The following is a 55,588-nucleotide window of genomic DNA, read 5'->3' as shown; positions in this document are numbered from 1 at the left end:
GAGGTCGGCCTCGCCGAGGCCACCACGGAGGAGCAGGCCATCATGATCGCGCTCAACCGCGTGCGCGAGGAGTTCGGCTGGGCCTACGGGTCGTACTGGCGTCGCGACCTCGCGACGCAGACCCTGCGCTTCGTGGCGGAGTCCGGCTCGGTGAGCCCGGAGTTCCGCGCGGTCACGCTCGACGCCAGCTTCGCCGAGGGGATCGGTCTCTCCGGTCGCGCGTGGGCGACGCGCGACCTCTTCTTCACCCCCGACCTCGGCACGATGGTCGACTGCGTGCGAGCCCCCGTCGCCCAGCGCGTCGGCGTGAAGTCCGGAGTGTGCTTCCCGATCATCTCGGAAGGACAGGTGATCGGCACGATGGACTTCTTCACCATGGAGACCATCGACCTGTCCGATCGCCGCCGCAACGTCCTCCGCACCGTGGCGCGCGCGGTCAGTCACGCGTTCGAGCGCATCCGCATCGAGGACGCCGAGCGCGCCCGGCAGGAGGACCTGCGGATCAAGGTCGAGGCGATCTTGGAGGTCGTCGAGCAGGCCGCCGGCGGTGACCTGACCTGCGCCGTCGGCATCGCCGGTGACGACGCCGCCGGCCGGGTGGCGGCCGGCGTCGACTCCCTGCTCGCCCGCCAACGCGCGTCGATGGCCGAGATCGGCCGCACCGCGGAGCAGCTCGCCGGCGCCGCCGAGCTGCTGGCGTCGCTCGCCGAGGGCATGGAGGGCGGCGCGACGTCCACCGCGGCCCGAGCGGCGTCGGCGTCCGACTCCTCGAACCAGGTGAGCTCCGCGATCCAGACCGTGTCGGTGGCGGCGGAGGAGATGACCGCGTCGATCCGGGAGATCTCGCAGAACGCCACCGAGGCGGCCACGGTGGCCACCAGCGCGGTGGCGGTGGCGGGCTCGGCGCAGGGGACGGTCGCCAGCCTGGGTGAGTCGTCGGTGCAGATCGGTCAGGTGGTCAAGGTGATCACCTCGATCGCCCAGCAGACGAACCTGCTGGCGCTCAACGCCACGATCGAGGCGGCCCGCGCGGGCGAGGCCGGCCGCGGGTTCGCGGTGGTCGCGGGCGAGGTCAAGGAACTCGCCAAGGAGACGGCCAAGGCCACCGAGGACATCAGCCAGCGCATCGAGGCCATCCAGGTGGACGCTGGCGGCGCGGTGTCGGCGATCGCGGAGATCAGCGAGGTCATCACCCGGATCAACGACATCCAGTCGACGATCGCCTCGGCGGTGGAGGAGCAGACCGCCACCACCAACGAGATCGCACGCAACGTGACCGAAGCGGCGGTCGGGGCCACCGGCATCTCGGACGACGTCAGCCAGCTCTCCGGTGCGGTGGACGACACCCGCGCGGGTGCTCGCGACACCCTCGGGGCGGCCAACGACCTCGCGACGATGGCCGCGACCCTGAAGGGGCTGGTGGAGCAGTTCCGCTTCTAGCGCCGTGACGGCGCTCCCCGGGCAGGGGGCGGTGGTCGGTCAGCGACCGCCGCCCCCGCAGGCGTGCCAGGTTCGGCGGCCGGCTTCGGCTGACAGGGCGGCCGGCGCGTGGGACCCTGGCGGCAGCGTCGGTGACGGCGGCTCGGTCTTCTCCCCCACGGCGAGGTCGTCCTCGTAGATTGAGCGGCACCCATGTTCGAGCCACCCTTCGACTCCGCGCACCCGCAGAGGTCCGCCATTCTTCGGTGCGCTGCCGATGCGCTCGAGCGCACCGACTACGACGTCCTCAAGGTGCGGCAGGTCGCGGAGGCCGCCGGGGTCTCGATGCGCACCTTCTACTCGCACTTCGAGTCGAAGGTGGAGCTCATGCTCACGCTGCTGCGCGGCGACATCGCCGACCGGCTCCGCGACATGCACAACATCGTCGCCGCGCACGACGACGCGCGCGAGCAGCTGCGGGGGCTGATGCATTACGTGGTCGGCATCTCGACCGACCGCGCCACCTACGGTCAGGTGCGCTGCTACGTCGACCCGAGCCTGGAGGCTGAGGCGCCCGACGAGATGTACCGCATCGTCAGCTCGTGGCTCCCGGTGCTGGAGGGGATCATCCGCACCGGCGCGGAACAGGGCGTGCTGCACAGCGCCGACCCGGCACGCGATGCCCAGCTCGTGCGCTACCTCATCCAGGGCTACCTGCGTGACCTGCGCACCGAGCGGCGCACCGTCGAGGCCGCGACGGTCGCCGAGGAGCTCTTCCACGCCGCCGTGCGTCTGCTGGGCGGCGCCGACGGCGCCGCCGGCTCGTCGTCCTGAGGCCGCTCACACCCCACCGTGGACGACGCGCCCGGCCACGATCGTGAGCGCGACGCCGGGGCGCGCGGCGGTGAGCGGGTCGTCGTCCACGAGGACGACGTCGGCGGGCGCACCGGGGGCGGGCATCGCGCGGCCGTCGACCGAGGCGGCGAGGGCCTCGCGGCGGGTGAGCGACTGCTCGGGGTGCCAGGGGCCGCGCTCGTCGCCGGTGCGGGTGACGGCGGCATCGATCGCGAGCCACGGATCGAGCGGCGAGACGGGTGCGTCCGAGCCGAGGGCCAGTGCGACGCCGGCCTCGTGCAGGTCGCGCAGCGGGAAGCAGTGCTGCGTGCGCCCGGGCCACACCCGCTCGGCGAGGTCGCGGTCGTCGACGAGGTGGTGCGGCTGCACGCTCGCGCGCAGCCCGAGTCGCGCGATGCGCCGCACCTGGGCCGGCTCGGCCAGCTGCACGTGCTCGAGCGAGCCCCGCGCGCCGCTGGCGTCGTAGGCGTCGAGGGCCTGGTCGAGCGCGGCGTCCCCGATCGCGTGGACGGCGACCTCCAACCCGCCCGCGTGCGCGCGGGCGAGGTGGGCGCCGAGCTCGGCGGCGTCGAGGTTGGCCGCGCCGTGCGTGCCGGTGTCGGCGTAGGCGTGGCGGCACCAGGCGGTGCGGGTGGTCAGCGAGCCGTCGCTGATGATCTTGAGCGGACCCATCGTGAGCAGGCCGCGGGGATCGGCGGCTCGGGACAGCAGGCGGTCGCCGCTGCGCAGCCCCTCGGCGAGCGTGGCCTCCAGGTCGTCGGCATAGACGCCGACTCGCACGCGCAGCAGGTCGCAGCCGTGCTCCCACCGCTCGCGCCACGCGGCGAGGCCGCCGCTGAACTCGAGCTCGACGACGCCGGTGATGCCGAGTGCGGCGGCCGCCCGCAGCGTCTCGGCGTAGTCGTCGGGCGTGACGCCCGAGCGCGGGCCGGAGAGCTCGCCGAGGCGGGCGTAGGCGGCGAACCAGACGTCCTCCTCCACCGGACCGGCCTGGCGCGGCAGGTCGAGCGCCACCTGGGCGGCGGTGTTGACCCATGCCTGGTGACCGTCGCCGGCCACCAGCACCACCGGGGTGGCCGGGGCGATGGCGTCGAGGTCGGCGGTGGTGGGTGCGGGGTCCCAGGCGGCGGGGCGGTGCCCCCAGCCGATCACCGCGGCGCCGGGCCGCTGCGCGAGCCGTGTGCCCACCAGGGCCAGAGCCTCGGCCACCGAGCGCACCTCGCGGGTGTCGAGGCGGCTGCGGGCCGACGTCCACTGCCCGAGGTGCACGTGGGCGTCCCACAGCCCCGGGACCAACCAGCGACCGCCGGCGTCGATCTCGTCGGCGCCCGCCGGCCGCTCGAGCCCCGGGCCGACGGCGAGCACCCGGCCGTCGCCGTCGCCGGACGTGGCGATGAGGACGTCGACCGGGTGCTCGGGCGCGACCTCGCCCGGCTGCAGGGCCACGAGGCGCACGTCGCGCAGCAGCAGGGCGGTCATGGCCGCCAGGTTAGGAGCCTTAGGGCGTGGGCTCGGCGGTGGGGGAGGCGGTGGGAGAGGTGGTGGGGGAGGTGGTGCCCGGAGTAGCGCTGGCGGCGGGAGTGCCGGGCACCGTGACCGGCGGGAGCGAGGTGAGCGGGAACGGCAGGATCTTGGCGCGCTCGGCCAGCGCAGCGGTGCAGCCCTCGACGTACTCGCCGTCGACCTCGGAGTTCTCGATGCGCACGACCGAGAGTGGGAAGACGTTGGTGAGCTCCTGCGTGCCGTTGCGAGCGGGGCAGAGGTAGCGCGCGAACGGCACGAGCTCGCCGCTGCCGTCGGACGCGGGCGCGTCGCCGGTGCTGATCGGCGCCGACAGATCCATGGTCAGCGGGCGGCCGTCCTGGTCGACGAGCTGCACGTGCGGGATCGGCCGGCCGGCCTGGTCGTAGGCGAAGATGTTGGTGACAGGGCGGCCGTTCGACTGCATCAGCCCACTGAGCGGGGCCACGGGCACCGCTGCCGGTGCGTAGGAGCTCCTGGGGTCCTGGAACTGGTCGAAGGAGTTGATGTTGAGCGGCCCCAGGGCGACGAAGATCGCGAAGGCGTTGAGGCCGAGGAGCAGCAGGCGTGCCGGGCCGCGTCGTCCACCGGGCCAGACCCGCCCCGTACCGACCGCGATGCTTCCGACGATCGCTGCAGCCAGGACCAGGCCCCCGGGCAGTCGCCCGAGGCTCGGCACGAGGCTCACCGCCTCGCCCGGCCCCGCCACGAGGTCGAGGCTCTGTGCCGCGATCCAGCCGCGGAGCACCCACCAGGCAGGTCGCGCCGCCACGAGCAGGTCCCAGGCCGCACCGAGGTGGGCGCGCTGGACAGCTGCATCGAGTAGCTCGCGGGCGCGGTCGAGGGCCGGGTCGGGGCGCGTGAGCGTGCGCAGCGAAGAACCTCGACGAACGGCTCGGACGGCGGGCAGGCCCGCCGCACTGCGCAGCTCGCCCGCGTAGCCAGCGGGGTCGCCGAGCGGAGCGCCGTCGGCGACCTGGTCGGCGAGGTCGGCCTCGAGTCCGCCGACGAGCTCGTCGACGGTCTCGGGGTCGAGGTCGGCGAGGTGGCGGCGGACCTCGGCGACGAAGGCGGTGACGGTGGGATCGAGGTGGGTGGTGCTCACGACGCGACTCCTGTCGGGGAAGGGGAGGTGGCCTGCGGGGGGAGGAAGCCGGAGACGGTGGTGGCGAACGACGTCCACTCCTTCGCCTGGCGTTCGAGCAGATCGCGCCCGGCCGGGGTGATGCCGTAGTACTTGCGGTGCGGACCCTCGTCGGAGGGCACGACGTAGGAGGTCAGTGCCCCCGCCGCGTAGAGCCGGCGCAGCGTGCCGTAGACCGACGCGTCGCCGACCTCGGCCAGCCCGCCGTGGCGCAGGCGCCGCAGGACGTCGTAGCCGTAGCCGTCCTCGGCCTCGACCACGGCGAGCACCGCGAGGTCGAGCACCCCGCGCAGCAGTTGGGTGGTGTCCATGCGCCGCACACTACTTCGCGTCGCGCAGTACCGCGTGCACCACAACCTCTCCCCGCGTGTCGCCGAGGTGGCAGGAACGGCGCGCCGAGGTGGCAGGGTGGCGTGCATGGACTCCGACGTGCGCACCTACACGACCGGCCGCACCGAGGTCGTCCTCGACCTCACCCGCGACGCCGCGGCCTTCGTGAGCGGTCGGGGCGACGGACTGCTGCACGTGTTCGTGCCGCACGCCACCGCGGGCATCGCGATCCTGGAGACCGGCGCCGGCAGCGATGACGACCTGCTTGCCGCGCTCGCCGACCTGCTGCCCGCCGACGACCGCTGGCGCCACCGCCACGGCTCACCCGGCCACGGTCGCTCGCACGTGATGCCGGCGCTCATCCCGCCCTACGCCACGGTGCCGGTGCTCGGCGGCCGCCTCGCGCTCGGCACCTGGCAGAGCATCTGCCTGGTCGACCTCAACGTCGACAACACCGAGCGCGACGTGCGCTTCAGCTTCCTCGCCAGCTGAGCAGGCCCGCCCGCGAGAAGGCGGGACCCACCGAGCCCTCAGGAGCCGTGGACGACGGCCGATGCGCCACGGGTCCGCCCGACATCTCGTGGAGCCGCTCGTGTCCGTCCACCCGCCCGCCCGCACCGCCTCGCGCACCACCTCGCGCACCGCCTCGCGCACCGCCTCGCGCACCGCCTCGCGCACCGCCTCGCGCACCACCTCGCGCACCACCTCGCGCACCGCCTCGCGCACCGCCTCGCGCACCGCCTCGCGCACCGCCTCGCGCACCACCCCGCGCGAGCCGCGGCATGTAACACGCCGTCCACTCGTCTACCTGCTGGTTTTCAGTCGTGCCAGGGTCGATTCGATGCGGATCTCGACTGACTCGCGCCGGTTAGTCGGGTGGACGGCGTGTTACAAGCCGCGGCGCCACCGCGCCCAGCACCCCCACCCCACCCGTGGACGACGCCCGCTCGTCGTCCTCGCGCTGCTGGCCGGCCTGCTGGCCGCCCTGAGCGCCACCCCGGAGGCCCCGGCGACCGCCGACGACCGAGCCGCAGCAGCCCGCTCGGTGCTGCCGATCGAGCCCCTGGCGCCCTATGAACCGCAGCGGGTGTGCTCGCCGTGGAGCAAGCCGGGCACGCTGGCCATGCTGCGCTGGACCGTGCGCACCTACGGCGGTCGCTCCGGCGGCATCGGCCGCGCCTGCCACGTGGGCGCGAAGTCGGAGCACAAGGAGGGGCGCGCCTTCGACTGGATGCTCGACGCCCGTCGTGCGCGCGACCGCCAGCGCGCGAGCCGGTTCCTCACGGCCCTGGTCAAGCGCGACGCCACGGGCGAGCCGGCCGCGCTGGCCCGCCGCATGGGCGTGATGTACGTGATCTGGGCCGACCGCATCTACTCGGCGTGGGACGGCTTCACGCCGCGGCCCTACCTCAACAGCGGGTGCCCGACGCTGCGCCGCTGCTCGCGCACCCTGCGCCACCTCGACCACGTGCACGTGTCGCTGTCGCTGGCCGGCGCGCGCGCCCTCACCAGCTGGTACGTCGCGCACCCCGGCTACCTGGTGCGGGGTCGCCAGGTGTCTCAGGACCGGGTCCCTGTCGCCGATCAGTGAGTCGTCCCCCCATTCGCCGCTTCACCCACCCCGGGAGTGAGTGATTCATGAACGACCGCAGTGCTCTCCTGTCGCCCGCCCGCGCCGAGGTCGACCTCGTCCCCACCCTCGCCGTCCGTGAGGCCGCCGCCGCGACCCCCTCGGCCGCCACCCGCGCCGCGCAGTACCGCGGCTGTCTCGCCGCCAGCCCGCGCGCCTGCCTCTTCGTCGACGCACTCGACGACCTGCGCATCGACTTCGCCAACGCCGCCGCCCTCTCCTCGCTCGAGGTGATGCGCGGGCACCTGCGTCGCGCACCCGGGCCGATGCAGGGCACGCACCTGGAGGAGTGGTTCGACGCCGCGGAGTTCTCCACCCTCGCCCTGCGTAACCTGCAGCAGCGCCGCGAGACCTTCGTCGGCCAGGTGCGCGTGGGCAGCGAGATCCTCGACGCCTACGCCGCCCCCGTGCTCGACGACTCCGACCCGCGCTCGCCGGTGCTCGGCTTCTTCGTGGTGTGGTCGTTCGCGACCGCGCGCGTGGCCGCACTGGCCGAGGTGGCCGGCTCCACCGACGCCGTGCGCGCCGCCTTCGACGGCATCGGCGCCCGCGCCGACGAGGCCGTGCGCACCGTCGAGGACGCCGTGGCGTTCGCCAGCCAGGCCGCCGACGTGGTCGCCGGGCTCGAGCGGGCCTCCAAGGAGATCGGCCAGGTGGTCGGCGTGATCGCCACCATCGCCCAGCAGACCAACCTGCTCGCCCTCAACGCGACCATCGAGGCCGCCCGCGCCGGCGAGCTCGGCAAGGGCTTCGCCGTGGTGGCCAGCGAGGTCAAGGAGCTCGCGCGCAGCACCGCCCACGCCACCGAGGACGTCGAGAAGCGCATCGGCGCCGTCGTGGACGGCGCGGGCGCGGCCGGCGGCACCCTCGCCTCGATCTCCGAGATCGTCAGCCGCCTCGAGGCCCTGCAGCGCGAGATCGCCGTGGCCGTGGAGGAGCAGCGCTCGGGCGCCGACCACCTGCAGCAGGCGGTGCGCTCCGCGCTCGGCTGAGCCCCAGGCTCCCGAAGCAGTCAGCACAAACGGCGAGCGGCCGTCGTCCACGAGGACGACGGCCGCTCGGCCGTTGCGGGGGAGCCGGAGGCTCAGGCGCCCCAGTTGGGGTCGTAGCCCTCGATCTCGCTGGCGGGGCGGGTGGCCGGGCCGGTGTAGATCGCCGAGGGGCGGATCAGGCGACCGGTCTTCTTCTGCTCCAGGATGTGCGCCGACCAACCGCCGGTGCGCGCGCAGGTGAACATCGAGGTGAACATGTTGGCCGGCACCTGGGCGAAGTCGAGCACGATGGCGGCCCAGAACTCCACGTTGGTCTCGAGCACGCGGTCGGGGCGACGCTCGCGCAGCTCGGCGAGCGCGGCCTTCTCGAGGGCCTCGGCCACCTCGTAGCGGGGGGCGTCGAGCTCGCGGGCGGTGCGGCGCAGCACGCGGGCGCGGGGGTCCTCGGCGCGGTAGACGCGGTGGCCGAAGCCCATGAGGCGCTCGCCGGAGTCGAGCAGGTTCTTCACGTAGGCGGCGGCGTCGCCGGTCTTCTCGACGTCCTCGATCATGCCGAGCACGCGCGACGGGGCGCCGCCGTGCAGCGGGCCGCTCATCGCGCCGATGGCGCCGGAGAAGGCGGCGGCCACGTCGGCGCCGGTGGAGGTGATGACGCGGGCGGTGAAGGTGGAGGCGTTCATGCCGTGCTCAGCGGCCGAGCTCCAGTAGGCGTCGATCGCGTGGGCGTGCTTGGGGTCGGCCTCGCCGCGCCAGCGGATGAGGAACTTCTCGGCGAGGGTCTTGCCCTCGTCGACGAGGCGCTGGGGGACGACGGGCAGGTGGATGTCGCGCGCGGACTGGCCGGCGTAGGAGAGCACCATCACCGCGACGCGGGCGAGGTCCTCGCGGGCCTGCTCGTCGCTGATGTCGTAGGTCTGGCCGAAGCCGAACGCGGGGGCGAGCATGGCGATCGCGGCCTGCACGTCGACGCGCACGTCGCCGGTGTGCACCGGCAGGCTGAACGCCTCGGCCGGCGGGAGGCCGGGGGTGAAGGCGCCGTCGATGAGGAGGCCCCAGACGTTCTCGAACGGCACGCGGCCGGCGAGGTCCTCGATGTCGACGCCGCGGTAGCGCAGCGCCGAGCCCTCCTTGTCGGGCTCCGCGATCTGCGTCTCGAAGGCGACGACGCCCTCCAGTCCGTGGTGAACCTCGGCCATCGCACTGCTCCTTCGGATCCATCGTCACGTCGGGTGACCAACCGTTAACCGGAGGCCATCGGGCATTCTGCCGCAACCGCTACTTTCGGTACATGGCAGGGGAGCAGAACCTGGAGCAGTCCGACGCGTCGTCCCCGGTGGCGGTGGACCTCGCCGCCCTGCGCGTCGACTACGGCCTGCGTGGCCTCAGCGAGGACGACGCCGACCCCGACCCGTGGCGCCAGTGGGCCGCCTGGTTCGACGACGCGGTGGCGGCCGGCGTCCACGAGCCCAACGCCATCATCGTCGCCACCGTGGACGCCGACGGCTCGCCGTCGCTGCGCACCGTGCTGCTCAAGGGCGTCGAGACCCAGGCCCCCGACGACGGCTTCACCTTCTTCACCAACACCGGCTCCCGCAAGGGCGCGGCGCTGGCCGCCCACCCCGTGGCTTCGATCCTCTTCCCGTGGCACGACCTCGAGCGCCAGGTGCGCGTCGAGGGCACGGTGCGGCCCCTCTCGGACGACGAGGTGCTGGCCTACTTCTCCACCCGCCCCCGCTCCTCGCAGCTGGGTGCGTGGGCCTCGCCGCAGTCGCAGGTGGTGAGCGGACGCGAGGAGCTCGAGCGGCGCTTCGCCGAGGCGGAGGCGCGCTTCGCCGGCTCCGATGTGCCCGTGCCGCCGGGCTGGGGCGGGTATCGGGTGCGGCCGCAGGTGATCGAGTTCTGGCAGGGGCGGCCGAGCCGGCTGCACGACCGGTTGCGGTACCGCCGGGGTGAGGGCGGGTGGACGATCGAGCGGTTGGCGCCTTAGCTGCCGCTCGCCTCGAATTGCATCCCGGTATGGCTGTACGACGACCCCAGCCCGCCGAGCAGCGGGTCGTTGCCCTGATCGGGGGCGTCGTCGTCCGGGCTGCCGCGGAAGACGGTGAACAGCACGAGCAGGGCGACCGCGATCGCTGCGATGAGCAGGACGCGGCGGCGCGTGCGGTGGCTGTGGTGGTCGGAGCGGCGGTGGCGGTCGGAGGCGAACGCCGGCTCCTTGAGGGCCATGAGCTCCTCGGATCCCTCGAGCGGTTCGAAGCGCGGGACGGGTCGCTGCGGGGTCACCAGGCTCATGAACTCCTTGGCGAGCTCGGCCTTCTCGGCCTCGGCGGCTTCCTCGGCCGCTCGCGCTGCCGCGGTGGCGGGGTCGTCGTCCTCGGTCGCGGGGGCTTCGGGCTGGAGCAGGTCGGCCGGCTGCACCGGCTCGGGCGCGGGCTCGACCGGGCCGACGTCCGGGACCTCGAAGCGGGGGTTGAGCAGGTCGCGGAACTCCTCGCCGCCCGAGCCGCGCTGGCGCCGCACGCGCACGGGCGCGGCGGGTTCCTCAGCGTTCGCCGCCTCGACCACCGGCTCCGCCTCGGCCACCGGCTCGACCTCGACCACCGGCTCCGCTTCAACCACCGGCTCGGCAGCGACCTCGGGCTCGGCCTCAACGGCGGCGTGCTCGGGCACGTGCTCCACCGCCGGCTCCGCGGGCTCGGCGACGTGCTCAGCCACGTGCCGCGGTGCGATGTCGGGCTCGGGGGCCGCGGGGAGCGGGGCGTCGTCCACGATGGGCTCAGGCGCCTCAACCACCGGCTCGACGACGGCCTCGACGATCGGCTCAGCGACTGGCTCAGCAACCGGCTCAGCAACCGGCTCGACCGGCAGCGACACCGGCGCCGCCTGGGCGGTGGGCCAGGTGTCGATCGGCACCGTGTCGAGCACGATCACGAGGGCGAAAGGGGTGGGGCGGCGCTCGTCGGGGCCGGCGATCGCGCGCTGCAGCACCTCGTTGGCGAACGGCGGGAAGCCGGGGATCAGCTCGCGCGCGGGCACCAGCGGCACGCCGGGCTCGACGCCGGTGAGCGCGTGGTAGGCCAGGCGGCCGAGCGTCGCGCTGTCGAGGTGGGTGAGCTCACGCAGCAGGGCGATCGCCTGACCCGGGGGCAGGGGGCCGCCGGCAGCGGTCACCAGCTCCTGCAGGCGCTCACGGGCGCCGGTCGGGTCGGCCTTGGTCTCCACCCCTCCATCCTGCCGCGCGCGGAGGCGGGATCGTGGCGGTTCTGACCCGCGGAAGCGTGGGTTCGCTCACCCGTAACCCGCACCCGGGACTTCATCCCGGCAGCAACGCCTGACGTGCCCATGTGGCCACCGTCTCTTCGGCGGGGTGGGCGGCGATCTCGGCACCGACCCTCGCCGCCGCGTCGGCGTACGAGGCCGTGGTGAGCACTCGCCGCAACGCTGCCCCCACCTCGTCGGCGCTGCCTACGCGCACGGCCACGCCGGCGTCCTCGAGGCGTACCGCGTGGTCGGCCTGGTCGTAGTCGACCGGCCACACCACCGCGGGCAACCCCGCGGCCAGCGTGTGTCCCAGCACCCCCGAGCCGCCGTGGTGCACCACCGCGCTGAAGCGGGCGAGGTCGCGGGCGTACGACACCGAGCTGTGGACGACGACCCGCCCGTCGTCCACCTGCTGCTCGGGCACGCCGGTGGAGCCGCCGAGCGACACGTGCACCGTGACCTCGAGGTCGGCGAGCTCGGCGGCGATGCGGTACGCGGCCTCCACGAGCGCGGGCTTGTGCCAGGCCAGGTGGGTGCCGGCGGTGAGCAGCACGTGGCGCCGGCCGGGAGAGAGGTCGAGCGGCGGCGCGTGATCCGGCGGGGTGAAGAGCACCGGACCGACCAGCCTCACCGCAGGCGGCAGGTCGCGCTCGTACTCGATCGCCGGCGGTGTCAGCCCCAGCACGAGTTCGGGGCTGTAGATCGACTCCGACCCGTCGGCGCGGTACACCCGCTCCACGCCCGCATCGGCGGTGCGCACCCCCGACCACACCGGCACCGAGCGCTTCACCGCTCGCACCAGGCCACGCCCGGCCGCATCGCGCGCCCGCCCGGCCACGCCGACCCCGGGCCGCCACCCGCCCACGTAGGACGGCGGCCCCGAGCGCCCCTCGATCGCGCACGGCGAGGGGTGCGACGTCCACCACCGCAGGCCCAGCGTGGTGGCCGCGGTGGCGGCGCCGATCATCGTGAAGTCGGCGATCACCAGGTCGGGTCGCTCGGGGGAGCCGGGCGCCCAGCGCTCCAGGAGGTCCTCGCGCAGGTGACGCTGGAGGTCGACGTTGCTACGCAGCTGGCGCCGCATCAGCCGCAGGTCGCTGCCCACGCGGTAGGGCGGGTCGACCACCTCGCGCAGCTGCGCATCCGCCCCCGGCAGCAGGACGACGCCCGCCACCCCGCTCGCCGCCACGGCCGGTTGTGCGGCCTCGGTGGTGAGCACCCGCACCTGCAGCCCGGGCTCCCGCGCCAGCCGCACGGCCATGCCCAGCACCGGGTGCAGGTGCCCGGCCATTGGCGGGGCGAGGAGGTCGACGCGGCGCTTCGCTCCGGCTCCGGCAGGGGAGGCGGTCACGCCGCGGTCCCGTCGTCCAGCAGCTCGTCGACGAGCCCGGAGGCGAGGGCCAGCACGTCCGGCGACGCGAGGTACTCCATGTGCGCGGCGTCGACGGTGACGTCGGCCGCCCACCACCGCGCCACGTGGTCGCCGCGCCCCACCACGCGCACGATGCGGCAGGCGGGCGGTCGGGTGGCCACGGGCCCGAGGGCGAGCACGACCACCCGGTCGAGCACCGCCGCCGGCAGGTCGACGCGGCCCAGGAGGTCGAGCCCGATGGAGCCCGCGATCACCAGCGAGGCCTCGGCCTGCTCCAGCACGGACTGCACGCCCGGGCGGTGGCGCAGGGCCCAGCGTCGACGGCGGATCGCGAAGAACAGCACCACGTGCCGCAGGCTCGCCAGCCACAGCGGCACCTCGCGGTGCGGCCGGGGGCAGCGGGCGGTGTCGTAGGGGAAGTTGAGGCCCACCGCGCCCGCGGCCGGCAGCCCGCGCCCCGGCAGGTCGAGGGCGTCGAGGAACGCACGCTGCACCGGCGAGAGCGCGCAGCTGCGCGGGTCGCTCTGACCCGTCAGCACCAACACCTGCAGGGGGAGGCTCACGCCGGCCCGAAGTCGTCGTCCGCGCGCACCCGGTAGACCCGCGAGCGCCAGCGGATCGTGCGCCGCAGCGCGGCGTGCACCAGGTGCGCGGGCTGCATCAGCTCGGAGGCCACCGACAGCAGCGGCCGGTGGTAGCTGCGCCCGTGCACCGCGCGCTGCGCGCCGATGAGCAGCAGCGCCCGCCCGCCGAGCACCACCACCGCCGGCCCCGGACGACGCGTGCGCACCGCCCCAGCGAGCACGAACCCGAGCAGCCCCGGGTGGAGGCCGTGCAGGCCGGCGATCGCACCCGCCGTGCGCGGAGGCTGGCGGCGCAGCAGCAGGTCGGCGAAGAGCATCCAGCGGTGCAGCAGCCGCACGTAGGCGCCGGGGGAGGCGACGGTGGTCGTCGTCCACTGCGGGGTGGCGGTCTGGACGATGGTGCCGCCGGAGCCGAGCACCGCCCGGGCCACGGCGAGGTCGTCGGTGAGGGTGCGCAGCAGCGGCGTGAAGCCGCCGAGGGCACGCAGGTCGCGCACGCGCATCGCCCACGTCATGCCGTTGATGGTCACCGGCGGGAGGGTCAGGTAGGTCATGGCGGCGTTGTCGAGCACGAACTGCTGCACGAGCCCGGCCCACGGGCCGCGGCCGGGCAGGTAGCCGGGCAGGCCGGTGGCGAGCGTCGCGCCCCGCTGCAGACCGCCGAGCAGCGCGCCGAGGGCGGGGCGGGGCAGGCGGGTGTCGTCGTCCAGTACGAGCAGCACCTCGTCGTCCTCGGCGGCGTCGAGGGCGGTGACGAGCTTGGTGAGCTTGGGGTTCACGCCCTCGGGGGCGGGCGGGCAGAGCACGATCTCCAGGCGCGGAGCCTCGGCGCCGGCGGTAGCGGCCTGCTCGGCGAGGCGTGCGGTGACGGCGCGGCCCTCGGCGTCGTCGGTGTCGACGAGCCACACGAAGCGCGCTCCGACCAGCGAGAGCAGGTTGTCGCGCAGCACGTTCTCGAGCTCGGGGTCACCCGAGAGCACGGGCTGGGCCACGACCACCTGCGCCACGTCGGCCGCTGCGGGTTCGCGGGCGGGCGGCGCCGTGCGGGCGGTGCGCAGCGCGAGCGTCGCCTTGGCTGTCTGCAGGGCGAGGTAGCCGGCCGCGGCACGCCGCAGCGCGCTCACAGCTGTGCCCGCTGCCAGGCGACGAAACGCTCCACGCCCTCGGCCACGCTGATGCTCGGCTGGCCGAGGTCGCGCAGCATCTTGTCGGGCACGAACGTCTTCGACCACGACAGCACGCCCACGCCGTAGGGGGTGATCGGCGGCTCGCCCGGCAGGCGCAGCAGGCGCCAGATGGTCTCGAGCACGCGGGCCGCACGCATCGCGGTGGCGAGGCTGACATCGCGGGTGGGGGCGGGCAGCCCGAGGCGCTCGACCACCTCCATCAGCAGCGCCTGGATCTCCACCGGCTCGGCGTTGGTGAGGTGGTAGACGCCGCTCAGCTCGGCGCGCTCGGCCAGCTGCAGCAGCTGCTCGGCGAGGTTGTCGACGTACACCAGGTCGCCCACCGCCGGGGTGCTGCGGCCGGTGAGGCGCGGCAGCCGGCCGGCCTGCGCGGCGGCGATGATCCGCGGGAAGAGCACGGTGTCGCCGGGGCCGAACACCGCGCGAGGGCGGCCGATCACCCACGACCCGGCGTAGCCGCGCACCACGTCCTCCGAGGCCGCCTTGGTGCGGGCGTACTCGTTGGCGAAGCCCGGACCCACGGGGGAGTCCTCGGTGAGGTCGAGCTGGTCGCCGTCGCGGTAGAGCACCGAGCTCGACGACACGTGCACCAGCCGCGGCAGCCCCAGCAGGCCGCACCACTCCAGCACGGTCTGGGTGGCCACGACGTTGTCGCGCTCGTAGGCCTTGCGGCTGGCGTAGGGGGTGGCGCGGGCGGCGGCGTGGATCACCGCGTCGGTCTCGCCGGCACCCCACGGCAGGGTCACGAGGGCGTCGAGGTCGGCCGCCGACACCCGCCCCAGGTCGGCCGAGACGTACTCGCCCGGCGCGAAGTCGGTGGCGCTGCGTGGGCGTCGTCCGATGCCCACGACCTGGTGCCCCGCCTCGCGCGCCATCTCGACCAGCCGGCCGCCCACGAAGCCCGAGGCTCCGGTGACCACGATCCTCAACCCGCTCACGACTCCCTCCTGATGCGGCGGCGCTTGGCCCCCGCGGTCTCCTCCGGCCACGGCGCGTGGACGACGTCCGGTGCCCGCCCGCCCAGTCGCTCCGCCAGGCGCGCCACCTCGCGGCGCACGGCCGCGAGCCCGGCGTCGCCGTCGCCCGCCTCGGCCCGCGTGGTGGCCAGGTTCCAGACCTCGCCGTGCTGCACGAGGCGGTAGTCGCCGAGGTCGCCGGCCAGCGCGATCGCGTGGCGCAGCACGTCGGGCCACACCGGCACCCGCTCGGCGCTTCCATCCGAAGTGGCGAGCCACAGGACGTCGTCCGCGCGGCCGAGCACGGCGTGGATGCTGCGCCCGGGGCGCCCGCACGGGCAGGGGCCGGGGGCGGCGAGCAGCACGTCGTCCAGGCGGTGGCGGACGACGAGCTGGGTGGTGCGGGTGAAGTCGGTGATGACGGGGTGGAAGCGGCGGTGGTCGAGCCACTGCGGCTCCACGTGCAGGTGGCCCTCGTTGAGGTGCAGCCGCCCGGCCGGGCAGCTGGTGGCGAGCAGACCCTCGGTGGCCTGGTAGATCTGCTCGACCCGGCGCCCGAACGCCTGGCCGATGAGCAGCTCGTCGTCGGGCTCGAGTGTCTCGGCCACCGCCACCACCTGCACCGGCGCGATGCCGTGCAGCAGCGGGATGCCGCCGCACAGCTCGACGATGCGACGCAGCACGCTGGCGGGCGCGACGAGCACGTCGGTGCCGGCGAGCGCGTCGAGGTGCTGCTCCACGGGCTCGGTGAGGTCGTGCCACGAGAAGGCGACGCGGCGGCTGTCGAGGGTCTCGTAGAGGTTGGAGTTGGCGCGCAGGAACAGCGCCACCCGCAGCGGATGACGCGCCGCGATGCGCAGCGAGGTCGGTGCCATCAGCTGCCCGAGCAGGATGCCCGCCCAGCGGCGGCTCTCCTCCTCGCCCACGAGGAAGACGCCGCGCGTGCCGGAGGTGCCCGACGACAGCCCAACCGTCACCCCCTCCGCACCCGCCGGCAGGACGGCGGTGAAGTCGCGGCTGCGCTCGGCCGCCTCGGCCACAGCGAGGGCCTGCCCGAGGGTGATGCCGTGGCGGTTGAAGGCCGCGAAGTCGGCCAGCACGACTGACTTGTCGACGATCGGCAGCTCGGCGAGCGCCCGGCCGGCGTGGGGCGCGTAGAAGCTCGCGCGGGGCAGGTCGTCGCGCAGGAAGCGCGCGAGCGCCCGCTCTCGGTGGGCCTCGAAGCGTCGCGGCAGCAGCCAGCGCTCGTGGGCGAACCCGGCGGCGACCCCGAGCGAGCTGCGCGCGGAGCTCACCGCGGCGAGCCGGCGGCCCAGGCCTCGGCGCCCTCGGGGCAGTGCGCCGGGAGGATGAGCAGGTCGGGGTAGGCGGCGTCGAGGGCGTGCAGGGTCTGCAGGGTGGCGACCGTGGCGTCCCAGTCGTGCATGATCTGCTTCGCCAGGCGCGAGGGGGGCTTCGCCTCGCGGTAGCTGCGCGTCGTCCACGCGGCGTCGCCGACGAGCATCACCTGTCGCCCTCCGCTGGTGAAGAGCAGGCCGAGGTGGCCGGGCATGTGACCGGGCAGGTCGACGGCGAGCAGGGAGCGATCGCCGAGGAGGTCCCACCCGCGCAGGCCTCCGGCGGCCGGGCCGCCGGCGATCGGCACCTCGGCGAAGCCCTCGACCGGGTCGTGGCGGTCGCGCAGGTCGGTGGGCAGCAGGGCGGGCAGGATCGCGTGGCGCACGGCGCTGATGCCGCGCAGGCTCAGCGCGTGCTGCACGCCCGAGCCGCCGGCGATGATGCGCGCCTGCGGGTGGTCGAGCAGGCCGCCCACGTGGTCGCCGTGGAAGTGGGAGACGACGATGCGGCGGACGTCGTCCACGCCGACGTCGAGCGCAGCGAGCTGGCGGGGCAGGTGCTCGTGCTCGGGCAGCGTGACCGGCAGCGTGGAGCGGTAGAGCAGCTCGGGCACGCGGCGGGTGGCGTCGAAGAAGTGCTGGGAGTAGCCGGTGTCGAAGAGGGTCCAGCCGTGGTAGGGGTGGTGGATCGCGCCGACGTAGCTGGGGAACTCGATCAGCTTCAGCTTGCCGCCCTGGCGCGCCATCGCCTCGGGGCCCTTGCAGTGGCCGACCCGCAGCCAGTGGAAGGCGACCGCGGGCTGAGGCTCGGCGAGCAGCTCGTTGCTCAGTAGCACAGAACGATCCCGCCGATGCTCAGACCGGCGCCGGTGCCGAGCAGCAGCGCGTGGTCGCCGCGCTGCAGCCGGCCCGACTCGATCGCGGCGTGCAGGGCCGAGGGCAGCGAGGCCGCCACCTGGTTGCCGTGGTCGGCGTAGATGTCGACAAGTCGACCCTCGGGGATCTCGAGCCGCTCGCGCAGCCAGTCGAGCCCGTGGTGGCTCGCCTGGTGGGGGACGACGACCGGCAGTTCGGCGATGCTCGTGCCCGCCGCGGCGAGCAGGCGGTCGACGAACGGCGGCAGGTGCTTGATCGCGAGGCGGAACACCGCCCCGCCCTCCATGCGGAAGCGGCCCCAGTCGGCGTAATCGCCCGTGTCGTCGGGCAGCTCGCGCACCCGGTCGGGCGCGAATCGCGAGCCGCCACCGCGGATCTCGCACGTGTGCGCGCCCTCACTGTGGGTCTCGAAGTCGGCCGCCAGCACCGCCGATCCGGTGCCCTCGGCCGGGCCGACCACCGCCGCCGCGGCGCCGTCGCCGAAGATGCCCGACGCGCCCAGGTCGCTCCAGTCGAGGCCCACGGAGGCGATGTCGGCGGAGGCGATGAGGATGTTCCGCGCGCGGCCGGCGTCCACCAGGGTGGCGGCCAGGTCGAGGGCCGCGAGGAAGCTGAGGCAGCTGGCGTTGACGTCGAACGCCGCGATCGGCCGCCCGGGCGCGAGCTCCTCGTGCAGCAGCGCCGCGTTGCAGGGCAGAGGCTGGTCGGGCGTGCCGCTCGCGCCGATGATGAGGTCGACGTCGTTAAGGGTGAGGCCGGCGGCCGCCAGCGCCTTGCGCGCCGCCTGCGCCCCGAGCTGCGCCGCGGTGCCGCGCTCCACGTAGCGCGAGCGCACCCCGGTGCGCTCCTCCACCGTGCCCTCGGCAAGGCCGAGGCGCTCGTCGAGCTCGAGGCTGGTCACCACCTCCTCCGGGACGGCGGCACCGGTGCCGAGGATGCGGAGCGCACGAGGCGTGGAGGTGAGCACGGGACGGGCCTCTCGACGGATGGGCCTGCGGACCTCGCGAGGATAGCCCGGCCGCCGGGTCGGGGTGGTCTGCCTCACCGGTGGTCGAGGATGCGCGCCAGCACCGTTTTTGAGCCCCCAGTGCCAGCGCCCCTCAACGCCCAGCAGCGTCCAATGCCCCGGCAGTGAGCCGGCGCCCGAGGGCGATCAGCTCCTCCGCCCGGTGGAAGTCGAGCGTGCGCGCTGCGCTCAACGGCACCGTCACGAGGACGTCAGGCGGCAGCGCCGCCAGCCGGTAGCGGGTGATGAGGCTCTGCATCGCGTCGAACGACATGCCGATCACCTCGGTGGTGCGCAGGTCCGGGCGGACGTCGATGGCCGCCTCCTGTTCCCGCGCCTCGGCGTCCGCCAGCTCGGCCTCCGTGAGGGCCCGCGGCTCCACGTCTCCCTCGGGCCCGTCGTGGACGACGCTCGGCTCCGCCTCGTCGGTGGTGGTCTCGCTCCGCCGCAACCGTCGTCGCAGATCAGCGGCCCACCCCGCCGGCCGCACCGCGAACCCGCGCGTCGGCGACGTGGGCTCGTGCGGCGCCCGCGGTCCTTGCAGCGACACAGCGAGGGTGAAGTCAGCGGACGCCGACGCCATGGGCTCGAGCGGCAGCGGGTTGAGCAGCCCGCCGTCCACGAGCACCCGGCCGTCGACGACAGCAGGCGTGAACAGCCCCGGGATGGCGATCGACGCACGGATCGCCGGCAGCAGCGGCCCCCGCTGGAACCACACCTCGCGTCGGGCGACGAGATCGGTGGCTACCGCGGTGTAGGGGATGGGGAGGTCCTCGATCGCGACGTCGCCGAGGAGGTCCTCGAGCGCGGTCATCAGCCGTTCGGCCGTCGCCGCTCCGCCGCCGGCGAGGGTCGGCTGGGCGAGCGCGACGACGCGACGGCGGGGGAGCGTGGCCACCCAGGCCGCGTACTCCTCGGTCCTGCCGGCGGCGATCAGCCCGCCGACGACGGCGCCCATCGAGGTGCCAGAGACGGCCACGACCTCGTGGCCGCGGGCCTGCAGTTCCTGGTGGGCGCCGAGGTGGGCGTAGCCGCGGGCTCCGCCGGAACCGAGCACGAGCGCGACGCGGGCCATGGGCTCAGTCTGCCGCGTCGGTGGTCGGTGGATGCGATCTCTGGGCGGAGGTCTCAACGAAGAGACGTCGCTCGCTGCTCGAAGGTCGGCGGCGAGATGAATGGAGTTCTGCGGCACGTGGTGGAGACCCTGACTCGCTCGGCCGAGGGTCGCCCGATGGTCGCGGTAACGTCGGGGCGCACTCCGCTGCAGCGCCTACTGCGGCGTCGTCGAGAGTCAGGGAGGCCCGATGTCCGGACGATCCATGTTCGATCGGATGTACGACCCGCCGCCGCCCTCGTTGAACGTGAGGTTGGACGTCGTTCTGCCGGAGAACCCGGCGGAGTTCCAGCGGGCCGCGGGGTTGTGGCTGGAGCACGGTGTCGAGCTGCTGGCCGCCCACAAGGTGGCCTCGCTGAAGGCGGCGCCGGAGCTGCCCAGCAAGAGCCTCACGAGGCACCTGGGCTCCTTCGGAGAGCCGGGCACGCCCTGGGGTTCGTTGGTGGTGCATACCGACACCCCCTCAGGCGGTATCGGTATCGGGGGTTCGCTGCGGGCATGGACCCAGAAGAACTGGGACAGCTTCATCGCGCGCGACCTGGCGAAGCTCCCGCGAGGCGTCGAGGCCAAGTTCTCGCAGCTGGACAAGGGTGGCCACCCAGGCGGTGGTGAGTTCGTGCACCTGCGGGTGGAGCGGGAGACGGAGGTCGATGGGTGGACGTCGATGATGGCCCACCGCCAGCCGCTGCCCGACGTCGGTGCGCGCGACGAGCTGGCCCTCGTGTGGTTCGAATTCCTGACGACGATCGTTGCCGAGCTCGGCCCGTACGTGCGGTTCGGGTGTATCGGTGAGGACCTGACGATCGACCCCACGGTTCCCTTGGAGGAAGCTTTCCGACGGTGGGCTGGGTTCTGTCTTCACGAGGGCCGCTTGCGGGGGTACTCGTGGGTCACCGTGCTCGGGGAGGCTGCGCTGGAGCGGGTTGGCGGAGTGGCGGCGCTCGAGCGGTCGGGAGCCTTCGACGAGGTCAGGGATCTGGGTGGGGGAGCCGTGGTGGTGCGTGCGACGCCGTACCCCAGTCAGTACGACGCCGAGGCCGTGGAGAAGGTGTTCCGGGCCCTTGCGGCCGCGCTCCCCGTCGGAGAGCCGAGGCCCGACACGCGGGACTATCGCAAGCTCGTCTGGGCCGACGCCGCATCAGTCGGACAGCCCAGGTAGTCGCGGCAGCCTGAGCGGCCGACGCGACGGGGGAGTGACCGCGGTGATGTCAGGGCGCGACCGGCAGCTCGGCGTACCCCCGCAAGATCCTCGTGTCCCGCCGCCGCGCCCGCGCCCGATCCACCCGCAGTTCCGGGAACCGCTCGTGCAGCGCCCGGAGCGCCACCTCACCCTCCATCCGCGCGAGCGCGGCGCCGAGGCAGTAATGACGCCCGGATGAGAACGACACGTGCTCGCCGGCGTTCTCGCGGTCGACATCGAAGCTGTGCGGGTCGGTGAACACGTCGGGATCGCGGTTGGCGCCGGCTAGGTGGGTGACGACGACGTGGCCGCGGCGCACGCGCTCGCCGGCGATCTCGGTGTCGGCGATGACGGTGCGCCCGGTGAGGAGCACGGGCGGGTCGAATCGCAGTGCCTCGTCCACGGCGTTCGCCCATGACGACTCGCCGGCCAGCAGGCGGCGGCGCTGCTCGGGGTGCTCGGCGAGCAGCGCGGTGGCGTTGCCGATGAGGTTGACGGTGGTCTCGAAGCCGGCGGCGAGCACGAGCCCGGCGGTGGAGATCAGCTCGGCACCGGAGAGTCGGCCGCCGTCGTCCTCGCGGACGGCGACGAGCTGGCTCATCAGGTCGTCGCCGGGGGAGCGGCGCACCCGGTCGACGTGGTGGCGCAGCCAGTGGTCGAACTCGGTGAGCGTCGACTCCACCTGCCGGAAGCGGCCGAAGGAGAGGCCGAGGTCGAGGCTGGGGGCGGCGAGGGTGCCGAAGCGGCGCACGTCGTCGCGCTCCTCGGCGGGCACGCCGAGGATCTCGCAGATCACCGTCACCGGAAGCAGTGCCGCGTAGGTGTCGACGAGGTCGACCTCGCCGCGGGGATCGCGTGCCGCCTGCGCCTCGAGGTCGTCGAGCAGGGTGGCCGCCACCTCCTCGGTGCGCTCGCGCAGCTTCTCGACCGCCCTCACGGTGAACACGCGGGTGACGAGCTTGCGCATGCGGGTGTGGTCGGGCGGTTCGGTGGCCAGCAGCGAGGGCGGTGTGATCGGCCCGAGCGGCTGGCTCTCGCGCGACCACGCCATCAGCCGGGCGAGCGGGCCCTCGCCGTCCAAGCCGATGCCGGCGTGCACGTCGGGGTTCGCCAGGGTCTCGCGGACGATCGGGTGCCGCGCGGTCACGTGCGCGAACTTGCCGCGGTAGAACGGGCCGGCGGCGCGGATCTCGTCGAAGAGGTCGAGCGGGAGGTCCTGCGACTGCGAGGTGCGGCGGATGACCTCGCCTTGGAGGTCGCCGCGCCGTGCCCGCAGCGCGATCGCCACCGACGGGAGGGCGTGGCCCATCAGCCAGCGCGTCGTCGCCTGGGCCTGCGGCGTGAGGCTCGCGGCGGATCGGATCATCTGACACCCCCTCGCGCCGGGCGGTCTGGGCGCAGGCTCCATCGAACGCAGGTTTTGACGGCTAGTCAAGAGATTGACTGGCAGTCAGATGTGGTTACGCTCGTCACGTGCCCACCCCGTCGTCCACCCGTGCCGCGCGCGCTGGGAGCGCCCGGCGCGACCGCCGCCAGGCCATCGTGGACGCCGCCCTCGCGCTCGCCGCCGAGAAGCCCTTCGACGAGGTCACTGTGGCCGAGGTCGCCCGACGCGCCGGGGTGTCGCACGGGCTGCTCTTCTACTACTTCGCCGACAAGTGGGCGATCGTCACCGAGGCGCTCAGTCAGCTGCTCGACGCGCTCCACGACGCCCAGGCGCCGCTGCCGCACGAGAAGACTCCGAGGCAGCAGATCGCCGGCCTGGTGCGGCGGCACATCGAGTTCGCCTCCGCGCACGCGGTGTCGTACGGCGCGCTCATGCACGGCGCGGCGATGGCGCGACCCGACGTCCACGCGCTCATCGACGACGCGCGCCGGCGCGCGGTGGAAGGCGTGGCCGGCATCCTCGGTCGGGAGGTGCCGCTCGCCCCGCTCGACGACCTCGAGCTGTGGAGCTGGCTGGCCGCCCTCGACCTGTGCACCGAGCGGGTGCTCGCCGGCGGGCTCGACCTCGACGAGGCCGTCGACTGGGCCGCCCGGCGACTGCTCGTAGCCGCTCGACGGTGAGACCTCAGCGGTTCGGGTCGACCTCGAGCTGCACCTCGACCTCGTCGCCCGCGCCGCGGCCGGTGCGCTTGCGGGTCTCGGCGTTGAACGACACCAGGTAGCGCCCGCCCATCACGCCGATCGTCGTCGTGTACGTGTAGTCGCCGTCGATCGTCACGACCACGGGCACGCGCTTGCCCCGCTCGAAGCTCAGCACGATCTCCTCGGGGACGACGATGCCGACGTTGTTGCCGCCGGTGGCCTCGAGCACGGTGGTGAAGGTGGGCATCGGTGTCTCCTGGCTGGTGGGCATGCGCCCGGCGGATGGTGTCAGGTGCTCACGATGGAGCGTCGTGGCGTCGTCCACAAGCCGTTCAGGCGAGCGGGTTTGGCGCGCCAGGGCACGCGCTAGATCGGCCATTGCCGCGTGGTTGTCGGCCGCCTCCGGATGGCTTAGCGTCGCGGCATGACATCTCGGGTCGTTGTTCTCGCCGCTGGTCTCGGCCTCGCCGCCGGCCTCGCCACCACCGCCCCAGCGACCGCCGCCTCCCGGCCGGGTGCATCGCTGGATCCGGCGCCACCTCCGGCATCCCAAACGGCCGAGGCGCCGTCGCCGTACATCCTCGCGGATTCTCGAGCCGATGCGGATGCCACCTTCGATGCTCTCGAGCGGGGTGGAAGCGCCCTCCGCACCGCCTCGGTGAAGTACGGCCCGTGCGTGCTCTATCCGAGCGTCGTCTACCTCCGAAAGTCCTCGAGCTACCGCGATGTGGGCACCAAGCCGTACACGAAGTGCGACGTCGCGGTCACGTCGATCCGCCACAGCACGGATCTCCGCTACAAGTCCTTCATTTGGTGGAAGAAGGCCGGCGACACCACGACCGGCGGCAACTCGGCCGCGTCGTCGTACACCCAGCGCAACGTCGGCTACCGCTGCGTCAGCGACGAGAGCACCGGCTGGTCGGGCACTACTGCCGGGACGATCGTCTACGCCGGCAAGACCTACTATGCGCGGGTGTATCAGCCCGTGAAGACGCTGGACTGCGGTGGCTGAGCAACGCGGAGGTCTCCGCGCATCGCAGGTGCATCTCGTCTACGGGCGCTCCGATGCCGACTCGCCCGAGCCCCTGATCGCGGTCGTCGAAGCCGAGGATGAGGCGGGGGCCATCGAGTCGTCGCTAGCCTCCTCAGCTTCTGCGGTCCAGGTCAGGTGGGAGACGCACGAGGTGGTCGGACGAGTTGCCGACCTCCTGCACATCGTCTTGCTCGATGCCGGCAGCCGCGAGGACGGCGGGGAGAGCGCCGATCCGATCGGGCTCGGGGTCTTCGCCGACAAGGGAGCAGCTGAGGCAGATGCGAAGAGGCGGCGCGAGACTGGCGAGGGCCCCGATGTCGTCGTCCGATCGTTGCCGCTGGGTTGGCGCAGGCCGGGCTGGCCCAGCGCGGAAGAAGGGACGGGGGATAGGTGCTAGCTCTGTTCGGCACCTGAAGGGCCGGCGCATCTCCTGATGCACGAGCCGCCCGCGAGGAGCGGCGCGGCGTCGTCCACACCCCGCTCAGGCGAGCGGGTTGAACTCTCGCCCGAGCACGTACTGCGCGCGTAGCGGCACGGGGCGGGTTAGGCTGGCGACGACCTTGTTGACCGTGCCGGGGATGCAGATCGGCTTGCCCTTGTTCACCGCCGCCCACCCCTCGCGGACGACGTCCTCGGGCTGTTGCCACAGGATCCCCGGGATCTTGGAGGCGGCCTCGCCTGCGCCCATCGCCTCGTGGAACTCGCTGCGGGTGAAGCCCGGGCAGAGCGCGGTGACGTGGATGCCGTGGGGCTTGAGCTCCATGTCGAGCGACTGCGACACGTAGAGCACGTAGCTCTTGATGCCGCTGTAGAGCAGGCTCGCGCCCGGTGGCGACACGGCTGCGAGTGAGGAGAGGTTGATGATGCGCCCCCGCCCGCGCATCTTCATCCCCGGCACCACCCGGTGCATCAGCTCCGTGACCGCCGTGACCATCAGCTGCAACTCGCCGGCCAGCGCTGGCCAGTCGGACTCAACGAAGGTGGTCGAGGCGGCCATCCCCGCGTTGTTCACGAGCACCTCGATCTGCAGACCCTGCTCGTCGGCGAACGCGATCACCTCGCCTGGCGCCTCCGGCCGGCTGAGGTCCACGGCGAGGACGTCGACCCGCACCCCGTGGGCGCCGCGCAACTCCTCGGCCAGGCTCTCGAGCCGTTCGGCGCGGCGCGCCACCAGCAGGAGGTCGTGCCCCTCGGCCGCCAGCAGGCGGGCGAAGGCGGCGCCGATGCCGGCGGAGGCGCCGGTGATCAGGGCGGTAGGCATGTCGTCGTCCTCGGTGGCTCGGTGCTCAGGCCTCGGCCCGAGCGGGCGGGACGTGCGCGGTGAGGAAGGCGACCTGGTCGCCGACCACGGTGTCGAAGTAGGGGTCGAGGTAGGGCTCGAAGTGCTGGCAATCGTAGGTGCGCACCTCGCCGCGCGGCAGCCGGTTGGCGGCCTTCAGCGCGACCCCGTGCGGCGTCACCGTGTCGCCCGTCGCGATCTGGACGAGGGTGGGCGCGGTGATCTTCGGCGTGAGACGCCCGGGGGAGTAGAAGGGAACGCGCAGCGCGATGCGGGCGGCCACGTCGTTCTCGGGCAGCAGCTGCTCGTAGAGGTCGCCGGCCAGGCGGATGGCCATCGGGGCTGCGTCGGGCGAGGTCATCATCGCCAGGTCGCCGGGGTAGCCGGCGGCCGCCACCCGGTAGGGCTCACGGTGCGTGGCGGCCCGGAACTGGTCGCGCAGGCCGGCCGCGATGAGGCGCGCCACGAGCCCCTTGGGCTGCGAGAACACCGACGCCGGGCCGCTGATGTGGGGCACCTGCGCGATGACGGCGGCGATCTCGTGGTCCTCCGCCGCCAGGTGCAGCGCGTGGCCGCCGCCGAACGAGGTGCCCCACAGCACCACCTTGTTCGTGTCGACGCCCTGGATGGTGCGGGCGTAGGCCACGCCGGCGCGCCAGTCCTTGTGTTGTGCGCGGATGTTCAGCACGCGACGCGGCTCGCCCGCGCTGTCGCCCCACCCGCGGTAGTCGAACACCAGCACCGCGTAGCCCGCCTCGGCGAACCGCTCGGCGTAGGCATCGAGGCGCAGCACGCGGATCGCGGCAAAGCCGTGGGCCATCACGATGATTGGCGGGCTGCTCACGCCGTCGGGCCGGTAGAGCCAGGCGGCGCACGCCGTTCCGTGCGAGTCGAACGTGACGTCCTCGCGGGTGAAGCCGCTCATCGCTGGGTCCCTTCGGGTTTGTTGAATGCCGATCAAGAGGGGCGGAGTGAACCATAGCAATCTCTTGAATGGCGATCAAGGAGCCTCTCGAACAGCGTTCAAGAGTCGCTAGGCTGAGCCCGTGCCCGCCAACAAGCCGCGACAGGACCGCGAGGAGAAGCGCGCAGAACTGCTCGCCGCCGCGCGGCGCCTGTTCGTCGAGAACGGCTACGAGGACACCTCGATGGCCGCGCTCGCCAAGGAGGCCGGCGTCGCCGGCAACACCATCTACTGGTACTTCGCCGACAAGGACGACGTGCTGCTCGCCGTCCTCGACGCGGTGCTCGGCGACGCCCTCGACGACTACGAGCAGGTCGCCACCGCGCCGCTCGAGGAGCAGCTGCTCTGGGTGCTGCAGCGGCTGCAGCAGATGCACCGTCTGGTCACCACCGTGCACAGCCGCGCCGCCCACTCGCCGGCGATCGACCAGTGGCACACCGGGTTTCACGCCGTCACCGAAGGCATGTTCCGGGCCGTGCTCGAGCAGACCGGCGTCGACCACGACGGCATCGAGGCCGAGATCAAGATCGGCGTCTTCGCCATCGAGGGCCTGCTCAGCCACCAGCTCGATGAGTCCGAGCAGCAGGCGATCTGTCGCCGGCTGGCGGCGCAGTGGGCGCCGTCGTGAACCAGTAGTCGTTCCGCTCCGGGTCGTGGGCTCGCCACCGGGGTACCGGGCGCCGCACCGTCCACCCGCGAGAGAGGACCTCATGCCCGCCATCGAGCGCACCATCACCGTCGACCAGCCCCTCGACGTCGTCTGGGACTTCCTCACCGACTTCACCACCACCGAGCAGTGGGACCCGCCGACCGTCACCACGCAGCGCGTCTCCGGCGACGGCGGCGTCGGCACGGTCTACCGCAACGTCTCCTCGATGCTCGGTAAGGAGGTCGAGGTCGAGTACACCGTCGCCGAGATCCAGCCGCGCTCGCTGTTCCGGCTCGCCGGCACCACCACGGCGATGGACCTGCTCGACACGATGCGCTTCGAACAGACACCCGCCGGCGTCCAGATCACCTACATCGCCGAGTTCCACCCGCGCGGCGCGGCCAAGTTAGCCACCCCGCTCATGCCGCTGGGCTTGAAGAAGATCGGGGACGACGCCGCCCAGAGCATGCAGGAGACGCTCGCGCGGTTGTGAGCCACCCGACAGCGACGCCCCGCATCCCCGGCCCGTGCCCGGGGGTACGGGGCGTCATGACGACGCAGCGACGAGCCGGATCTGGCCGCGGAGGCACCTTCGGCACGCCCAACCGCACCCTCAACGAGCAGCCGCCGTCGGCCGACCAGGATGCCAACGTGGCCGTCTCCGGCGGTGGGATGGTCGATAAGAGCGGTGCCGCTGGAGCCAAGCGCACCGCCCGTGAGACCGGCCCGGGCGCGGACTCGCATCCGAGACGCGACGGCGCGATCCACCGTCTCCGCCAGAGCGTGGAGCGCCTGCGGCACCGATGATCGACACCCACCTGCACCTCGTCGACTTCCTCCAGCATCCGATGACCTCGGACGAGCTGCAGGCCATCGTGCGTGCCAACGGCGACGGAGCCGTGGTGTTCGGCCTGCCGGTGAAGAAGAAGTGGTCGATGACCGAGCCGCAACGCCCCACCTACTACCTCGACGACAACGCGCCCTGCAGCACGTATCCGCTCACCGACGTCCTCGTGAGCGACCTCGTCACCGAAGCCCGACGTACGTTGCCCGAGGGCGACGCCGACCTGCTAGCGCCCACGATCTGCGGCTTCGACCCCACCGACCAACTCGCGGCTGAACACGTCGAGCTCATGATCGAGCGCGACGACGGCTGGCGCGGTGTCGGCGAGATCCTGCTGCGCCACGACGACCTCACCGAGATCACCTACGGCGAGAACGCCCGCGCCGGACACCCCGCCCTCGACGACGTCCTCGACATCTGCGCGCAGCGCGGGTGGCCGTTCACCTTTCACCAGGACGCCAGCTCGGCCGGGCGGTCCGGGCAGCGCGAGTACGTCGGAGAGGTCGAGGCCATGCTCGATCGTCACCCCGGCGTCCCGATGGTCTGGGCTCACGCCGGATCATCGCGCCGCATCGCGCCCGACGGCCACGCGCGACTCCTCGGTGAGCTCTTCGACGCCCATCCGGCGCTGCACGCGGACCTGTCGTGGGTGATCCTCGACCGGCTGGTGGGAAGGCCGGCGGCCGCGGCCCCTCCGCCCGCGCTGCCTGACGGGTGGCGGCGCCTGCTGCAGCGGCATCCCGACCGCGTCGTGCTCGGCAGCGACGCCTTCGGCTCGGCCGACGGGTTGGCCGCCAGCATCGAGCAGCGCGAGCGGCTGCTCGACCAGCTGCCCCTCCGCGATCGTGAGCTCGTCGGCTGTCGGAACGCTCGACGTCTCTGGTGGGGCGACTGAGCGGCCTACGCGCCCACCGCCCGCAGGTGCCGCGAGCCGCCGTCGTCCTGGCGGGCGGGAGGGGCGGGGCTGCGGCCGAAGACGGCGCCGCCCGCCGCGTCGTCCGTGCGGTACTGCGCGAGCAGCGACTGCAGCTCCTCCGACGTGCTGGCCAGCGCCTGCGCGGCCTCGAGCGAGATCTGCGCGTCGTGGCGCGTGGAGTCGGCGGCCTGAGCGACCTCCGTGATGTCGCGGGCGATCTCGGTGGCACCGCTCGCCGCCTCGGTGACGTTGCGCGCCATCTCGCCGGTGGTGGCGCTCTGCTCCTCGACGGCGTCGGCGATGGTGTGCTGGATGCTGTTGATCTCGGCGATGATCTCGGTGATCTGCTGGATCGCGCCGACCGCGTCGCGGGTGCCCGACTGGATGGCGTCGATGAGGCCGGCGATCTCGGTGGTGGAGGTCGCGGTCTCCTGGGCGAGGGTCTTCACCTCGCTGGCCACCACGGCGAACCCGCGCCCCGCCTCACCCGCTCGTGAGGCCTCGATCGTGGCGTTGAGGGCGAGGAGGTTCGTCTGGCTCGCGATCGAGCTGATCACCTTGACGACCGCGCCGATCTCGGCGCTCGAGGACCCCAGCCCGCTCACGACGCTGCTCGCGCTCTCGGCCACGGTGACCGCACGCTGTGCCACCTCGGCGGCCGCCGCCACGCGGCGGGCGATGTCCTGGATGCTGGTCGAGAGCTCGCTGGCACCCGAGGCGACCGCGCCGATCGTGGCCGACACCTGGTTCGACGCGGACGACGCGCTGCCGGCCCGCACCGAGGTCTGCTCGGCGCTCGCGCCCATGCCCTGGCTGCGCGAGGTCAGCTCGTCGGCCGCGGTGCCGAGGACGACGGCCGTGCGCCCGATCTCGGCGATGTTGGCCCGCATGGTGGCGAGCAGGCTGCCCACGCCCGCGGCGAGTTGGCCGACGGCGTCCTCGCCGCTGACGGTGACCGGGCGGGTGAGGTCGCCCTGCACCGCGGCGGAGACGACGTCCAGGAGCTGCTCGACCTTGCCGGCGAGCTCGGCGGTCTCTCGCTCGCGCTCCTCGGCGAAGCGGCGCTCGGCCTCGATGCGCTCGGCGGCGGCACGCTGCTCGCGCTCGGCCTCGAGGCGCGCGGCCTCGGCGGCCGCACGGGCCGCCTCCGCCTGGCGCTCGGCCTCGGCGGCCTGGGCCCGACGCTCGGCCTCGGCGCGCTCGATCGCCGCGAGCCGGTCGCGTTCGGCGGCCTCGAGTGCGAGCGCCTGCGCCTCGGCGGCCTCGTCCTCGCGCTGCGCCTGGGCGACGGCCACAGCGTCCTCGGCCTCGCGCAGGGTGCGGGCGGCAGTGGCCACCGCACGCCCGATGTCGCCGAACTCGTCGCGCCCGGTCGGCACGTCGAGTCCGTCGGCCTCGCCGCGGGCCAGTGCCTCGACCGCGACGATCGTGCGGACGGCGTCGCGGCGCATCAGCTTGATCACCGCGAAAGTCACGCCCGTGGCCAGCAGGAGGCAGGTGATGCTGATGAGCAGCACCAGCTGCTGCTCGCCCACGAAGCCGTCGACGCGGGTCTGCAGCAGGTCGTCCAGGCCCTTCGCGGCGGCGGGGATCGCCTCGGTGGCGGCCCCAGCGACGGCGGAGGGGTCGGCCGCAGCGGGGCTGTCGAGAGTGCTGGTCAGCTCTGACTGAAGCTCGTTGACGGCCTTCGCGGTGTCGGCCATGGGGGCGAGCTGACGCGCCAGGCCGTCGTCCGCGGTGTTGGTGAGCGAGGTCTTGATGTCGGAGGTCAGGGCACCGCCGGCGCGTGCCATCGCACCCGCCAGCAGCGCCTGGTCGGCCACCGCCTTGCTGAGCGGGGCGGTGACGGGCGGGATCGTGGCCTGCGTGGCGATCGTCAGCGCCGAGGGCAGCTGCACGATGAGGATGTCCATCACGTAGAAGGAGTCGAGGTCGGGGTCGAGGATCAGCTGCGAGGTGTTGCCGGCCTCGGTGATCAGCGCCGCCAGCGCCGTGGCCAGCTGCGTGCGCTCAGCCGGGGTGTCGGACGACTCCAGCTCGTTCACCGCCGCGAGCTGCTTGCCCAGCTTCAGCTCCGGGTTCGCCTTCACCGCCGTGCGCAGCGGGCCGAGGTCGACGTCCTCGCCCGCGGCGTTCTGCGCCATCGCCAGCAGCGCCGGTCGGACGACGACCACGCCCGCCCGCTCGTTGTGACCGAACGCGATCTGACCGTTGGTCGTGGAGAGGAACGCGTGGCCGAGGATGCCGGTCGGCACCAGCAGCACGACGGCCAGCACGACGAGCCGCAGTGTGAGACGAAGGCGCTGCATGACGGCCACCGCGGGGAACACCACGATCTCGCCCGCTCGGCGCAGTGCGGGCATGACGGCTACGGGAGCTCTCACTGTGACGTCCTTCGAGTCTGGGGCGGGATTGTGGGGAACTTGCACCAAACTGCATCGGCAGACTTTGAAGAACCCTTGAGGATCTCTCGGGTAAAGGTCGTCCCGCATCTCGGGCCCGTGGGTCCTGCACCGTCCCGGTGCCCGGGATCGTGGCTGGGGCATGCTCGTCGCATGGACGACGTCCGGGCGCGCCTCATGGCCGAGCAGGCCGAGGTGCAGCGGCGCCTCGCCGACGCCGCCGCGCAGTTCGACGAGGTCGTCGCCGCCTCTCGCGACACCAACGCGGACGACGAGCACGACCCCGAGGGCGCCACGATCGCCTTCGAGCGCTCCCAGCTGGCCACGCACGTCGCGCACCTGCGCGCGCGGCTGGCGGAGGTCGCCGCTGCCCTCGAGCGCGTGGACGACGAGGGGTACGGCGTCTGCGTCGCGTGCGGTCGCGCGATCGATCCGGAGCGGCTGGAGATCCGGCCGGCGACGCGGATGTGCGTGGCGTGTGCTGCGCGCTCGCGGTGACGCGCAGTTCTCCACAGGGGCCATCACTTCGGTAGGCGTTCGAACATCTGTTCGATATTCTTCAGGTATGAGTTCTCGGGCGGTAGTCGATCAGGCGGTGGCGCTGGCCGAGGCTGCCCGCGCGCTGGTCGACTCGCCCTGGGAGCAGGTGGACGATGCTGACGCGCTCGAGGTCACCGCCGTGATCGCCACGGCCCGTGCCCTGCTCGACGCCTCCCTTCTCCGCGCGGCCGAGCGGGTCGAGGTCACCGGCGCGGCCACCGATGCCGGGTGGGCCGGCACCAAGGAGTTCGTCACCCACGTCACCGGCGGGCACAAGGGTTCCGGCGGCGGGCTGATGCGCGCCGCGGAGAGGCTGTCGGGCCTGCCGCGGGTGCGCGAGGCCCTCGAGTCCGGTGCGATCACGCTGCCGCAGGCGCGGGCGATCGCCGACAAGGCGCACGGCCTGACGAAGGTGTCGGGCCTTCGCGAGCCGGTCGCCGACGGCCTCCTCGAGCTCGCCCTCACGCAGGGCCTCGATGCCAGCGGCCTGCAGCGCGCCTTCCCCGAGGTGCTGCGCGAGGTCGACCCCGAGGGCTACCTCTGCGAGACCGAGCGCGGGCGACCTCGCGCCGAGCGCGGTGCTCACCAGGCGCGGCACCTCTCGGTGCGCGAAGACTCCCGCGGCGGCATGATCCTGCGCGGCAGCGGCACGATCGAGGACGCCCAGGAGATCCTCGCCGTGCTCCTCTCCCTGGCCGCTCCCCGGCCGGCCGGCTCCTGTGGTGGCTCCGATCCGGCGGGCAGCGACGGCTGCGCCGACCCCGAGTGCGGCCACGACGGTCGCGATCCTCGCGACGGTCCCGTCCGCATGTGGGACGCGCTGCTGCAGATGGCGCGCGTGGCCGCGGGGAGTCCGATGAGCCACGACGACCACGGCGTGCGGCCGATCGTCATGGTCACCACGGATGCCGACAAGCTCGCCGCCTCCGTCGCGGACGCCGCCCTCGTCACCCCGCTCGAGGCGGGTCGCGAGCGCGAGTCGGCCCACGTCGACGACGCCGAGTACGTCGACGGCACGCCGCTCTCGGTGCACGCGCTGCGCCGCCTCGCGTGCGACGCGGAGATCCTGCCGGCGGTGCTCGGCAGCCAGGGCCAGGTGCTCGACATCGGCCGACGCCAGCGGCTGGTCACCACCGCGATCTGGCTGGCACTCGTGCTCCGAGATCGACACTGCGTCTTCCCGGGCTGCTCGCGACCACCGTGCATGAGCGACGCGCACCACGTCGTCCACTGGGCCGACGGGGGAGCCACCTCTCTCGACAACCTCGTGCTGCTGTGTCGACATCACCATCGGTTCGTGCACGCCTCGCCCTGGGAGGTGTCCATCGATCCGCGCACTCGACTGCCCGTCTGGGTGGCGCCCGGTGGGCGCCGCGACACCGACCCCGGTCTGCGGCCGATGCTGCCACCGCCGTACGCCGCATGATCGTCACGATGATCGGGGCCGCCGGCTGTTCTGGTGAGGCCTCGCGCAACCGACTGGTGTCGCTTCCACGGCCGAACTACCGTGGTCGCATGCCGTGCCTGTCGTCGCACCTCGGGGGCGCCCGGTGCTGATCACCCTGCTGCGCCGCTACCTCAAGCCCTACAAGGGTTGGCTCACCGCCATCGTCCTGCTGCAGTTCACCGCCACGGTCGCGATGCTGTACCTGCCCAGCCTCAACGCCGACATCATCGACAAGGGCGTCGTGCCCGGCGACACGAGCTACGTCGTGGCCACCGGCGCGATCATGCTCGCCGTCGCCCTGCTGCAGGCCGCGTGCTCGATGAGCGCCGCGTGGTTCGGTGGTCAGACGGCGATGTCGTTCGGGCGCGACCTGCGCGGGGCGGTGTTCCGTCGCATCGGCGACTTCTCCGCGCGCGAGGTCTCCACCTTCGGGGCGCCCTCGCTCATCACGCGCGCCACCAACGACGTGCAGCAGGTGCAGATGCTCGCGGTGATGACCTGCCTCATGGCGGTCACGATCCCGATCATGATGGTCGGCGGCGTCGTCATGGCGATGCGCGAGGACTTCGGTCTCTCCTGGCTGGTCGTCGCCGTCGTGCCCGTCCTCTTCGTCTGCATCGGCCTCGTCGTCTCCCGCATGGTGCCGGCCTTCCGCTCCGTGCAGGAGCGCCTCGACGGCGTCAACCGGGTGCTGCGCGAGCAGATCACCGGCATCCGCGTCGTCCGCGCCTTCGTGCGCGAGCCGCAGGAGGCGGCCCGCTTCGAGGATGCGAACCGCGACCTCACCGAGGTCTCGCTGCGCGCCGGACGCTGGATGGCGGCGCTGTTTCCGCTCGTCATGGGCGTCTCGAACATCGCCAGCGTCGGCGTGATCTGGTTCGGCGGCCACCGCGTCGACGACGGCTCCATGCAGGTCGGGGCCCTCACGGCCTTCCTCGCCTACCTGATGCAGATCCTCATGTCGGTGATGATGGGCACCTTCATGCTCATGATGGTGCCGCGCGCCGCCGTCAGCGCCGAGCGCATCGGCGAGGTGCTGGCCACCGAGCCGAGCGTCGTCCCGCCGAGCTCGCCGGTCACCGAGGTCGCCGTCCACGGTCACCTCGACCTCGTCGGCGTCGGTCTCACCTACCCCGGTGCCGAGGCGCCCGTGCTCGGCGGCGTCACCTTCTCGGCCCGCCCCGGGCAGACCGTCGCCGTCATCGGCTCCACCGGCGCCGGCAAGACCACGCTGGTCAACCTCATCCCGCGGTTGCTCGACGCCACCGAGGGCAGCGTGCGCGTCGACGGCGTCGACGTGCGCGAGCTCGCGCCCGAGCTGCTGTGGTCGCGCATCGGCCTGGTGCCGCAGCGCGCCTACCTCTTCACCGGCACCGTCGCCTCCAACCTGCGCTACGGGCGCCCCGAGGCCACCGACGACGAGCTGTGGGCCGCCCTCGCGATCGCCCAGGCCGCCGACTTCGTGCGCGCGATGCCGCAGGGCCTCGACACCCCCGTCGCCCAGGGTGGCACCACCGTGTCGGGCGGGCAGCGGCAACGTCTCGCCATCGCCCGCGCCCTGGTGCGGCGTCCCGAGATCTACCTCTTCGACGACGCCTTCTCCGCCCTCGACGTCGCCACCGACGCGCGCCTGCGCGCCGCGCTGCACCCAGTCACCCGCGAGGCCACCGTGCTCATCGTGGCCCAGCGCATCGCCACCATCCGCGACGCCGACCTCATCCTCGTCCTGGACGACGGCCGCGTGGTCGGGCAGGGCACCCACGAAGAGCTGCTGCTCTCCAACGACACCTACCGCGAGATCGCCGCCTCCCAGGGCCTCACCGGTGAGGAGGTGCTGGCATGAGCACCGACCAGAAACCCGGGGGCGGCGCGGTCGAGAAGCCGGGTGGCGCCGCCACGATGCGCTCCACCGAGCGGATCGTGCAGCAGGGCGGCCCCGGTCGCGGCCCGATGGGCGGCATGGTCGGCCAGAAGGCCGACGACTTCGGTCACTCCGCGCGTCGCCTGCTCGGCCTGCTGCGCCCCGCGCGCGCCAAGGCCGTGGCCGTGGTGGTGCTCGGCATCGGGAGCGTGTCGTCCGTCGTGGTCGGCCCCTACCTGCTCGGCAAGGCCACCGACCAGGTCTTCGACGGCTTCCTGCGCCGCGCGCAGGGAGCGAGCCAGGGGGTCGACTTCGACAAGGTCGGCCAGATCCTGCTCCTCACCCTCGCCATCTACGTGGCCGGGCAGGTGCTGGGCTGGGTGCAGGGCTACCTCGTCAACGACGTCGTGCAGGCCACCGTGCGGCGCATGCGCACCGACGTCGAGGAGAAGATCCACCGCCTCCCCCTGGCCTACTTCGACCGCCAGCCGCGCGGCGAGCTGCTCAGCCGCGTCACCAACGACATCGACAACGTGGCGCAGAACCTGCAGCAGACGATGAGCCAGCTGATGACGTCGCTGCTCACCGTGATCGGCGTGCTCGGCATGATGTTCTGGGTCTCGCCGCTGCTCGCCCTCATCGCGCTGCTCTCCGTGCCGATCGCCATGGTCACCACGGGGCGCATCATGAAGCGCTCGCAGAAGCAGTTCATCAACCAGTGGCGCCAGACCGGCCGGCTCAACGCGCAGGTGGAGGAGTCGATCTCGGGCCACGCGCTCGTCACCGTGTTCGGTCGCCGCCAGGCGGTCGAGGCCGAGTTCGACGCCGCGAACGAAGAGCTCTACCAGAGTTCCTACCGCGCCCAGTTCATCAGCGGACTGGTGATGCCGGTGATGATGCTCGTGGGCAACCTCAACTACGTGATCATCGCCGTCGTCGGCGGCCTGCGGGTCACCTCCGGCGCGCTCACGATCGGCGAGGTGCAGGCCTTCATCCAGTACAGCCGTACCTTCACCCAACCGATCACCCAGATCGCCTCGATGGCCAACCTCCTGCAGTCCGGCGTCGCGTCGGCCGAGCGGGTCTTCGAGCTGCTCGACGCTCCCGAGGAGGTCGACGCGTGGACGCCGGGCCCGGCCGACGCCGCGGTGGCGGCGGGCGCGCGTCGTCCTCAGACCCGGGGTGAGGTGGTCTTCGACGACGTGTCCTTCTCCTACGCGCCCGACGAGCCGCTCATCGAGCACCTCTCGCTCGTGGCGCGCCCGGGCCAGATGGTCGCCATCGTCGGCCCCACGGGTGCCGGCAAGACGACCCTGGTCAACCTCGTCATGCGCTTCTACGAGCTCGACGGCGGGCGCATCACCCTCGACGGCACCGACATCGCCGCGATGAGCCGCGCCGACCTGCGCTCGCGCATCGGCATGGTGCTGCAGGACACCTGGCTGTTCGAGGGCACCATCCGCGACAACATCGCCTACGGCCGACCCGACGCCAGCGAGGACGAGATCCGCGCCGCCGCCCGCGCCACCTACGTCGACCGCTTCGTGCACTCCCTGCCCGAGGGCTACGACACCCGCGTGGACGACGAGGGCTCGAACCTCTCCGCCGGCGAGCGCCAGCTGATCACGATCGCCCGTGCCTTCCTCGCCCAGCCCTCGCTGCTGATCCTCGACGAGGCCACCAGCTCGGTCGATACCCGCACCGAGCTGCTGCTCCAGCAGGCGATGGCGGCGCTGCGCACCGACCGCACCTCCTTCGTGATCGCGCACCGGCTCTCCACGATCCGCGACGCCGACCTCATCCTCGTGATGGAGTCGGGTCGCATCGTGGAGCAGGGCACGCACGCCGAGCTGCTCGCCGCGGACGGCGTGTTCGCCCGCCTGCACGCCGCGCAGTTCGCCGCCACCCACGGGTGAGAGCCGCTCCGCCCCGCCCGCGAGGATGCGGACGGGGCGGTGGGCTCAGCGGCGCAGCACGCGGCGGGCGAGCAGGTTGCCGGTGAGCTGGATGAGCATCACGAAGGCCACCAGCACGACGATCGCCGCCCACATCACCACGGTGTCGAACTGGCGGAACCCGAAGCGCTGGGCGAAGGAGCCGAGCCCGCCGCCGGCCACGACGCCCGCGATGGCGGTCATGTCGACGATCGCCACGAAGGCGAACGTGAAGCCGAGGATGAGCGGTCCGAGCGCTTCGGGCACCAGCACCGTGGCGGTGATCCGGGCGCGTGAGGCGCCCATCGCGCGCGCGGCCTCGATGACGCCGGGGTTCACGGTCACGAGGTTCTGCTCGACGATGCGGCTGATCCCGAAGGTGGCCGCGACGACGATCGCGAAGGTCGCCGCCCCGATGCCGATGCCGGTGCCGATCACCTGGCGCGCGAGCGGTTGCAGCGCGGCCACGAAGATCACGAACGGGATCGGGCGGAAGAAGTTCACCGCCACGTTGAGCACGATCTGCACCGGCCGGTTGGCGTAGAGGCCGCCGGCGCGCGTGAGGTAGAGCCCGAGGCCCAGCAGCAGCCCGAGCAGCCCGCCGAGCACGAGCGCGATGCTCGCCATGAACAGCGTCTCGGCCGCGGCCTGCCAGAACTCGGGCTGCAGCTCGCCGAGCCGGGTGTCGTCGAAGAGGGTCATCGGCCGACCTCCGTCAGCGTGCCGTCGAGCTCGGCGAGGACGGCGTCCACGGCCTCGTCCCCGCCGGTGACCGCGAGGGTGAGCGCGCCGAAGGTGTGGCCGCGCACCTCCTCGATGCCGCCGTGCACGAGCTCGAAGCCGAGCTCGTGGCGGTGCAGGGCGGCGAAGACCGCCTGCTGGCCGCCGGCCGCCTCGACGTCGAGGCGCAGCAGGCGCCCGGGGTGACGCTCACGGATCGCGGCCAACGCCTCGGGGGCCGGCTCGAGGTCGACGACCGTGCCGACGAAGCGACGCGTCACCGGGTGCTCGGGGCGGGTGAAGACGTCGCGTGCGCTGCCGACCTCGACCACGCGTCCATGCTCCATCACGGCCACGCGATCGGCGATGCGTCGCACCGCCCCCATCTCGTGGGTGATGAGCACGATGGTGGTGCCCAGCTCGCGGTTGACGCGGGCGAGCAGGTCGAGGATCTCGCGGGTGGTGTCGGGGTCGAGGGCGCTGGTGGCCTCGTCGGCCAGCAGCAGCGGAGGGTCGGTGGCGAGCGCGCGGGCGATGCCGACGCGCTGCTTCTGCCCACCCGACAGGTCGCTCACGTGGGCGTGCGCCTTGTCGGCGAGGCCCACGAAGTGCAGGAGGTCGCTGATGCGGCGCTGCTGCTCGGCCCTGGGCACGCCGGCCACCACGAGCGGGAAGGCGAGGTTGCCCCACACGGTGCGCGACTCCAGCAGGTTGAACTGCTGGAACACCATGCCGATCCCGCGGCGTACGGTGCGCAGCTCGCGCTCGCCGAGGCGGGCGACGTCCACGCCGTCGACGACGACCTGGCCCTCGCTCACCGGCTCGAGGGCGTTGATGAGGCGCACCAGCGTGGACTTGCCGGCGCCGGAGTAGCCGATGACGGCGAAGATCTCGCCGCGCTCGATGGTGAGGTCGACGCGGTCGACCGCGCGGGTGGGCGCGGCCGAGCGGTGCTGCGCGGGGTAGTCCTTGACCACCCCGCGCAGCTCGATGAGAGCACTCACGCTCAGCGCTGGGCGCGGATCTGCGACTCGACCTCGCGCAGGGTGCGCTCGAGGTCGGCCTGCGACACGGTGACGAACTCGGCGGTGCCGCCCGAGGCCTCCTGCACGCCGTCCTTCACCGACTGGCTGTCCTGGTAGACCTTCACGAGCTTCGTGATGGCCGGGTTGTCCTTGTCCTCGGCGCGCACCGCGAAGATGTTCACGTAGGGCAGCGTCGAGGGGTCCTTGGGGTCGTCCTTCGCGATGGCGTCGGCGAACTTCAGGCCGGCGTCCTCGACGAAGTCGTTGTTGATGATCGCGGCGGCCACGTCGGGCAGCGAGGTCGGCGTGAGGTCGGCCTGCAGGGCCTTCACCTTCACCCGCGAGGCCGAGGCGTCGACGTCGGCGATGGTCGAGAACGCCGAGCCGCCGTCCTTCAGCTTCACCAGACCGGCCTGCTGCAGCACGAGCAGGCCGCGGGCCTGGTTGGCGTCGTCATCGGGGACGACCACGGTGGAGCCGTCGGGGATGGCCGCGACGTCGTCGTACTTCTTGGAGTAGAGCGCGAGCGGGTAGACGGCCGTGGAGCCGATCGGCACGAGGTCGTCGTCGTTGGCCACGTTGTACTGGGCGAGGTAGACGATGTGCTGGAACTGGTTGGCGTCGAGCTCGCCCTCCGAGAGCGCCGGGTTGGGCAGCGGGTACTCCGCGAAGTCCTTGATCTCCAGGTCGAGGCCGGCGGCGTCGGCCGCCTCGGTCAGCGTCGTCCAGTACGGGTCGCTGGCACCCACCGCGCCGAGCACGACGCGGACCCGCTCGCCGGAGGCGGCGGCACCGTCGGTGGCGCGCGGGGCGTCGTCACCGCCGCGGGTGAGAGCGAAGGCGAGGCCGGCGATGAGCGCGACGGCGAGCACGCCGACGACCGCGAGCAGCGGACGACGCGAGTGCGGCGCCTCGATCAGCGGGGCCCCGGAGTCGGAGCTCGGGATGGGAGCGGGCGTGGGGTCTGACATCGTCGTCTCCTCGTGGGGCGCGCCGGGTGGATGCGCCGCGGTCGTGGTGGCTGAGCGGTGACGACGGAGGTGGTGTCGTCGCCCACGACCCTAAGAGAAGTATCTGAATCAGGTTAATCGAGAATGCTGTGACCTTCGCCGCATGGCACGGTCGCGCTCTCCTGAGGTCCAGCGGCGGCCCGGGTCCCGGTATTCCCCGGGCGGATTCCCGGGCAGCGCGGCGGGGCGCGAGCACACAAATGGGAAACGCCCCGCAGGCGTGATCCGAGCGGATCAGAGCCGGTGGACGGCCGGGGCGCCTGCGGGGCGGGTGACTGCTGTGGATTCGCCAGCAGCTCGAAGAACTGAACTGCGGGCTGCTAGCGAGCAGCCACCTCACGCGTCCATTGAGAAATCATTCTTCGGACCACCTCCTTTCCCGTGTGCCTCAAGGTTAGGTCGGCCTCGCAGCCCGGGCAACGGTGTTTTCCGGCCCGACTCCCCCGTCGTCGGAACCGCTCGCCAGGGGCCGGTGCAGGCGCGGATCGCGATCGTCCGGCCGGGTAGGGAATAAGTTGTCGACGGCAACCATTGAGGCATATCGTTGCTGACGGCAACCAAATCCGAGATGGCTGCCGACGTACGGAAGCGAGAACCACACCCATGACCACAGCCCCCGAAGCACCTGCGGCCACCGCCGCGTCGGGTGAGGGCCAGATGAGCCACCGCGAGATCATGGAAGCCCTCACCGGCCTCCTGCTCGCCATGTTCGTGGCGATGCTCTCCAGCACCGTGGTGAGCAACGCCCTCCCCGCGATCGTCACCGACCTGCAGGGCAGCCAGACCGGCTACACCTGGGTCGTCGTCGCCACCCTCCTCACGATGACCGCGACCACCCCGATCTGGGGCAAGCTCGCCGACCTGTTCAGCAAGAAGCTGCTGGTGCAGGCCGCGCTCGTCATCTACTCGATCGGTTCGCTGATCGCCGCCGTCGCCCCGTCGATGGGTGTGCTCATCGGGGCACGCGCCGTCCAGGGCCTCGGCGTCGGCGGCCTTACCGCCCTGGTGCAGGTCGTCATCGCCTCGATGGTGTCCCCGCGCGAGCGCGGTCGCTACAGCGGCTACATCGGCGCCGTGTTCGCCACCGCCACGGTGAGCGGCCCGCTGCTCGGCGGACTCGTCGTCGACAGCCCGCTCGGCTGGCGCGGCTGCTTCATCGTCGGCCTGCCGGTGGCCCTGCTCGCCTTCGTGGTGCTGCAGCGCACCCTGCACCTGCCCACGATCAAGCGCGACGTGCGCATCGACTACCTCGGCGCCACCCTCATCATGGCCGGCATCAGCCTGATCCTCGTGTGGGTCAGCCTCGCCGGCACCAACTTCGACTGGGTGTCGCTCACCTCCGCGGCGCTCGTCGTCGGCAGCCTCGTCCTCATCGGCGGTGCGCTGTTCGTCGAGGCCCGCGTGGCCAGCGAGCCGATCATCCCGCTGCGCCTGTTCCGCGACCGCACCACCGCCCTGGCCACCGCCGCCTCGGTGATGATCGGTGTGGCGATGTTCGGCGCCACCGTCTACCTCAGCCAGTACTTCCAGCTCGCCCGCGGCATGAGTCCCACCGAGGCCGGCCTGATGTCGATCGCGATGGTCGGCGGCCTGCTCGTCTCCAGCATCATCAGCGGTCGCGTCATCAGCCGCACCGGCGTGTGGAAGAAGTGGCTCGTGGGCGGCATGGTCCTGGTCATCGCGGGCCTCGCGCTGCTCGGCACCATCGACGCGACCACCCCGCTGTGGCTCGTCGCGGCCTACATGGCCGTCGTCGGCATCGGCCTCGGCGCCACCATGCAGAACCTCGTGCTCGCGGTGCAGAACAACACCGCGCCGCAGGACCTCGGCGCCGCCAGCTCGGTGGTCGCGATGTTCCGCTCGATCGGCGGTTCGGCCGGCGTGGCCGCACTCGGCGCCCTGCTGGCCCACCAGGTGAGCGACGGGGTGCGCGACGGTGTCGCTCGCCTCGCCGCCGAGGGTCGCGTGACTCAGGAGCAGCTGGCCGCCATGCAGCACTCCAACGGCGACATCCCGAAGCTCTCGGCGCTGCCCGCACCGATCCGCGAGGTCTACGAGGCCTCCTTCGGCACCGCGGTGGGCCACCTGTTCGCCGTGGCCGTGCCGTTCGCCGTGGTCGCCTTCCTGTGCATCCTGTTCATCAAGGAGGTGCCGCTGCGCACCACCACCGGCATGCCGGGTGAGGGTGAGCCGCAGGCGGAGCGCACAGAGACCGCCGGTGCCGCCGAGGACGCCGGTGCGGCCGGCGCCGCGCTGGCCGGGGCCTACGACGCCGACGAGCTGCTCGACGCCGAGCCGCTCGAGGAGCGCGCGGGTGAGCCGGTCGGGCACCACGCGGCCGGCGTCCACCGTGCCGAGCGCGAGGAGGTCCGCGTCCCGGGCGGTGCGCACCGTGCCGACCGGCGGGCCGAGGACGGCGCGCGGCGATGAGCGCGGCCGTCCCCTCCTCGACGCTGGCCAGCCCCGAGCGCGTCGCGGCGCTGCACGAGGTCGAGGTCGAGGTCGGAGTCCTCATCCGGCGGGTGCGCCGGGTGATCGGCGAGCGGGCTCGGGCGGTGCACCCGAGCCTGCTCCCGGCGTCCTACCTGATCCTCAGCCACGTGCGCGAGCGCGGCCCCCTGCGGGCCTCGGCCCTCTCGCTGGTCTTCGAGATCGACAAGGGCGCGATCAGCCGCCAGGTGCAGCACCTCATCGACCTCGGGCTGCTGGCCCGCGAGCCCGACCCCGAGGACGGCCGCGCGACGCTGCTCTCGGTCACCCCGGCTGCCGCCCGGCGCCTCGACGAGGTCTCTCGCGAGCGGAGCGCGCTGCTCGCCGAGCGGCTCGGCGACTGGCCGGCCGACGACATCTCGATGCTCGCCGGCTCGCTGCGCCGCTACAACCGGGCGCTCGAGGACGACGGCGACCGCGACCCCCGCTGCTGATCCCGGGCCAGCAGCGGGGCGCGCTCGGCTGAGCCGAGTGCTCAGCGCACCCAGGCGGCGGTGTCGGGCGGCAGCAGGCCGTCGTCGGTGAGCGGCCCGCTCGCGATCACGACCTCGCCCTCGGGCAGCGCCACCGCCTCGCCCCCCGCATTGAGGACGACGCGCAGCCCCGCCCGCTCGACGGTGAGCACGTCGCCGTCGGCGCGGGCGGTCGTGGCGTCGTCCGCGCCGGCGAGGTGCTCGCGCCGGGCGCTGAGCGTGCGCCGGTAGAAGGCGAGCGTGGAGTCGGGGTCGGCCTCCTGCGCGGCCACGGTGAGGCCGGCCCACTCGGCGGGCTGGGGGATCCACGGCTGGCCGGCGCTCTCAGGACCGCCGAACTCGAACGGCGGCACCTCGCCGCCCCACGGCAGCGGCACGCGGCACCCGTCACGGCCGGGCTCGCCGGTGCGGAACCACGAGGGGTCCTGGCGGTGCTCGGGGGCGACGTCGACCTGCTCGAGGCCGAGCTCCTCGCCCTGGTAGAGGTAGGCCGAGCCGGGCAGGGCCAGCATCGTGAGCGTGGCCGCGCGGGCGCGGGCCAGGCCCTGCGCGCCGCCGCCGTAGCGGGTGGGGTGGCGCACGACGTCGTGGTTCGACAGCACCCAGGTGGGGGCGCTCGCCGAGGCCGAGACCGCGGCGATCGAGTGCTCGATCACCTCGGCGAAGGCCGAGGCCGACCACGGGGTCGTGAGCCACGCGAAGTTGAACGCCTGGTGCAGCTCGTCGGGGCGGATGAACTCCGCCATCGACTCCGGGGTCTGGGTCCAGGCCTCGGCCACGGCCATCCGGTCGCCGGGGTACTCCTCGAGCACGCGGCGCCAGCGGCGGTAGACCTCGTGCACCTCGGGCTGCTCCCACATCGGTTCGTCGCGCAGCACGCGCTCGACCATGGAGTCGCCGGTGGTGCTGACGGCGGCACCGTCCTCGCCCGCGCCGTCGGCGCCGGGCTCGGGGCGCTCCTGGTCGCGCAGCGACTCCTCCTTGAACAGCCCGTGCGCGACGTCGATGCGGAAGCCGTCGACGCCCCGGTCGAGCCAGAAGCGCAGCACGCCCTCGAACATGTCGCCGACCTCGGGGTTGCGCCAGTCGAGATCGGGCTGGGAGGAGTCGAAGAGGTGGAGGTACCACTGGCCGGGGGTGCCGTCGGGCTCGGTCACGCGCGTCCAGGCCGGGCCGCCGAAGACGGACTGCCAGTTGTTGGGCGGCTCCTCGCCCTTCTCGCCGCGACCCTCGCGGAACAGGTAGCGGGCGCGCTCGGGGGAGCCGGGCGCGGCGGCCAGCGCCTCGACGAACCACGCGTGCTCCTCGGAGGTGTGGTTCGGCACGATGTCGACGATCACGCGCAGGTCGAACTCGTGGGCGCGGGCGATGAGGCGGTCGGCGTCCTCGAGGGTGCCGAAGAGCGGGTCGACGTCGGTGTAGTCGGCGACGTCGTAGCCGTGGTCGTGCTGCGGCGAGCGGTAGAACGGCGTGATCCAGAGAGCGTCGACGCCGAGGTCGCGCAGGTGCGGCAGCCGCGCGGTGATGCCGGGCAGGTCGCCGATGCCGTCGCCCGCGGGCGCGGGGCGGCCGTCGGCGAAGCTGCGGGCGTAGACCTGGTAGATCACCGCGGCGTACCACCACGGGCGCTCGGCTGCGGGGGAGGGGCTGCTCGACGAAGGAGTTGGCACGATCCAATCCTGCCACCTCGGCGTTCGCCGCGGGGCATCAACGAGCCTCGGGAACCACGAGTGAGGCTCGCCTCGCCCGATGGGACAGAATGGGGCCCGTGAGCGATCTGATCGACACCACCGAGATGTACCTCCGCACGATCTACGAGCTGATCGAGGAGGGCATCGTCCCGCTGCGCGCCCGCATCGCCGAGCGCCTGCACCAGAGCGGGCCCACGGTGTCGCAGACGGTGGCGCGCATGGAGCGCGACGGCCTGCTCACCGTGGAGGGCGACCGCCACCTCGAGCTCACCGAGGAGGGTCACCGCCTCGCCACCCGGGTGATGCGCAAGCACCGTCTCGCCGAGCGCCTGCTCACCGACGTGATCGGCCTCGACTGGGAGCTTGTGCACGAGGAGGCGTGCCGCTGGGAGCACGTCATCTCCGAGAACGTCGAGCGACGCCTGCTCGAGCTGCTCGGCCAGCCCACCGAGTCGCCCTACGGCAACCCGATCCCCGGCCTCGTCGAGCTCGGCCAGGAGGCCGAGGGCCCCGGCTTCATGGACGACGTGGAGCCGCTGTCGAAGGCCGCCACCCCCGACGGCGCACGGGTGCTCGTGCGCCGCATCTCCGAGGAGATGCAGAAGGACGAGGCGCTCATGAGCGCCATGCGCCGCGTCGGCGCCCTGCCCGACAAGACCGTCACCATCCAGGCCACGCCCGACGGCGTCCTCGTGGGGGCCGGCGGTGAGACGGCGGAGATCTTCGCCGAGGCGGCCGACCACATCTTCGTCAAGCGCCTCTGAGCAGTCCGGCCTCCCGGTCGCGCCGCCCGATCAACCGCGCCCGCGCGCGGCCACCAGCGCGGGCAGCCAGGTGCTCGTGCCGTCGTCCACCTTGTGGGTGGCGAGCGGGTCGCCGCGGGTCTCGCCGCGGTTGAGGATGACCACGGGGATCTCGCGCTGGCGGGCGCGGCGCACGAACCGTAGGCCGCTCATCACGGTCAGGCTCGTGCCGGCGGTGAGTAGCACGCCGCCGGTGTCGGCCAGTGCCTCGACCGCCGCGTAGCAGCGGGCGACGCGGTCCTTGGGCACGTTCTCGCCGAAGAACACGACGTCGGGCTTGAGCACGCCGCCGCACGCCTCGCAGGCGGGGACGACGAAGTCGGCGACGTCGTCGATCGCCACGTCGCCGTCGGGGCGCACCTCCACCTCGCGGTGCCGATCGGCCCAGCCGGGGTTGACCTCCTCGAGGCGTCGCTGCAGCGCGGAGCGGGAGGTGATGCGCCGGCACTCCAGGCACACGACGTCGGCGATGCGGCCGTGCAGCGCCACGAGCGGCTCGGTGCCGGCGGCTTCGTGCAGCCCGTCGACGTTCTGGGTGATCACGAGGTCGGCACCGAGCGCGGCGACGGCCCGGTGCCCGGGGTTGGGGTGGGCGCCGCGCATGCGCCCCCAGCCGATCGCGCTGCGCGCCCAGTAGCGCTGTCGCGGACCGGGGCCCGAGACGAACTCCTGGTAGGTCATCGGTCGCGCGACCGGTGCGTTCGGACCGCGGTAGTCGGGGATGCCGGAGTCGGTGGACAACCCCGCCCCCGTGAGGACGACGAGGGGCCGGTCGGTACAGAGCTCGAGAGCGGCGGCGGCCGGTCCGGCGGCGGGCGCAGCACCCGGCGCCGTCTGCGGGTGCACGGCCTGCTCGCTCACACCCACCAGCCTAGGCGCGCACGCCAGTGGCTCACCCGTAGCGCAGGCGGGCCTTCTCGCGGGCCTTGGCCGCCTCGACCTCGCGGTCCTTCGGCGGCGCGGTGGTGACGAGGTCGTCGAGCAGGTGGCGGGTGATGTGCGCGATCTCGGCGACGGCTCGGTCGAAGGCGGCCTGGTTGACCTGGCTCGGCCTCGTCGTGCCGCTGACCTTGCGCACGTACTGCAGGGCGGCCGCGGCGACCTCGTCGTTCGTCGCCGGCGGCTCGAAGTTGTTGAGGGGGCGGATGTTGCGGCACATGGCGTCCAACCTACGACCGGATCGGCGTGCGGGGGAGACCGATGCGAGGCCGGATGCGAGAGTGGGGCACATGGCTGAGGTGAACCGGAACGCGCGCCCCTACGACGTCGTCCTGTTCGGGGCCACGGGCTTCACCGGCGGCCTCACCGCCGACTACCTCGCCGAGCACGCCCCCGCCGACCTCACCTGGGCACTGGCCGGTCGCAGCGAGACCAAGCTGGCTGCCGTCCGCGACCGCCTCGTCGCCGCGCACCCGGAGAACAAGGCGCTGGCCGACCTCGCGCTCCTCACGGTGGACGCCGCCGACGCCGCGGGCCTGGCCGAGGTGGCGGGCATGGCCCGGGTGATCGCCACGACCGTCGGCCCCTACATCCAGTACGGCGGTCCGCTGGTGGCCGCGTGCGCCAATGCGGGCACCGACTACGTCGACCTCACCGGCGAGCCGGAGTTCGTCGACCGCACCTACGTCTCCCACAACGCGGCGGCCGAGGCGTCGGGTGCCCGCCTCGTGCACTGCTGCGGCTTCGACTCCATCCCGCACGACCTCGGCGCCTACTTCACGATCGGCGAGCTCGCCCGCGAGCTGGGCGGAGAGATCACCGCCCCGGTGCAGATGCGCGGCGTCGTCCGCTCGGCCGCGCGGTTCTCGGGCGGCACCTTCCACTCCGCGCTCGGCGCCTTCTCGCGCGCGAAGCAGATGCGCGAGGCCTCGACGGCGCGGCGCCGTCTCGAGCCGCGTCCCGAGGGACGCCGCGCGCGGGCGTCGGTCGGTGCTCCCCGCAAGGACGCCGAGCTCGGCTACTACCTGCTGCCGCTGCCGACCATCGACCCCGCGATCGTCACCCGCAGCGCCGCCGCCCTGCCGGCCTACGGTCCGGAGTTCACCTACGGCCACTACGCCGGCACGAAGACGCTGCGCTACGCCGCGGGCGGCGCGGTGGGCGTGAGCGCGCTGACGCTCGCCTCGCAGGTGCCGCCGCTGCGCAACGCGCTGCTCAAGCGGATCCCCCAGGGCGAGGGCCCCTCGCAGAGCCAGCGCGAGCGCTCGTGGTTCACCGTCGACTTCGTGGCGACCTCCGGCGACACCACGGTGCACACCCGAGTGTCCGGTGGCGACCCCGGCTACAGCGAGACCGCCAAGATGCTCGCGGAGTCGGCACTGTGCCTGGCGCTCGACGAGAACCCCGTCACCTCCGGTCAGGTCACCACCGCCACCGCGATGGGCACCGCGCTGCTCGCGCGCCTGCAGGCGGCGGGCATCCGCTTCGAGCGGGTCTGAGCGCCGAGCCGGTTTCTGGCCGAGCCCGCCTCGGACCGGGCCCGTCCGGCGGCGGTGGGTGACGTCAGGGCGTGCGAGGGATGCCGTAGCGCGCGACGCGACGGTAGAGCGTCGCGCGGCTGAGGCCGAGCTCCTCGGCGGCCGCCGGCATCGTCATGCCGGGGCGGGCGAGCACCCGCACGATCTCGTCGCGCTCGAGCTGTTCGATGCGGGTCAGGCGCGAGGTGCCCCCCGCGATCACCGCGGCGGGCAGGTGCGCGGCGTCCACCACGTCGGTGCGGCTCGCGGCCTGGCGCACCGCCTCGACCAGCTCGGCGGCGTTGCCCGGCCAGGCGTGGTCGCGCAGGGCGCGCTCGGCCGCGGCGGTGAAGGCGATCTCGCGGCCCCGCAGACGGCGGGCGTGGTGGCGGGCGAGGGGGACGGCGTCGTCCGGGCGCTCGCGCAGCGGCGGCACGGTGACCACGGTGTCGACGAGGGTCTGCAGCGGGCGCGGCACCGCGTCGAAGGTCTGCGCGGTGAGGCCGAAGGGAGGGGGCGTGAACGGTGCCGACGAGGTGTCGGTCGTCCCCCTGCGGGCCTGGACCACCAGGTCGCGCAGGCGCTCGGCCGCCCAGGCGGGCAGGTCGTCGACGTCGGTGACGACGACGTCGGTCTGCGCCTTGGCGAGCTCGGGGGTCCACAGCCGCAGCCACGCCTCGACATCGGCCGGCGCGGGCGTGGTGGCGGCGAGGATGCGGTCGCGCGGGCGGCGGCGTCGGTAGGCCTGGGCCAGCAGGGTGCTGCGCCCGGCTCCCTGCTCGCCGACAACGGCGACCACGCGATCGGCGTCCAGGGCGGCCTCGACCTCTGCGAGCGCGCGCTGCCACCCGGCGGAGAGCCGCTCCGACGGCAGGGCGGCGAGGCCGGGCTCGAGCCGGGGCGCCTCCACCCGGAACACCTCGCCTCGCGGGGTGGTCGGCGGAACGTGCCCCTGCCCGCGGGCGAGGATCAGCGCCGCGGTGGTGCCGGCTGCGGACTGGGCGAGTGCCAGGAGGAGGCCGGAGGCGTCCTCCGACCAGGTCGTCAGGTTGACCGCGCCGTGGAGCCGCCCGGTGACGGGGTCGATGACGGGCGCGGCGGCGCACGTGTAGCCGCGCAGGGTGGTGACGAAGTGCTCGTCCGCGCGCACGAGGCCCGGCACCCGGTCGGCGAGGGCCAGGCCGAGCCCGTTGGTGCCGGCCTCGCGCTCGCTGTAGCTGAAGCCGGGGGCCAGGTGCACGGCGTCCAGCGCGCGCAGCAGGCCGTGGTCGCCGCTCATCCTGTTGAGCACCAGGCCGTCGGCGTCGGTCAGCATCAGGCTCACCGGCTGCTCGGCCAGGGTGCGGTGCAGGTCGGCGAGCACCTGGTGCCCGCAGACGTAGAAGAGCGACTCGTCGTCGGCAGCGCCGGTGAACACCGGGTGGATCTCGTGGGCCGGCACCCCGTAGGCCGCACTGCGCTGCCACGAGGCGGCGAGCCGCTCGCGGGCGCCGACGGGCGCGGCGTTCCCACGGACGCGGGCCGGGCCCGCACTCTCGGCGGCCTCCATGCGGCGACGGTACCCCCGCCTCCGGGGTGCCGGCCGGGGCTTTGCCGAGAGATGTCTCAATCTGAGACGCCGTCCGTCTCCGATTGAGACGCCGACACCCGATCAGGAGGGGCGAGGACGACGTAACGTCGCCTCGTCGACGCGGCCCCCCGGCGCGTCGAGGTCCGCACCGTCAGCCACTGCACTGCCCGGTTCCATGCGGAGTCAGTCAGCAGAAGGAGACGGGTGATGAGGATCGAGAGCGACGGCGCAGGTGCTCCCCGAGGCGCTCTCGGCGGGAGCGACGGAACGGGCCTGCTGGCCCTGGCCACCGAGATCTACGCCGCCCTGGCCGCCGTGCCGGCCCCTGTCGGCGAGGACGACGTGGTGCAGCAGCACCTCGTGCGCTCGGTGCACGTCACCTCGCGGCGGGTCGGTCACCGCGTCGAGGTGCACCTGCTCCGGCCCGATGGCCTCGGCCTCGACGACACCTGCCTGCTCGCCGCCGACGTGCGCGACGCCGTGGCGGGCCTCGCCTGGGTGGCCGACACCGTCGTCGTCGTGGACGGCGGCCCGGACACCGCGATCGTCAACGCGGGTCTCGCGGCCGACGCGCCGGCCGAACGCCGGCGGGGCCTCGGGCAGCTCGTGTCGATGCTGGTGTCGCTCAGCCCGGTCGAGGCCCTGCCGCAGGACGCAGGCCTCGGTGCCTCGTTCCGCCTGCGCGCCCACGAGGCGGCGGTGGAACGTCTCGTCCGCCAGGAGTCAGCGCTGGGCACGACCTTCCCCGAGCTCCTCGGCGACCTCGCGCCCTCGCCGGCGCTCGACTCCCTGATGCGGCGTCGTGCCGCGCTCGGCCTGCCCGACCGGCCGTCGTCCACGTGGCGGGTCGTCGAGGACCTAGCCGGCTGACACCTCATCGCGCAGCTCCTGCGCGGCCTGGACCGTCTGCGCGGGTGCCGCGACCGGCGGCGTCGTCACCCCGGCGCGCAGGAACGCGCCCGTGCGCTCGCGACCGAGCACCTCGGTGGGCGCGCCGTCGCGCACCACGGTGCGCCCGCTCACGAGCACTGCGGTGACGGTGGCGTCGTTGCGGTTGACCATGCGCGAGAGTCCGCCGTACTGCGCCACCGGTGCCTCGTGGTAGCCGTCGAGGGAGTCGTCGAGGCGGGCGGGGTCGACCACGAGGACGTCGGCGCGGTCGCCGACGCGCAGGTGGCCGGCGTCCACGCCGTACCAGTCGGCGAGCTCGCCGGTGAGGCGGTGGATCGCCTGCCCGACGCTGAGGAACGGGCGGCCCGCCAGCTCGGAGGTGTGCACGTGGCGCAGCAGGCGCAGGCCGAAGTTGTAGAAGGCCATGTTGCGCAGGTGGGCGCCGGCGTCGGAGAAGCCCATCTGGATGCCGGGGTGGGCGGCCATCTTCTTGAGGATCTCGGGGCGGTGGTTGCTGATCGTCGTGCGCCAGCGGATCGCGGTGCCGTGCTCGAGCACGAGGTCGAGGAAGGCGTCGACCGGGTGGACGCCGCCTCGCATCCGCCCGACCTCGCCGAACGACTTGCCCACCACCGAGGCGTCGGGGCACGCGACGATCTCGGCGTCGAAGAAGTCGCGGTGCCACACCCGCGGCCCCCACTTCTGGTCGTAGTCCTTGCGGAAGCGACGGCGGTAGGCCTCGTCGCGCAGGAGGTCGTTGCGCGCGATCTCCTCCGAGAGGTGCAGCGCGGCGGCACCGGAGCCGAACTCCTCGAAGATCACCAGGTCGATGCCGTCGGCGTAGACCTCGAACGGCACCGGGAGGTGCTGCCAGCGGAAGTCGCCGCCGAGGCGGTTCACCAGGTTCGCGAGCGGACCCATGATGTGGATGACCGGCAGTGCCTTGAGGTCGGCGGCCGAGAGCAGGCTGGTGCGCAGCTGCGGGCGCCGCTTGCCCAGGCCCACGGAGCGGAAGGCGTGCTGCACGATCGTGAACGGGTTCTTCACGTCCGGCCCGGCCTGCATCACCCGACCGCGGCGACGCAGGATCGTGCCGAGGCGGCGCATCTCCCTCGGCTTGGCGTAGGTGGAGGGCAGGGTGCGCGAGCGGCAGCGCTCGCCGTCGAGCTTGTCGAAGAGCAGCTGCTGGCTGCTCATGCCCACGAAGCCGGCGTCCAGCGCCTCGGTGAGCAGGCGCTCCATGCGCGCCTGCTCCGCGGCGGTGGGCACGACGTCCTCGCGGGTGGCGCGGTCGAGCCCCATCACTGCGGTGCGGATGTCGGAGTGCCCGATGAGCGCGCCGAGGTTCGGGCCGAGCGGACGACGCTCCAGCGCGGCGACGTAGCTCTCGGCGTCGTCCCAGTCGCGGTGGCGCTCGACCGCCCCGATCGCGGCCATGCGCGGGATCGCCTCGACGCGCCCGAACAGGTCGCCGGCGTCGACGGGGTCGACGTGCACGGTCGACAGCGAGCACGAGCCGAGCAGCACGGTGGTGATGCCGTGGCGCACCGACTCGGCCAAGCCGGGGCCGTCGAGCACCTCGATGTCGTAGTGGGTGTGGATGTCGACCATGCCCGGCATGACCCAGCGCCCGGCCGCCTCGATCACCTCGGGGCAGCCGGTGACGTCGAGCGGCTCGACGCGCGGGTCGGTGATCGCGACGACGCGCCCGCCGCGGATGCCGAGGTCGCGCACGACGCCGTCGGCGCCGGTGCCGTCGAAGAGAAGACCGCCGCGGACGACGGTGTCGAAGGGGGCCGCGGAGGCGGAAGTGTCGTGCGTCACCCTCGCAGGATAGGTCCGGTCGACGGGCCTGGGAAGGGTTCTGACAGGGGTTCCTGTCAGAACGACGCGAGCGGCGGCATTGCCGGGAGATAGAACAGGTTCTAGTCTCGGCGCGGGGCCGACGATGGCCCCGGATCGAAAGGGTCTGCGATGGATCGCTGCGCCGGCAAGGTCGCGCTCGTCACCGGCGGCACCGGGGGCATCGGGGCGGCGAGCGTGCGCGCGCTCGCGGCCGAGGGCGCGCGCGTCGTGATCGCCGACATCGCGGACGACGCCGGCGCCGAGCTCGCCGCGGAGCTCGGGGAGACCGCGCGCTACGTGCACCTCGACGTCACCAGCGAGGCCGACTGGGCCACCGCCGTCGCCTTCACGATCGCCGAGTTCGGCTCGCTCTCGGTGCTCTTCAACAACGCGGGCATCGTCAACGGCGGCCCGCTGTCGGGCTTCCGGCTCGACAAGTGGCAGCGCATCCTCGACGTCAACCTCACCGGCCCCTTCCTCGGCCTCCGGGCGGTGGCCGAGCCGATGATCGCCGCCGGCGGCGGCTCGATCATCAACACCTCCTCCATCGAGGGCTTGCGCGGCTCGCCCTGGGCGCACGGCTACGTGGCCACCAAGTGGGGCCTGCGCGGGCTCACGAAGTCCGCGGCGATGGAGCTCGCCCCCCACGGCGTGCGGGTCAACTCCCTGCACCCCGGTCTCATCCGCACTCCCATCTCCGAGGGCATCCCCGACGACCTCATCCCCATCCCCCTCGGCCGCCCCGGCCAGCCCGAGGACGTCGCCTCCTTCGTCGTCTTCCTCGCCTCCGACGAGTCCGCCTACGCCACCGGCTCCGAGTTCGTCGTCGATGGCGGCGTGGTCACCCAGATCCCCCACCGGGGGTAGGGGCGGCCGCCGGGGGCAGATTCCCCGGCCGGCCGGTGAATCCGGCACTTGGACGACGGAGTTCCGTCGTCCATGTGCCAGGAATCTCGTCCAAGTCGGGGAAATCGACGCTCAGACCGGCGTGATCGGCAGCGAGCGGCGGGGCGCGAAGGCGAAGGCGGCCCCGGTGCTGAAGCGCACGACGCCCACCTCGGAGGCCTCGGGCACCTCGTCATCGCGCAGGACGACGACCGCCCGCCACGCGTCGTCGGAGCCCTCCGCCTCGACGTCGAGGCGCGGGTGCACCGCGCGGACGATCGTGCGCAGCGCGTCGGGCCAGGCCGGGCCGCAGAGGGCGATCCAGGCGTCGTCCTCGTGGGCGGGGGAGGGGTGCACGGCGACCTCGCCGAGCTCCACTGATGCGCTCACGTAGGCGGCCGGGTTGAGCAGGGGGTGAACGGCGAGCACGCGCGCCGCGGCGTCGAGCGCGTCGTCCTCGAGCAGATCGGAGGCGCCGAGCGCCCGGGCCAGCCGCTCGGCCGCGATGCCGGCCACGCCGAGGAGCTGCTTGCGGCGGATGCGCAGGAGCGCCTCGGCGTCCTCGCCCGTGCGGGCGGCCACCGCGATCGCGAACGAGGCGTCGAGCAGGTGCATCTGCAGGCACACCTCGTCGGCGATGCGCACGAGTGCGCTGTGGGAGAACGCGGCGAAGTCGACATCGGAGAGCAGCGGGCCCGTGTAGTCGGCCAGCCCCTCGTCGTCCACGTCGATGGGGGCCAGGTCGAGGGTGGCGGCTCGGAGGCGCTCGGTGATCGCCAGCGCGGGGACGGGTGCCGGCACGGGGTGCGCCGGATCGATGGTCACGGTCCAGGCGCAGTGCGGCGTGCGGTCGGCGGGCGTCCGCGGCGGGCGGTGGATCGGTCGCACCTGCGCGTGCGGGTTGGTGGCGATGGCGGTGGCGTCGAAGGTGGGGTCCTCGATGGTGTGGCACATGCCGCGCACGTAGTCGGGGCCCATCGGCTCGACGTCCATGAGCGCGCCGCAGTGGTCGAGGTGGAACTCGCCGTGCCACGGGTCGTGCACGGTGTAGCGGAAGTCCATGAACTGGGGCGGGGCGCCGATGTCGAGCTGCAGGCCCTTGAAGATCGACACCACGTCGCCCTCGCCGGGCCGCTCCGGCGCGTAGCCGAGGGCGGCCTGCATCCGGCGGGTGTATATCGGCGAGGCCGCGGCCCACTCCTCGATGGCGATGCGCTCCATCTCCTCGCGACCGAAGGCTGCGATGCACCAGGCCATGCCGGAGCGGTCGATGAGCTGGCCGATGAGCAGCAGCTCGGGGACGACGGCCGCGAGCTCCTCGCGGGTGAGGTCGGCGTAGCGGCTGCGGACGTGCGCCATCGTGCGGTCCCGGTCCGGGTTCAGGAGCCGAGGCCCAGTCGGGCCGCAGTCTTGTCGAGATAGGCGAGCACGGTCGCCTCGTCGGCGTCCGGCACGCCCCAGATGAATTCGCTCGCGCCGGCGGCCGACCAGTCGGCGAAGTCCTCGGGGGTGGGCCGCTTGGCGACGAGGATGCGGATGTCGGGCTCGCCCGTGCGGCCGGCGTCGGCCCACTCCTTACGAAGCAGGTCGGCCTTGGCGGCGATGTCGGTCTCGGTCGGGGTGGTCATCCAGCCGTCGGCGTGGGCGGCGATCCACTTCATCGTCTTGGGTCCGCCGCCGGCGCCGATGATGACGGGGATGCGGCCCTGCGGCGGCTTCGGGTAGGCCCAGCTGGGGCCGAAGCTCACGAACTCCCCGTCGTAGGCGGCCTCCTCCTCGGTCCACAGCGCGCGCATCGCCTCGAGGTACTCCTTGAGCACCGTGCGCCGCTTCTCGGCGGGCACGTGGTGGTCGGCGAGCTCGTCGGTGTTCCACCCGAAGCCGGCGCCGATCGTGACCCGTCCGCCGGAGAGGTGGTCGAGGGTGGCGAGTGTCTTGGCCAGCGTGATCGGGTCCGACTCCACCGGCAGCGCCACCGCGGTGGCCAGGCCGATGCGCTCGGTCACCGCTGCGCAGGTGGCCAGCGACACCCACGGGTCGAGGGTGCGCAGGTAGCGGTCGTCCGGCAGCTGCTCGCCGCCGGTGGGGTGCAGTGCGTCGCGGCGCACGGGGATGTGGGTGTGCTCGGGCACGTAGATCGTGTCGAAGCCGCGCTCCTCGGCGGCGCGGGCGAGTGCCGCCGGCGTGATGCCGCGGTCGGAGGTGAAGAGGACGACGCCGTTGCGCATCTGCGGGCTCCCTTTCGCTGGGCCGGCCGCCGGGGGAGGGCGGTGTCTCGAACTGTAGAACGTGTTCTCGTTCGGGGTTGTGGACCTGGCCGGACGTCTCCTATGTTGGACACGTGTCCAGTCAAGTGTTCGAAGCGCCGCGACGCGGGTTGAACCCCCGCCAGGCCGAGACTGTCGAGCGGCTCCTCGTCGCTGGCCTGGAGGAGCTGCGGGCGGTCGGCCATGAAGCGCTCACCGTGCGCACGGTTGCCCAGCGCGCCGGCGTCTCGCCCGCGACGGCGTACACCTACCTGGCCTCGAAGAACCACCTCTTCGCCGAGCTCTTCTGGCGGCACGTCAGCACGTCGCAGACGCCGGTGTCCACCAGCCCCCGCGCGGTCGAGCGCGTCCAGGACGCCGTGCGCGGCCTCACCGAGCTCCTCGTGGTCGAACCCGAGCTCACCGCCGCCGTCACCCCCGCCCTGCTCGGCACCGACCCCGACGTCGCGCGGCTGCGCCTGCGCATCGGCGCCGAGTTCGTCGCCCGGTTCGAGGCTGCCCTGCGCGACCCCGCCGACCACCCCACCGCCGCCCCGGATCCGGCGGTCGTCGAGGTGCTCGTGCTCAGCCTGTCCGGCGCCCTGCTGCAGGCGAGCATGGGGCTGATGGGCTACGGCGAGATCGCCGACCGGCTCTCCTCGGCGGTCGACGTGATCCTGCGGGGCAACGCATGAGCGTCGTCCCCGATCTCGCCGGCACCGGTGCCCCGCTGCTCTTCGACCCCTACGACTACGCCTTCCA

Annotated in this window: 53 protein-coding genes (2 of these 53 cut by a window edge); 25 read left to right on the top strand and 28 right to left on the bottom strand. The window is 73.1% G+C overall.

The genetic code is table 11. The features are described from left to right. Both ACERUN_RS05755 and ACERUN_RS05750 read left to right on the top strand, forming a co-directional pair. Positions 1–1,440 carry the 3' portion of a methyl-accepting chemotaxis protein gene (locus tag ACERUN_RS05755; protein ID WP_370288858.1) on the top strand. It extends 831 nt beyond the left edge of the window, so 1,440 of the gene's 2,271 nt are visible here — the last part of the coding sequence; its start codon lies beyond the left edge, outside the window; it ends in the stop codon at positions 1,438–1,440. A 192-nt stretch (positions 1,441–1,632) separates the two neighbouring features. Next, positions 1,633–2,253 (top strand): TetR/AcrR family transcriptional regulator, encoded by a 621-nt coding sequence (locus tag ACERUN_RS05750; RefSeq protein WP_370288857.1) that lies wholly within the window; start codon positions 1,633–1,635, stop codon positions 2,251–2,253. 6 nt (positions 2,254–2,259) lie between these two features. Here ACERUN_RS05750 and ACERUN_RS05745 read toward each other — a convergent pair whose 3' ends face one another. Genes ACERUN_RS05745 through ACERUN_RS05735 form a run of 3 tightly spaced genes read right to left on the bottom strand, consistent with a single transcriptional unit; the run spans position 2,260 to position 5,250 of the window. Then, positions 2,260–3,753 (bottom strand): amidohydrolase, encoded by a 1,494-nt coding sequence (locus ACERUN_RS05745; RefSeq protein ID WP_370288856.1) that lies wholly within the window; start codon positions 3,751–3,753, stop codon positions 2,260–2,262. Between the two features lie 19 nt (positions 3,754–3,772). Next, positions 3,773–4,900, bottom strand: a complete 1,128-nt coding sequence (locus ACERUN_RS05740) for a hypothetical protein (RefSeq protein ID WP_370288855.1) — start codon at positions 4,898–4,900, stop codon at positions 3,773–3,775. Further along, complete coding sequence (locus ACERUN_RS05735) at positions 4,897–5,250, bottom strand: PadR family transcriptional regulator (protein WP_370288854.1); 354 nt, start codon at positions 5,248–5,250, stop codon at positions 4,897–4,899. Before ACERUN_RS05735 ends, ACERUN_RS05740 begins: the two co-directional genes overlap by 4 nt. Positions 5,251–5,356: 106 nt before the next feature. Between ACERUN_RS05735 and ACERUN_RS05730 the strand changes: the two genes are divergently transcribed. The 3 genes from ACERUN_RS05730 (at position 5,357) to ACERUN_RS05720 (ending at position 7,891) form a co-directional block, all read left to right on the top strand. Further along, positions 5,357–5,761, top strand: a complete 405-nt coding sequence (locus ACERUN_RS05730) for a YjbQ family protein (RefSeq protein WP_370288853.1) — start codon at positions 5,357–5,359, stop codon at positions 5,759–5,761. A 100-nt stretch (positions 5,762–5,861) separates the two neighbouring features. Beyond that, positions 5,862–6,860, top strand: coding sequence for a hypothetical protein (locus ACERUN_RS05725; protein ID WP_370288852.1), 999 nt, complete (start codon positions 5,862–5,864; stop codon positions 6,858–6,860). 47 nt (positions 6,861–6,907) lie between these two features. Further along, positions 6,908–7,891 (top strand): methyl-accepting chemotaxis protein, encoded by a 984-nt coding sequence (locus ACERUN_RS05720; RefSeq protein ID WP_370288851.1) that lies wholly within the window; start codon positions 6,908–6,910, stop codon positions 7,889–7,891. Between the two features lie 92 nt (positions 7,892–7,983). Here the strand turns inward: ACERUN_RS05720 and ACERUN_RS05715 are convergent, their stop codons facing one another. Further along, positions 7,984–9,087 carry a citrate synthase 2 gene (locus ACERUN_RS05715; protein ID WP_370288850.1) on the bottom strand — a complete coding sequence of 368 codons (1,104 nt, stop codon included), beginning with the start codon at positions 9,085–9,087 and terminating at the stop codon, positions 7,984–7,986. Positions 9,088–9,179: 92 nt separating this feature from the next. On the opposite strand from ACERUN_RS05715, the gene pdxH reads away from it, so the two are divergent. Beyond that, positions 9,180–9,878, top strand: coding sequence for a pyridoxamine 5'-phosphate oxidase (gene pdxH, locus ACERUN_RS05710; protein WP_370288849.1), 699 nt, complete (start codon positions 9,180–9,182; stop codon positions 9,876–9,878). On the opposite strand, the gene ACERUN_RS05705 is transcribed toward pdxH, so the two are convergent. The 9 genes from ACERUN_RS05705 to ACERUN_RS05665 all read right to left on the bottom strand — a co-directional run bounded on the left by ACERUN_RS05705 (position 9,875) and on the right by ACERUN_RS05665 (position 19,545). Beyond that, positions 9,875–11,113 (bottom strand): hypothetical protein, encoded by a 1,239-nt coding sequence (locus tag ACERUN_RS05705; RefSeq protein WP_370288848.1) that lies wholly within the window; start codon positions 11,111–11,113, stop codon positions 9,875–9,877. The genes pdxH and ACERUN_RS05705 overlap by 4 nt on opposite strands. A 91-nt stretch (positions 11,114–11,204) precedes the next feature. Next, a complete protein-coding gene (locus ACERUN_RS05700) occupies positions 11,205–12,503 on the bottom strand; it encodes a glycosyltransferase (RefSeq protein WP_370288847.1) in 1,299 nt (432 codons plus the stop codon). Further along, on the bottom strand, positions 12,500–13,087 hold the full coding sequence (locus ACERUN_RS05695; RefSeq protein WP_370288846.1) for a hypothetical protein: 588 nt from the start codon (positions 13,085–13,087) through the stop codon (positions 12,500–12,502). The genes ACERUN_RS05700 and ACERUN_RS05695 overlap by 4 nt, the downstream gene beginning before the upstream one ends. After that, positions 13,084–14,232 carry a glycosyltransferase family 2 protein gene (locus tag ACERUN_RS05690; protein ID WP_370288845.1) on the bottom strand — a complete coding sequence of 383 codons (1,149 nt, stop codon included), beginning with the start codon at positions 14,230–14,232 and terminating at the stop codon, positions 13,084–13,086. Before ACERUN_RS05690 ends, ACERUN_RS05695 begins: the two co-directional genes overlap by 4 nt. Beyond that, on the bottom strand, positions 14,229–15,233 hold the full coding sequence (locus ACERUN_RS05685; RefSeq protein WP_370288844.1) for an NAD-dependent epimerase/dehydratase family protein: 1,005 nt from the start codon (positions 15,231–15,233) through the stop codon (positions 14,229–14,231). The genes ACERUN_RS05690 and ACERUN_RS05685 overlap by 4 nt, the downstream gene beginning before the upstream one ends. Then, positions 15,230–16,546, bottom strand: coding sequence for a F390 synthetase-related protein (locus tag ACERUN_RS05680; RefSeq protein ID WP_370288843.1), 1,317 nt, complete (start codon positions 16,544–16,546; stop codon positions 15,230–15,232). Before ACERUN_RS05680 ends, ACERUN_RS05685 begins: the two co-directional genes overlap by 4 nt. Next, positions 16,543–17,424: an MBL fold metallo-hydrolase gene (locus tag ACERUN_RS05675; protein WP_370288842.1), complete on the bottom strand. Its 882-nt coding sequence runs from the start codon at positions 17,422–17,424 to the stop codon at positions 16,543–16,545. The genes ACERUN_RS05680 and ACERUN_RS05675 overlap by 4 nt, the downstream gene beginning before the upstream one ends. Next, positions 17,415–18,431: a 3-oxoacyl-[acyl-carrier-protein] synthase III C-terminal domain-containing protein gene (locus ACERUN_RS05670; RefSeq protein WP_370288841.1), complete on the bottom strand. Its 1,017-nt coding sequence runs from the start codon at positions 18,429–18,431 to the stop codon at positions 17,415–17,417. The genes ACERUN_RS05675 and ACERUN_RS05670 overlap by 10 nt, the downstream gene beginning before the upstream one ends. A gap of 133 nt (positions 18,432–18,564) precedes the next feature. After that, positions 18,565–19,545: a patatin-like phospholipase family protein gene (locus tag ACERUN_RS05665; RefSeq protein ID WP_370288840.1), complete on the bottom strand. Its 981-nt coding sequence runs from the start codon at positions 19,543–19,545 to the stop codon at positions 18,565–18,567. A 244-nt stretch (positions 19,546–19,789) separates the two neighbouring features. Between ACERUN_RS05665 and ACERUN_RS05660 the strand changes: the two genes are divergently transcribed. Then, positions 19,790–20,743 carry a type VI immunity family protein gene (locus ACERUN_RS05660; protein ID WP_370288839.1) on the top strand — a complete coding sequence of 318 codons (954 nt, stop codon included), beginning with the start codon at positions 19,790–19,792 and terminating at the stop codon, positions 20,741–20,743. 49 nt (positions 20,744–20,792) lie between these two features. Here the strand turns inward: ACERUN_RS05660 and ACERUN_RS05655 are convergent, their stop codons facing one another. Next, positions 20,793–22,130 carry a cytochrome P450 gene (locus ACERUN_RS05655; RefSeq protein WP_370288838.1) on the bottom strand — a complete coding sequence of 446 codons (1,338 nt, stop codon included), beginning with the start codon at positions 22,128–22,130 and terminating at the stop codon, positions 20,793–20,795. A gap of 107 nt (positions 22,131–22,237) precedes the next feature. Here ACERUN_RS05655 and ACERUN_RS05650 point away from each other — a divergent pair, with 107 nt between their 5' ends. Beyond that, positions 22,238–22,831 (top strand): TetR/AcrR family transcriptional regulator, encoded by a 594-nt coding sequence (locus ACERUN_RS05650; protein ID WP_370288837.1) that lies wholly within the window; start codon positions 22,238–22,240, stop codon positions 22,829–22,831. A 4-nt stretch (positions 22,832–22,835) separates the two neighbouring features. Here ACERUN_RS05650 and ACERUN_RS05645 read toward each other — a convergent pair whose 3' ends face one another. Further along, positions 22,836–23,099: a DUF1905 domain-containing protein gene (locus ACERUN_RS05645; protein ID WP_370288836.1), complete on the bottom strand. Its 264-nt coding sequence runs from the start codon at positions 23,097–23,099 to the stop codon at positions 22,836–22,838. Positions 23,100–23,276: 177 nt separating this feature from the next. On the opposite strand from ACERUN_RS05645, the gene ACERUN_RS05640 reads away from it, so the two are divergent. Then, positions 23,277–23,864 (top strand): hypothetical protein, encoded by a 588-nt coding sequence (locus ACERUN_RS05640; protein ID WP_372740693.1) that lies wholly within the window; start codon positions 23,277–23,279, stop codon positions 23,862–23,864. A gap of 28 nt (positions 23,865–23,892) precedes the next feature. Continuing rightward, a complete protein-coding gene (locus tag ACERUN_RS05635; RefSeq protein WP_370288834.1) occupies positions 23,893–24,282 on the top strand; it encodes a hypothetical protein in 390 nt (129 codons plus the stop codon). Between the two features lie 84 nt (positions 24,283–24,366). Here ACERUN_RS05635 and ACERUN_RS05630 read toward each other — a convergent pair whose 3' ends face one another. Both ACERUN_RS05630 and ACERUN_RS05625 read right to left on the bottom strand, forming a co-directional pair. Beyond that, the gene (locus ACERUN_RS05630) at positions 24,367–25,146 is read right to left on the bottom strand and encodes an SDR family NAD(P)-dependent oxidoreductase (protein WP_370288833.1); all 780 of its coding nucleotides are present in this window, start codon (positions 25,144–25,146) and stop codon (positions 24,367–24,369) included. A gap of 25 nt (positions 25,147–25,171) precedes the next feature. Then, positions 25,172–26,089 carry an alpha/beta hydrolase gene (locus ACERUN_RS05625; RefSeq protein ID WP_370288832.1) on the bottom strand — a complete coding sequence of 306 codons (918 nt, stop codon included), beginning with the start codon at positions 26,087–26,089 and terminating at the stop codon, positions 25,172–25,174. Between the two features lie 121 nt (positions 26,090–26,210). On the opposite strand from ACERUN_RS05625, the gene ACERUN_RS05620 reads away from it, so the two are divergent. From ACERUN_RS05620 to ACERUN_RS05610, 3 genes are all read left to right on the top strand, one after another. Next, complete coding sequence (locus tag ACERUN_RS05620; RefSeq protein ID WP_370288831.1) at positions 26,211–26,756, top strand: TetR/AcrR family transcriptional regulator; 546 nt, start codon at positions 26,211–26,213, stop codon at positions 26,754–26,756. Positions 26,757–26,838: 82 nt separating this feature from the next. After that, on the top strand, positions 26,839–27,270 hold the full coding sequence (locus ACERUN_RS05615; RefSeq protein ID WP_370288830.1) for an SRPBCC family protein: 432 nt from the start codon (positions 26,839–26,841) through the stop codon (positions 27,268–27,270). A 310-nt stretch (positions 27,271–27,580) separates the two neighbouring features. Beyond that, entirely contained in the window at positions 27,581–28,516 is a 936-nt protein-coding gene (locus ACERUN_RS05610; RefSeq protein ID WP_370288829.1) for an amidohydrolase family protein, read from the top strand. A gap of 5 nt (positions 28,517–28,521) precedes the next feature. Here ACERUN_RS05610 and ACERUN_RS05605 read toward each other — a convergent pair whose 3' ends face one another. Further along, positions 28,522–30,900: a methyl-accepting chemotaxis protein gene (locus ACERUN_RS05605; protein ID WP_370288828.1), complete on the bottom strand. Its 2,379-nt coding sequence runs from the start codon at positions 30,898–30,900 to the stop codon at positions 28,522–28,524. A 192-nt stretch (positions 30,901–31,092) separates the two neighbouring features. Between ACERUN_RS05605 and ACERUN_RS05600 the strand changes: the two genes are divergently transcribed. The 4 genes from ACERUN_RS05600 (at position 31,093) to ACERUN_RS05585 (ending at position 36,703) form a co-directional block, all read left to right on the top strand. Then, the gene (locus ACERUN_RS05600) at positions 31,093–31,437 is read left to right on the top strand and encodes a TraR/DksA family transcriptional regulator (protein ID WP_370288827.1); all 345 of its coding nucleotides are present in this window, start codon (positions 31,093–31,095) and stop codon (positions 31,435–31,437) included. Between the two features lie 67 nt (positions 31,438–31,504). Continuing rightward, positions 31,505–32,905, top strand: a complete 1,401-nt coding sequence (locus tag ACERUN_RS05595) for a DUF222 domain-containing protein (protein WP_370288826.1) — start codon at positions 31,505–31,507, stop codon at positions 32,903–32,905. Positions 32,906–33,029: 124 nt separating this feature from the next. After that, complete coding sequence (locus tag ACERUN_RS05590) at positions 33,030–34,769, top strand: ABC transporter ATP-binding protein (protein WP_370288825.1); 1,740 nt, start codon at positions 33,030–33,032, stop codon at positions 34,767–34,769. Continuing rightward, positions 34,766–36,703, top strand: a complete 1,938-nt coding sequence (locus ACERUN_RS05585; protein ID WP_370288824.1) for an ABC transporter ATP-binding protein — start codon at positions 34,766–34,768, stop codon at positions 36,701–36,703. Before ACERUN_RS05590 ends, ACERUN_RS05585 begins: the two co-directional genes overlap by 4 nt. Positions 36,704–36,748: 45 nt before the next feature. Here ACERUN_RS05585 and ACERUN_RS05580 read toward each other — a convergent pair whose 3' ends face one another. From ACERUN_RS05580 to ACERUN_RS05570, 3 genes are read right to left on the bottom strand one after another with little or no spacing between them, the layout of a single operon-like run. Next, positions 36,749–37,423, bottom strand: a complete 675-nt coding sequence (locus ACERUN_RS05580; protein ID WP_370288823.1) for a methionine ABC transporter permease — start codon at positions 37,421–37,423, stop codon at positions 36,749–36,751. Then, positions 37,420–38,445 carry a methionine ABC transporter ATP-binding protein gene (locus tag ACERUN_RS05575; protein ID WP_370288822.1) on the bottom strand — a complete coding sequence of 342 codons (1,026 nt, stop codon included), beginning with the start codon at positions 38,443–38,445 and terminating at the stop codon, positions 37,420–37,422. The genes ACERUN_RS05580 and ACERUN_RS05575 overlap by 4 nt, the downstream gene beginning before the upstream one ends. A gap of 2 nt (positions 38,446–38,447) precedes the next feature. After that, entirely contained in the window at positions 38,448–39,437 is a 990-nt protein-coding gene (locus ACERUN_RS05570; protein WP_370288821.1) for a MetQ/NlpA family ABC transporter substrate-binding protein, read from the bottom strand. 642 nt (positions 39,438–40,079) lie between these two features. On the opposite strand from ACERUN_RS05570, the gene ACERUN_RS05565 reads away from it, so the two are divergent. Continuing rightward, positions 40,080–41,906 (top strand): MDR family MFS transporter, encoded by a 1,827-nt coding sequence (locus ACERUN_RS05565; protein WP_370288820.1) that lies wholly within the window; start codon positions 40,080–40,082, stop codon positions 41,904–41,906. Then, positions 41,903–42,400, top strand: a complete 498-nt coding sequence (locus ACERUN_RS05560) for a MarR family winged helix-turn-helix transcriptional regulator (RefSeq protein ID WP_370288819.1) — start codon at positions 41,903–41,905, stop codon at positions 42,398–42,400. The genes ACERUN_RS05565 and ACERUN_RS05560 overlap by 4 nt, the downstream gene beginning before the upstream one ends. A 41-nt stretch (positions 42,401–42,441) precedes the next feature. On the opposite strand, the gene ACERUN_RS05555 is transcribed toward ACERUN_RS05560, so the two are convergent. After that, positions 42,442–44,109, bottom strand: coding sequence for a glycoside hydrolase family 13 protein (locus ACERUN_RS05555; protein ID WP_370288818.1), 1,668 nt, complete (start codon positions 44,107–44,109; stop codon positions 42,442–42,444). 98 nt (positions 44,110–44,207) lie between these two features. Here ACERUN_RS05555 and ACERUN_RS05550 point away from each other — a divergent pair, with 98 nt between their 5' ends. Continuing rightward, positions 44,208–44,894, top strand: a complete 687-nt coding sequence (locus ACERUN_RS05550) for a metal-dependent transcriptional regulator (RefSeq protein WP_370288817.1) — start codon at positions 44,208–44,210, stop codon at positions 44,892–44,894. Positions 44,895–44,924: 30 nt separating this feature from the next. On the opposite strand, the gene ACERUN_RS05545 is transcribed toward ACERUN_RS05550, so the two are convergent. Next, positions 44,925–45,794: a Sir2 family NAD-dependent protein deacetylase gene (locus ACERUN_RS05545; RefSeq protein ID WP_370288816.1), complete on the bottom strand. Its 870-nt coding sequence runs from the start codon at positions 45,792–45,794 to the stop codon at positions 44,925–44,927. 31 nt (positions 45,795–45,825) lie between these two features. After that, on the bottom strand, positions 45,826–46,092 hold the full coding sequence (locus ACERUN_RS05540) for a DUF2277 domain-containing protein (protein ID WP_370288815.1): 267 nt from the start codon (positions 46,090–46,092) through the stop codon (positions 45,826–45,828). A 70-nt stretch (positions 46,093–46,162) separates the two neighbouring features. On the opposite strand from ACERUN_RS05540, the gene ACERUN_RS05535 reads away from it, so the two are divergent. Then, positions 46,163–47,371 carry a trans-acting enoyl reductase family protein gene (locus ACERUN_RS05535; protein WP_370288814.1) on the top strand — a complete coding sequence of 403 codons (1,209 nt, stop codon included), beginning with the start codon at positions 46,163–46,165 and terminating at the stop codon, positions 47,369–47,371. 64 nt (positions 47,372–47,435) lie between these two features. Here ACERUN_RS05535 and ACERUN_RS05530 read toward each other — a convergent pair whose 3' ends face one another. Then, positions 47,436–48,938, bottom strand: a complete 1,503-nt coding sequence (locus tag ACERUN_RS05530) for a GAF domain-containing protein (RefSeq protein WP_370288813.1) — start codon at positions 48,936–48,938, stop codon at positions 47,436–47,438. Positions 48,939–49,166: 228 nt separating this feature from the next. Here ACERUN_RS05530 and ACERUN_RS05525 point away from each other — a divergent pair, with 228 nt between their 5' ends. Further along, entirely contained in the window at positions 49,167–49,829 is a 663-nt protein-coding gene (locus tag ACERUN_RS05525; RefSeq protein WP_370288812.1) for a hypothetical protein, read from the top strand. On the opposite strand, the gene ACERUN_RS05520 is transcribed toward ACERUN_RS05525, so the two are convergent. After that, positions 49,818–51,674: an amidohydrolase family protein gene (locus ACERUN_RS05520; RefSeq protein ID WP_370288811.1), complete on the bottom strand. Its 1,857-nt coding sequence runs from the start codon at positions 51,672–51,674 to the stop codon at positions 49,818–49,820. The two genes, ACERUN_RS05525 and ACERUN_RS05520, sit on opposite strands and share 12 nt — an antisense overlap. Before the next feature lie 150 nt (positions 51,675–51,824). On the opposite strand from ACERUN_RS05520, the gene ACERUN_RS05515 reads away from it, so the two are divergent. Then, a complete protein-coding gene (locus ACERUN_RS05515; protein WP_370288810.1) occupies positions 51,825–52,562 on the top strand; it encodes a glucose 1-dehydrogenase in 738 nt (245 codons plus the stop codon). 111 nt (positions 52,563–52,673) lie between these two features. Here the strand turns inward: ACERUN_RS05515 and ACERUN_RS05510 are convergent, their stop codons facing one another. Together ACERUN_RS05510 and ACERUN_RS05505 are read right to left on the bottom strand one after the other, a co-directional pair. After that, positions 52,674–53,939 carry a hypothetical protein gene (locus ACERUN_RS05510; RefSeq protein ID WP_370288809.1) on the bottom strand — a complete coding sequence of 422 codons (1,266 nt, stop codon included), beginning with the start codon at positions 53,937–53,939 and terminating at the stop codon, positions 52,674–52,676. A 20-nt stretch (positions 53,940–53,959) separates the two neighbouring features. Further along, the gene (locus tag ACERUN_RS05505; RefSeq protein WP_370288808.1) at positions 53,960–54,808 is read right to left on the bottom strand and encodes an LLM class F420-dependent oxidoreductase; all 849 of its coding nucleotides are present in this window, start codon (positions 54,806–54,808) and stop codon (positions 53,960–53,962) included. 113 nt (positions 54,809–54,921) lie between these two features. Between ACERUN_RS05505 and ACERUN_RS05500 the strand changes: the two genes are divergently transcribed. Beyond that, on the top strand, positions 54,922–55,521 hold the full coding sequence (locus tag ACERUN_RS05500) for a TetR/AcrR family transcriptional regulator (protein ID WP_370288807.1): 600 nt from the start codon (positions 54,922–54,924) through the stop codon (positions 55,519–55,521). Further along, positions 55,518–55,588: the 5' portion of a cytochrome P450 gene (locus ACERUN_RS05495; RefSeq protein ID WP_370288806.1), read on the top strand. It continues 1,210 nt past the right edge of the window; only the first 71 of its 1,281 coding nucleotides appear in the window; the start codon lies at positions 55,518–55,520; its stop codon lies beyond the right edge, outside the window. Before ACERUN_RS05500 ends, ACERUN_RS05495 begins: the two co-directional genes overlap by 4 nt.

This window comes from Nocardioides sp. (assembly GCF_964229035.1).
Taxonomy (GTDB): domain Bacteria; phylum Actinomycetota; class Actinomycetes; order Propionibacteriales; family Nocardioidaceae; genus Nocardioides.
Note: the sequence above shows the minus strand (reverse complement) of the source record. Positions and strands in the feature narration are given on the sequence as shown.

What these genes read in the sequence shown, in the direction of transcription:
- ACERUN_RS05750 (WP_370288857.1), top strand. Translation starts at nt 1,633, where the DNA reads ATGTTCGAGCCACCCTTCGACTCCGCGCACCCGCAGAGGTCCGCCATT.
- ACERUN_RS05745 (WP_370288856.1), bottom strand. Translation starts at nt 3,753, where the DNA reads ATGACCGCCCTGCTGCTGCGCGACGTGCGCCTCGTGGCCCTGCAGCCG.
- ACERUN_RS05735 (WP_370288854.1), bottom strand. Translation starts at nt 5,250, where the DNA reads ATGGACACCACCCAACTGCTGCGCGGGGTGCTCGACCTCGCGGTGCTC.
- ACERUN_RS05730 (WP_370288853.1), top strand. Translation starts at nt 5,357, where the DNA reads ATGGACTCCGACGTGCGCACCTACACGACCGGCCGCACCGAGGTCGTC.
- ACERUN_RS05720 (WP_370288851.1), top strand. Translation starts at nt 6,908, where the DNA reads ATGAACGACCGCAGTGCTCTCCTGTCGCCCGCCCGCGCCGAGGTCGAC.
- ACERUN_RS05715 (WP_370288850.1), bottom strand. Translation starts at nt 9,087, where the DNA reads ATGGCCGAGGTTCACCACGGACTGGAGGGCGTCGTCGCCTTCGAGACG.
- pdxH (WP_370288849.1), top strand. Translation starts at nt 9,180, where the DNA reads ATGGCAGGGGAGCAGAACCTGGAGCAGTCCGACGCGTCGTCCCCGGTG.
- ACERUN_RS05665 (WP_370288840.1), bottom strand. Translation starts at nt 19,545, where the DNA reads ATGGCCCGCGTCGCGCTCGTGCTCGGTTCCGGCGGAGCCCGCGGCTAC.
- ACERUN_RS05660 (WP_370288839.1), top strand. Translation starts at nt 19,790, where the DNA reads ATGTTCGATCGGATGTACGACCCGCCGCCGCCCTCGTTGAACGTGAGG.
- ACERUN_RS05655 (WP_370288838.1), bottom strand. Translation starts at nt 22,130, where the DNA reads ATGATCCGATCCGCCGCGAGCCTCACGCCGCAGGCCCAGGCGACGACG.
- ACERUN_RS05645 (WP_370288836.1), bottom strand. Translation starts at nt 23,099, where the DNA reads ATGCCCACCTTCACCACCGTGCTCGAGGCCACCGGCGGCAACAACGTC.
- ACERUN_RS05640 (WP_372740693.1), top strand. Translation starts at nt 23,277, where the DNA reads ATGACATCTCGGGTCGTTGTTCTCGCCGCTGGTCTCGGCCTCGCCGCC.
- ACERUN_RS05630 (WP_370288833.1), bottom strand. Translation starts at nt 25,146, where the DNA reads ATGCCTACCGCCCTGATCACCGGCGCCTCCGCCGGCATCGGCGCCGCC.
- ACERUN_RS05625 (WP_370288832.1), bottom strand. Translation starts at nt 26,089, where the DNA reads ATGAGCGGCTTCACCCGCGAGGACGTCACGTTCGACTCGCACGGAACG.
- ACERUN_RS05615 (WP_370288830.1), top strand. Translation starts at nt 26,839, where the DNA reads ATGCCCGCCATCGAGCGCACCATCACCGTCGACCAGCCCCTCGACGTC.
- ACERUN_RS05610 (WP_370288829.1), top strand. Translation starts at nt 27,581, where the DNA reads ATGATCGACACCCACCTGCACCTCGTCGACTTCCTCCAGCATCCGATG.
- ACERUN_RS05605 (WP_370288828.1), bottom strand. Translation starts at nt 30,900, where the DNA reads ATGCCCGCACTGCGCCGAGCGGGCGAGATCGTGGTGTTCCCCGCGGTG.
- ACERUN_RS05600 (WP_370288827.1), top strand. Translation starts at nt 31,093, where the DNA reads ATGGACGACGTCCGGGCGCGCCTCATGGCCGAGCAGGCCGAGGTGCAG.
- ACERUN_RS05595 (WP_370288826.1), top strand. Translation starts at nt 31,505, where the DNA reads ATGAGTTCTCGGGCGGTAGTCGATCAGGCGGTGGCGCTGGCCGAGGCT.
- ACERUN_RS05585 (WP_370288824.1), top strand. Translation starts at nt 34,766, where the DNA reads ATGAGCACCGACCAGAAACCCGGGGGCGGCGCGGTCGAGAAGCCGGGT.
- ACERUN_RS05580 (WP_370288823.1), bottom strand. Translation starts at nt 37,423, where the DNA reads ATGACCCTCTTCGACGACACCCGGCTCGGCGAGCTGCAGCCCGAGTTC.
- ACERUN_RS05570 (WP_370288821.1), bottom strand. Translation starts at nt 39,437, where the DNA reads ATGTCAGACCCCACGCCCGCTCCCATCCCGAGCTCCGACTCCGGGGCC.
- ACERUN_RS05565 (WP_370288820.1), top strand. Translation starts at nt 40,080, where the DNA reads ATGACCACAGCCCCCGAAGCACCTGCGGCCACCGCCGCGTCGGGTGAG.
- ACERUN_RS05560 (WP_370288819.1), top strand. Translation starts at nt 41,903, where the DNA reads ATGAGCGCGGCCGTCCCCTCCTCGACGCTGGCCAGCCCCGAGCGCGTC.
- ACERUN_RS05540 (WP_370288815.1), bottom strand. Translation starts at nt 46,092, where the DNA reads ATGTGCCGCAACATCCGCCCCCTCAACAACTTCGAGCCGCCGGCGACG.
- ACERUN_RS05535 (WP_370288814.1), top strand. Translation starts at nt 46,163, where the DNA reads ATGGCTGAGGTGAACCGGAACGCGCGCCCCTACGACGTCGTCCTGTTC.
- ACERUN_RS05530 (WP_370288813.1), bottom strand. Translation starts at nt 48,938, where the DNA reads ATGGAGGCCGCCGAGAGTGCGGGCCCGGCCCGCGTCCGTGGGAACGCC.
- ACERUN_RS05525 (WP_370288812.1), top strand. Translation starts at nt 49,167, where the DNA reads ATGAGGATCGAGAGCGACGGCGCAGGTGCTCCCCGAGGCGCTCTCGGC.
- ACERUN_RS05515 (WP_370288810.1), top strand. Translation starts at nt 51,825, where the DNA reads ATGGATCGCTGCGCCGGCAAGGTCGCGCTCGTCACCGGCGGCACCGGG.
- ACERUN_RS05510 (WP_370288809.1), bottom strand. Translation starts at nt 53,939, where the DNA reads ATGGCGCACGTCCGCAGCCGCTACGCCGACCTCACCCGCGAGGAGCTC.
- ACERUN_RS05505 (WP_370288808.1), bottom strand. Translation starts at nt 54,808, where the DNA reads ATGCGCAACGGCGTCGTCCTCTTCACCTCCGACCGCGGCATCACGCCG.